Source organism: Pseudomonas sp. KCJK9000 (assembly GCF_046230725.1).
Classification (GTDB): Bacteria; Pseudomonadota; Gammaproteobacteria; order Pseudomonadales; family Pseudomonadaceae; genus Aquipseudomonas; species Aquipseudomonas promysalinigenes.
The window spans coordinates 1-55,425 of the sequence record NZ_JBJJLN010000025.1; the positions used below are offsets into that span (position 1 = coordinate 1).

Genomic DNA, 55,425 nt, shown 5'->3' on the forward strand with positions numbered 1-55,425 from the left:
TCCCACAGGCATAATTGGCCCGAAACAAACGTAGGAGCGAGCAAAGCTCGCGATGCGCCGCGCGGGCGGCGCTCGATTTGCGCTCCACCAAAGAGCTCACGCCGAGCCTCTAGGCTGCTTGGGTAGCTCAGCGCTTGCGCAGAATCACGCTACCGATCGAATAGCCCGCGCCGAACGAACTCAGTACCCCCAACGCCCCTTCGGCCAAGTCATCCTGGTACAGATGGAAGGCGATCACCGAACCTGCCGAGCTGGTGTTGGCATAGCGATCGAGAATGACCGGTGCCTCGTCCTCGCTCACCTCGCGCCCCAGCAGTTTCTTGACGATCAGGTGGTTCATGCTCAGGTTGGCCTGGTGCAGCCAGAAGCGCTTGACATCGGAAGGCTGCAGGTCGTTTTCACTCAGGTGCTTGCCGATCAGCTCAGCGACCATCGGGCAGACTTCCCGGAATACCTTACGCCCCTCCTGCACGAACAATTTGTCCGGCGCACCCACACCCTCTTCAGCCGCACGGTTGAGGAAGCCGAAATTGTTGCGGATGTTGTTCGAGAAGGCGGTCTGCAGCTTGGTGCCCAGAATGTCGAATTGATGCGCGGATGTGGCCTTGTCGGCGCGCTCGACCAGCACCGCCGTGGCGGCATCACCGAAAATGAAGTGGCTGTCGCGGTCGCGGAAGTTGAGGTGCCCGGTGCAGATCTCCGGGCTGACCACCAGCAGCGCCCGTGCCTGGCCCAGCTGCACGCTGTTGGCAGCGGTCTGGATGCCGAACGTGGCCGACGAGCAGGCCACATTCATGTCGAAGGCAAAACCCTCGATACCCAGCGCTTGCTGCACTTCGATGGCGATGGCCGGGTAAGGGCGCTGCAGGTTGGAGCAGGCGACGATTACCCCATCGACATCCGCCGCAGTACGGCCAGCGCGCTCCAGGGCCTGGCGCGCAGCGGCCACACCCATTTCACAAAGGATCGACTGCTCGTCGTTGGAGCGCTCAGGCAGGCGCGGTTTCATGCGCTGCGGGTCGAGGATACCGGCCTTGTCCATGACGAAACGGCTTTTGATGCCCGAGGCCTTCTCGATGAAGGCAGCGTCTGAAACCGGCGCTGCTTCCACCTCGCCACGCTCGATGGCAGCGGCGTTGGCCTGGTTGTATTGCGCTGACCAGGCATTGAAAGAGGCCACCAGTTCTTCGTTGGAAATGCTCTGGGCCGGGGTATACAGGCCGGTGCCGCTGATGACGACGTTATGCACGATCGATCCTCTGCTCAAAGGCCATCGCCACGGGGCGTTGGCTCGGAATATGACAGAATAATGGCACTTTAGTACCAGATTCGAGGCGAGAGTTGTGCCCTCGATCGCGATCGAGCCACCCCTACAGAACGCTGTTATTCACTGCAGGAGCGGACTCGTCCGCGATGGGCCGCAAAGCGGCCCCCAAATTCACTGGAGTGTGCCACAAATCAAGGAAGTTAGCCTTCCACCTGGCTCCACTGTTTGCTCAATCTTTTGTCGGAAATCGGCACCTTGGTACCCAACTGCTGGGCAAACAGCGATACCCGGTACTCCTCGAGCAACCAACGGTACAACGCCAACTGTTCATCGCGCTTGCCTTCCTGAGCATGCTTGTCGGCCCGCGCCTTGTACTGCGCCCACAGGTTGGCCAACTCACCACTCCAGACCCGGTCCTTCTGCACTTGGCTGCCAAGTTTCTCGAGGCGCAACTCCACAGCTTTGAGGTAGCGCGGCAGTTCCTTGAACCAGGCAGCCGGGGTTTCCCGCACGAAGCCTGGGTAGACCAGATTGGCCAGCTGTTGTTTGATGTCGTTCAGCGCCACCGCCTGGCTCAGGTCGATCTTGCCCTTGAAGCGCTTCTGCAGGCCGTGCCACAGTTTGAGCACTTCCAGCGTCTGCCGGGCCAGGCGCTCGGCGTGCTCGGCCCAGCTGCCACGCTTGCGCTCGGCCAGCCCGGCGAGGGCGGCGCCGTCACGCGGCAACGTCGCTTCACCGTCTAGGATGCAGCTGTCCAGGCTCGCCAGCAGAATATCCTCGACCAGCGCCTCGACCCGGCCCAGCTCACGGTACAGCAGCCCCAGCTCGGTCAGCCCCGGCAGCTTGCCACGCAGGAACTTGGCAGGCTCGGCCAACTGTTGCAGCAACAGGCGCTGCAGGGCACGACGGTGCTGGAACTCGGCTTCGGCCTGAGTCGAGAAGCGCCCCTCACGTACGCTGCCATTCTCTTCCACCAACGCTGGGTAAACCGTCATCGACAGGCCAGCGATGTTCTGCTGCGCGGTCTGCTTGACCTCACTGAAGGCTTTGGCCTGCACCGGTTGCTCGCTCTTCTCGGTGCGCGGCACGGCCAAGGCAGCTTGGCTGGCGGCGGCAAAGCGCGCAGTCAGCTCGGCAAGGTCGCGGCCTTCGCCGAGGAATTTGCCCTGGCCATCGACCACCTCGATGTTCATGCGCAGGTGGCCTTCGACCAGGTTGACCGACTCGACCCAGGCCTCATCGGGCACACGTGCGCCGGTCATGCGCAGCAGCTCCTGGCCCAAGGCCTGTGGCAGTGCCCCCTGGCCGAAGCTCATGCGCGCCAGCGAAGCTTTGACGAAGTCCGGCACCGGCACGAAGTTCTTGCGCAGGGCCTTGGGCAGGTTACGCACCAGCGCTACGCACTTGGCTTCCAGCAGCCCTGGCACCAGCCATTCCAGGCGCTCGCCCGGCAGGCTTGGCAGCAGTGGTGCCGGCACCCGCACGGTCACACCATCACGCGAGTGACCCGGCTCGAAGTGATAGCTCAGCGGCAGGCGCAGCTCACCGACCTGCATGCTGTCGGGGTACTGCGCGGCGGTCACCTCACTGGCCTCGCGGGCAAGCACGTCTTCCTCGCGCATGATCAGCAGGTTCGGGTCCTTCTGGCTGTTCATGCGGTACCAGGCATCGAAGGTCGCGGTCTGGTGGATTTCAGCCGGCAGACGGGCTTCGTAGAAGGCGTACAGGGTTTCTTCGTCGGCCAGAATGTCACGCCGGCGGGCTTTGGCTTCCAGCTCGTCGAGCTCTTCGAGCAAGCGCTTGTTGGCAGCCAGGCACTTGGCCCGCGATTGGATCTCACCGCCCACCAGGGCTTCGCGGATGAATATCTCACGCGATGTGACCGGGTCGATCGGGCCAAAATGCACCGGACGGCGGCCCACCAGGATCAGGCCATACAGGGTGATTTGCTCATAAGCCACAACCTGCCCGCGCTTTTTCTCCCAGTGGGGCTCGAAGTGGTTCTTCTTGATCAAGTGAGTTGCCAACGGCTCGATCCAGTCAGGCTCGATTTTGGCCACCATGCGCGCATAGAGCTTGGTGGTTTCCACCAGCTCGGCGGCCATTACCCACTGCGGGCGCTTACGGCCAATGCCAGAAGAGGGGTGCACCCAGAAGCGCCGCTGGCGAGCCCCCTGGTAATCACCCTCTTCGGTCTTGTGGCCGATCTGGCTGAGCAGGCCGCTAAGAATTGCCTTGTGTACCTTCTGGTAGTCAGAAGGCTCCTTGTTGACCGGCAACTGCAGCTCGCGGCAAATCAGCGACAATTGCCGATGGGCATCGCGCCACTCGCGCAGGCGCAGGTAGTTGAGGAAATGCTTGCGGCACCAGTTGCGCAGCGGGCTGGAGGTCAGCGCCTGGCGTTGCTCTTCGAACCCGCGCCATAGGTTGACCAACGCGGCGAAGTCGGTATCAGCGTCCCTCCACTGGGCATGTGCCTGGTCGGCCGCCTGCTGGCGCTCCGGCGGGCGCTCGCGAGGGTCCTGCACCGACAGTGCGCTGGTCACGATCAGCACTTCCTGCAGGCTGCCCTGGCGCGCACCTTCAAGCAGCATGCGGCCCAGCCGTGGGTCGATCGGCAGGCGCGCCAACTGGCGGCCGATGGGCGTCAGCTGGTTCTCGCGATTGACCGCCGACAATTCCTGCAGCAGGTTGAAACCGTCACTGATCGCCTTGCCATCCGGCGGCTCGATGAATGGGAAGGCATCGATGGCGCCCAGGCGCAGGTGCAGCATCTGCAAAATCACCGCCGCCAGGTTGGTACGCAGAATCTCGGGGTCGGTGAAAGCCGGCCGGCCGTTGAAGTCGTCTTCGCTGTACAAGCGAATGCAGATCCCCGGCTCGACTCGGCCACACCGCCCTTTGCGCTGGTTGGCGCTGGCCTGCGAAACCGCCTCGATGGGCAGACGCTGGACCTTGGCGCGGTAACTGTAGCGGCTGATGCGGGCGGTGCCGCTGTCGATCACGTAACGGATACCGGGGACGGTCAAGGAAGTTTCCGCCACGTTGGTGGCCAGCACCACCCTGCGCCCGCTGTGCGACTGGAAGATCCGCTGCTGTTCAGCTGGCGACAGGCGCGCGTACAGCGGCAGAATCTCGGTGTGGCGTAGTTGCGCCTTACGCAGAATTTCTGCCGCGTCGCGGATTTCCCGCTCGCCCGGCAGGAATACCAACACATCGCCAGGCCCCTTGCCGACGCTGCGCTCGTGCTGGGCGATCTCGTCGAGCGAAGCAAGAATGGCCTGATCCACTGTGAGGTCGTCTTCGACCTGGTTGCCCTCCTCGTCCTGCTCGCTGGCCAACGGCCGATACCAGGTGTCCACCGGGAACGTACGCCCAGACACCTCGATGATCGGAGCATTGTCGAAGTGCTTGGAGAAGCGCTCCAGGTCGATGGTCGCCGAGGTGATGATCAACTTCAGCTCCGGGCGCCGGTGCAGCAGGGTCTTGAGGTAGCCAAGCAGGAAATCGATGTTCAGGCTGCGCTCGTGGGCCTCGTCGACGATGATCGTGTCGTAGCGCTCGAGAAAACGGTCGTGCTGGGTTTCGGCCAGCAGAATACCGTCGGTCATCAGCTTGACCAGGGTGTTGGCATCGCTCTGGTCTTCGAACCGCACCTGATAACCGACCAGCCCGCCCAGCGGCGTACCAAGCTCCTCGGCAACCCGGGCAGCGACACTGCGCGCGGCGATGCGTCTGGGTTGGGTGTGGGCGATCAGGCCATGGCTGCCGCGGCCCAGTTCCAGGCAGATCTTGGGCAACTGCGTGGTCTTGCCCGAACCCGTTTCGCCAGCGATCACCAGGACCTGATGTTCCGAAAGTGCCTGCTTGATCTCGTCACGCTTGGCAGCAATCGGCAGGCTGTCGTCGTAGCGAATGGTCGGCACACTTTGCTGGCGGGCGGTGACTTGGGCGCAGGAGGCCTGAACCTTTTCCACCCACTGCGCCAGCTTGACCTCGTCGGGGCGTTTGCGCAGTTCATGCAATTGCCGGCGCAGGCGATGGCGCTCGGCGATCATGGCGTGGTCGAGGTTTTGCAGCAGTTTATCGATGGCTTGGTCAGTCATGGGGCTTTTTAGTGATGCAGGTGAGCCTGCTGTTTCATGATCGTCATGCGGAAAGTCCGGCGATTGTGGCAGATTTACCGGCGCTCTGCTGCCTGGACCTGCCCTTTGGCTGGTAATCCCGCTTGCACGAGGTTGCACGCTTTCTGATCAACGATCCGATACAAGGGATCTGGTGTCGGATTTTTTTGGGGTTCAATCTGAGCCTTTTGGCGCCTGTGAGATCGAGCGCCGCCCGAGAGCTCACGCCAAGCCTCTAGGCTTGAATGAACAGCATTACCCCCAGGCAGCGCGAATGTTTAGCCAAGCCCGATGTGAAGGTTGCCATTCACTGCTTTAATCAACCTTAAGCCGCATGTGAGTATCAAGGGCATGATTCCCGTCCAGACCATCGCCCCACCGTCGTCCCGCCCTTCGCTTACGAAGGCCCGGTCCCACGCCGGTGAAAATCCGCTGGTCCATGTGATTCTCGCCTTCTGGGCCTTGTGGCACTGCCGCCACGCCCGCCCACCAGATGTCTCGCTCACGCCTTTGTGACCCAATGCGGCCGTAGCCTGGCCGTTTGACTCAAATGGACCGCGCCCTTGCGCAGGTCCCATGCGCCTGTGAGCGACACCATCATGCACTTTGCACCTGTAGAGCACGCCAGCCGTTTCCTGGCAGAAAACCCCGATATCGAACTGTTCGAGCTGTTCATCCTCGACGCCAACGGCGTGCCCCGCGGCAAGCTGTTGCACCGTGACGAATTGCTCGCCGTGTACCAGAGCGGTAGGCCGCTGCCAAGCACCATCCTGGGGCTGACGCTAAATGGCGACGACGTGGAAAATTCCGGGCTGGTCTGGGATGTGGGCGATATCGACTGCCGCGCCTACCCGCTGGCTGGCAGCTTGGTACGCTTGCCCTGGCGTCGGGTGCCGACCGCCGCGGTACAGGTCAGCATGCACCCCAGCGAAGGGCTGCCAGCCAGCGTTGCCGACCCTCGCCATGTGCTGCTACGCACCATCGATGCGCTGAAGGCCGACGGTTATCACCCAGTGATGGCCTGCGAGCTGGAGTTCTACCTGCTCGACCAGAAGCGTGATGCCCAGGGCTACCCGCAGCCGGCGCTGGACAACGACGGCGGCCGCCCGCGCAATACTCAGGTTTACGGCCTGCGCGAGCTGGAACAGATCGAGCCGTTTCTTGCCGACCTCTATGCCGCATGCAAGGCCCAAGGTATCCCTGCGCGCACGGCAATTTCCGAATATGCACCCGGCCAGGTGGAGATCACCCTGGAGCATGGCGATGCGCTGCAAGCGATGGACCAGGCCGTGCGCTACAAGCGCCTGGTCAAGGGTGTGGCCCACGCCCACGGCATGCAGGCCTGCTTCATGGCCAAGCCGTTCGCCCACCTGGCAGGCACTGGCATGCACATGCACCTGAGCTTGGCTGACGCTGCTGGCAACAACTTGTTCGCCAGCCAAGACAAAGCTGGCACTCCCCTACTGCGCCAAGCGGTGGCCGGGATGCTCCGCCACCTGCGTGACTCGCTGCTGCTGTTCTGCCCCAACGCCAACTCGTTTCGCCGTTTCCAGGCCAATAGCTACGCACCTTTGGCACCTACCTGGGGTGTCGACAACCGCACCGTGAGCCTGCGCGTGCCCGGTGGCCCGGCCAGCAGCCGGCACATCGAACACCGGATCTGTGGCGCCGATGCCAACCCATACCTGGCCGCGGCCGCCATTCTGGCGGCCAGCCATCGCGGCATTCGCGAGCGTCTGGACCCAGGTGCACCGGTCGAAGGTAACGGTTATGCCCAGGCAACCGAGCACCTGCCTACCGACTGGCTGACCGCGCTGGACGCCCTGGAGCGCTCGCACTGGGCGCGCGAAGCGCTGGGCGAGCGCTTTCTCGACGTCTACCTGAAGGTCAAGCGCGCCGAGTACCGACAGTTCATGGCCGAAGTCAGCGAACAGGACTGGCGCTGGTACCTGCGCCAGGCCTGAGCCTTACCCATTCAGAACAAGGAACACCGATGAACGCAGCATTGAACAAAGGCCCGGCGCAGCGCGCGCCGTCCTATTACAGCGCCACCCTGAACGATCACAGCGCATACCCACAGCTCAAGGGCACGGTGCAAGCCGATGTGGCCATCATCGGCGGTGGCTTCACAGGCGTCGCCACTGCGGTGGAATTGGCCGAGCGCGGCCTGAAGGTGGCGATCATCGAAACCAACCGTATAGGCTGGGGCGCCAGTGGCCGCAACGGCGGCCAGGTTACTGGCAGCTTGTCAGGTGACGAGGCCATGCGTACGCAGATGCGCAACCATCTGGGCGCTGAGGTCGATGATTTCATCTGGCACCTGCGTTGGCGTGGGCACCAGATCATCGAACAGCGGGTCGAGCGCTATGGCATCGATTGCGACCTCAAGCGCGGGCACCTGCATGCCGCCATGAAACCATCACACATGCAGGAACTGCGCGAGTTCCAGGCCGAGGCCGAGCGCCGTGGCATGGGCGACAAGGTTCAACTGCTCGACCGCGAAGGGGTGGCCGCGCATCTACAGAGCCCGCTGTACCTCGGCGCACTCAAGAACATGCGCAACCTGCATCTGCACCCGCTCAACCTGTGCCTGGGCGAAGCCCGAGCGGCCCACAGCTTGGGCGCGCTGATTTTCGAGAATTCCGAAGTTCTGGACATCGTTCACGGCCCACGCCCGGCGGTGGTGACCGCCCACGGCCGGGTCGAAGCACGCCAGGTGATGCTCGCGGGCGACGTGTACCACAAGCTGGAGAAACGCCAGCTCAAAGGCAAGATCTTCCCCGCCATGGGCGGTATCGTCACCACCGCGCCGCTGGGTGAACTGGCCCAACAGATCAACCCACAGGACCTGGCGGTGTACGACTGCCGCTTCGTGCTCGACTATTATCGCCTGACCGCCGACAAGCGCCTGTTGTTCGGCGGCGGGGCCAACTACTCGGGTAAGGACTCGCGGGATATCGAAGGTGAACTGCGCCCTTGCATCGAGCGCACCTTCCCAGCGCTCAAAGGGATACCGATCGAGTTTCAGTGGAGCTGCGCGATGGGCATCGTGGTCAATCGCATCCCGCAACTGGGCAAGCTGTCGGACAATGTGTGGTACTGCCAGGGCTACTCTGGGCACGGCATCGCCACCAGCCACATCATGGGCGAGATCATGGCCGAAGCATTGACCGGAACGCTGGAGAAATTCGACACCTTCGCCCAGTGCAAACACGTGCGTGTGCCGATGGGAGACTTGCTGGGCAACCCACTGCTGGCGGCGGGAATGTGGTACTACCAGATGCTGGAGAAACTGCGCTGATCGCTCTGGCCTCTTCGCCGGTTCACCCGCGAGGAGGCCAGCAACGCCGCCCGAAATTCAGAGGATCAGGCGATCTTCTTCAAGCCCTGCTTTTTCAGTTCTTCATCGCGTAGTTCACGGCGCAGGATCTTGCCGACGTTGGTGGTCGGCAACACATCGCGGAACTCGATGTAGCGCGGCACCTTGTATCCGGTGACGTTGGCGCGCATGTGTTCCATCACCTGCTCCTTGGTGACCGTCATGCCAGGCTTGACCACGATGAATACCTTGATTACCTCACCCGACTTCTCGTCCGGCACACCGATGGCGGCGCACTGCAGCACGCCCGGCAAGCCAGCGAGCACATCTTCGAGCTCGTTGGGGTACACGTTGAAGCCTGAAACCAAGATCATGTCTTTCTTGCGATCGACGATACGCATATAGCCATCGGGCTGGATCAAGGCGATATCGCCAGTCTTGAGCCAACCGTCACTGTCGAGGATCTCACGGGTGGCATCCTCTCGCTGCCAGTAGCCCTTCATGACCTGCGGGCCCTTGACGCACAGCTCGCCGGTTTGGCCCAGTGGCAATTCGTTGCCGGCATCGTCGATGATCTTGCACAGGGTCGAGGGCACCGGGATGCCGATGGTACCCACCTGGTTAGCTTCGGACGGGTTCACCGCCGCCACCGGGCTGGTTTCGGTCATGCCGTAGCCTTCGCAGATGGCGCAGCCGGTCACGCTTTTCCAGCGTTCGGCGACGCTCAACTGCAATGCCATGCCACCGGACAAGGTGATTTTCAGTGCCGAGAAGTCCAAGGCACGAAATGCATCGTTATTGCACAACGCAACAAACAGCGTGTTCAGGCCAACGAAACCGCTGAACTTCCATTTGCTCAGCTCCTTGACCATGGCAGGTAGGTCACGTGGGTTACTGATCAGCACGTTGTGGTTGCCGATCAGCATCATCGCCATGCAGTGGAAGGTGAAAGCGTAGATGTGGTAAAGCGGCAACGGGGTGATGAGGATCTCGCAACCTTCATGCAGGTTGGCGCCCATCAGCGCACGGCACTGCAGCATGTTTGCCACCAGGTTGCGGTGGGTCAGCATTGCCCCCTTTGCCACGCCAGTGGTACCGCCGGTGTACTGCAGCACGGCCACGTCATTGGCTTGCGGGTTAGCTTCGGTGACCGGCTGGCCATTGCCAAGCGCCAAAGCATCGTTGAAGCGCACGGCGCGCGGCAGGTTATAGGCCGGCACCATTTTCTTCACGTACTTGATCACGCTGTTGATCAGCAGGCGCTTGAGGGGGGGGAGCAAGTCGGCCACTTCGGTGACGATGACGTGCTTGACCTGGGTCTTGGGTACTACCTTTTCGGCCAGATGTGCCATATTGGCCAGGCAAACCAGGGCCTTGGCGCCGGAGTCGTTGAACTGATGCTCCATCTCGCGTGCGGTGTAGAGCGGGTTGGTGTTGACCACGATCAAGCCAGCGCGCATCGCGCCGAATACGGCTACAGGGTATTGCAGGACATTGGGCAGCTGAACGGCAATGCGATCACCTGGCTTGAGGTCTGTGTGCTGCTGCAGCCAGGCCGCGAAAGCGCCTGAGAGCGTATACAGTTCGCCGTAGGTGATGGTCTTGCCCAGGTTGCTAAAGGCCGGTTTATTGGCAAAGCGTTGGCAGGATTGCTTGAGTACCGCCTGGATATTGGGGAATTCGTCAGGATTGATTTCCGCCGTAATCCCGGCTGGGTATTTATCCTTCCAAAAATTTTCGATCATGGAAGCCCACTCCTTCAGCAACAGCGAAGTTCGATTCACGCGTCGATGCGTTTATTATTGATATGTGATGAGGGTTCGTTGCAAACCGGATCATCTGAAAGCGGCCCGAGAGTAACAGCTTTAAATAGGGTCGCCTAGAGGCCATAACCGGCCTTGCAGTCACAAAAATGACTCAATGAACGATATAGGTCATTTTTAGAGTAATTGACCAAAATGTCGCAAATCAGCCTGAAAGCAGCCCGCTAGAGCTGCTTGGGTTCATTGGGCGTCAGGCGATATCACGCAACTCTCGGCGTAGAATCTTGCCCACCGGGGTCATCGGTAGCGATTCACGTACCACAATGTGTTTAGGGACTTTGTAGCCGGTGAAGTTGGCCTTGCAGTAGGCCTTCAAGTCATCGACGTTCACCCCCCCTTCACGGGCGACTACGAACAGCTTCACCGCCTCCCCGGAGCGCTCGTCAGGTACGCCGATGGCCGCGCAGTTGGCGACCTGCGGATGGCCCATGACCACCTCTTCGATTTCATTGGGGTAAACGTTGAAGCCCGAGACGATGATCATGTCCTTCTTGCGATCGACGATGCGGGTGAAACCGTCCGGGTCGATCACCGCGATGTCGCCGGTTTTGAACCAACCCTCGGCATCCAGTGCCTGCGCCGTGGCCTCCGGCTGCTGCCAGTAACCCTTCATCACCTGTGGGCCCTTGATGCACAACTCGCCACGCTCACCCAGAGGTTGTTCGTTGCCATCATCATCGATGACCTTGAACGCTGTGCCTGCTACCGGTATACCCACGGTGCCGAGGCGCGCCAGCTTGCCGTAGGGGTTGGTGCTGGCCACAGGTGAGGTTTCGGTCAGGCCATAACCCTCGACGATGCGGCAGCCCGTGAGTGCCTCCCAGCGCTCGGCAGTGGCTTTGACCAACGCCGTACCCCCTGAGTTGGTGACTTTCAGTGCCGAAAAGTCCAGCTGGCGGAAGCCCGGATGGTCCATCAATGCGACGAACAAGGTGTTGAGCCCCAGCAGCGCAGAAAAACGCCACTTGCCCAGCTCCTTGATGAACCCAGGGATGTCCCGTGGGTTGGTGATGAGCACGTTGTGATTGCCGGTCACCATCATGCACATGCAGTTCGCGGTGAAGGCATAGATGTGGTACAGCGGCAATGGCGCAATCATCACTTCCTGCCCGTCTTTGATCAGCCGCTGGCCGTCCGGGCCATGCTGGGAAAAGCACGCCAGCACCTGCAGCATGTTGGCTACCAGGTTGCCATGGGTGAGCATCGCGCCTTTGGCCAGGCCCGTGGTGCCACCGGTGTACTGCAGCACGGCGATGTCGTCCAGCGACTGCGGCACCGGTTTGTGCGCAAGGCTGCGGCCATCACGCAATACCTGCTTGAACGCAATGGCTTGGGGCAGGTGGTAGGCCGGGACCATTTTCTTCAGCTTGTCGACCACAGTGTTGACCAGCCAGCCTTTGGCCGTGGGCAGTAGATCCCCCATCTTCGCCTCGATCAGGTAATCGATCGCGGTGTCGGGCAACACCTCCTGGACGCGCTTGCCGAACATGTTCAGGTACACCAGGGCGCGGGCGCCGGAATCCTTGAACTGGTGGCGCATTTCGCGCTCTGTGTACAGCGGGTTGGTGTTGACCACGATCAACCCGGCGCGCAGGGCGCCGAACACGGCAATGGGATACTGCAGCACGTTGGGCATCTGCACTGCGATGCGGTCCCCTGGCTTGAGGTCAGTGTGCTGCTGCAACCAGGCCGCGAAAGCGGCCGAATGGCGCTCGAGCTCTGCATAGTTCAGGGTCACTCCGAGGTTGCTGAAGGCCGGGCGCTCGGCGAAGCGCTCGCAAGAGCGCTCGAACACCTCGACGACCGACCCATAGGCGTCAAGGTCGATGGAGGAAGGCACGCCCTCGGGGCGTTTGTCGTTCCAGAAGTCGGCTTGCATTTATTATTGTTCCTCTGCCTGAGACCGCATCGATTCCTTGCCCTGTGTGTCAGGTGACATAAGGGCGTTGAGCCGACGTTAGCAGGTAAGCCCGAGGTGGCATATACGCCAAGTGCCGCCATTAACATTGTGAATCTTATTTGTGCCCTACCTGCAATTGGGCCGGTTGTGCATACACTGTGCGGTAATCTTAGCGAAGGAATGGCCATGCCCTATGACGCCTACTGGCTGCCAGCCAGCGACCATTGCCGGCTGTACGTGCACCAATGGCGGCCAGCCACGCCGGCCAAGGCCGTGGTGCTGCTGGCCCACGGCATGGCTGAGCATGGCGGGCGCTACCAGCGCCTGGGCCAAGCCCTCTCCGACGCCGGCTACGCATTGGTGGCGCCAGACCAGCGCGGCCACGGGCGCACCGCCGAGCATGGCAGTTTAGGCCTTTTTGCCCGCGAACATGGCTGGGATGCCGTGGTCAACGACCTCGGCTTGCTGGCCCAGCACATCGCTCAGCAATTTCCCTGCACCCCTGTTTTTTTATTCGGCCACAGCATGGGCAGTTACATCGCGCAGGCCTACCTCATCCACCACAGCGCCAGCTTGTACGGGGCGATACTCAGTGGCTCGAACCTGCAACCTGTCGCGCTGTACCGGGCGGCGCGCCTGATTGCGCGCATTGAGGCCTGGCGCCAGGGGCCAACGGGCAAGAGTGCCCTGATCGAGTGGCTGTCGTTCGGTTCATTCAACAATGCCTTCAAGCCCAACCGCACGGCTTTCGACTGGCTCAGCCGCGACCCGGCCGATGTGGACAAGTACGTCAACGACCCGCTCTGTGGCTTTCGCTGCACCAACCAGCTATGGCTCGACCTGCTGCAAGGGCTGGCGAACATCAGCATGACGTCCAACCTGGCGCAGATCGACCCGAACCTGCCGGTGCTGATAATTGGCGGCGAATGTGATCCGGTGAGTGCCGGCAAGCGTCTTACCCATCTGGCCGATGCCTTGCGCGCGACCGGCAATCGACATGTACAGTTGCGCGTCTATGCTGACGCGCGGCATGAGATGCTCAACGAAACCAATCGGGACGAGGTCACCGCCGACATCCTCGCATGGCTTGAGCAGGCCCTGGCACTCGGCCGCCCTGCTCGCAGCGAATGATATCGGCCTTGTCCGCTCATCAAGGAAACGCCAATGACCCAGGTCACCAACACGCCTTACGAAGCTTTGGAAGTCGGCCAGAAAGCCACCTACGACAAGTCTGTCGAAGAACGCGATATCCAGCTGTTCGCCGCCATGTCCGGTGACCACAACCCGGTGCACCTGGATGCCGAGTTCGCCGCCAAAAGCATGTTCAAAGAGCGCATTGCCCACGGTATGTTCAGTGGTGCGCTGATCAGCGCCGCCGTGGCCTGCACGCTGCCGGGCCCTGGCACCATTTACCTGGGCCAGCAAATGAGCTTCCAGAAGCCGGTGAAAATCGGCGACACGCTGACCGTGCGTTTGGAAATTCTGGAGAAGCTGCCCAAGTTCAAGGTCCGTATCGCCACGAACGTCTACAACCAGAACGATGAGCTGGTTGTCGAGGGGGTGGCCGAAATCTTGGCACCGCGCAAGCAACAGACAGTGGAGCTTGTATCGCCACCGAATTTCATTGCCAGCTGAGCGCCGCTGTGAGCGTGTTCGCCTGAGAACGCGCTCCCTTGCGCCCCATTCAGGCAACTGTCTTGGTGGCCTGTGTCTGCCTCTTCGCTAAAGCCGCTCCCACACCGACCGTGCACCTACACTAGCTGGCTCAAGCGCTTTTCGATGTGCCGCCGCTCAGGTGCCTGGCGGGCCAACGCGAGTGCCTTCTGCCACGCCGCTCGCGCCTGCTCGACCTGCCCCAAGTCCTGATGCAACTGGGCCTGCGCCGCATGCGCCAAGTGATAGTCGCGCAACTCGCCGGCCGCCAGAAGCGCCTGCACCGCGTCCAGGCCGGCTTGCGGCCCGTCACGCTTGGCCAATGCCACTGCACGGTTGAGCGCCACGACGGCTGAAGGCCAATGCTGTAGCAAAACATCGTACAGCGCCAAGATTTGCCCCCAGTCCGTCTCTTGCGCAGTTGCCGCCTCAGCGTGCACCGCTGCGATCGCCGCCTGCACGCTGTAGGCTCCAAAGTCCCGGCGGCCAAGAGCCAGGCGCACCAGTTCGCACCCCTCGGTGATCTGTTCGCGGTTCCACAGGCCGCGGTCCTGCTGATCGAGCAACACCAGATTACCGTCGGCATCGCTGCGGGCACGCTGGCGCGAAGCCTGCAACAGCATGAGCGCAAGCAACCCTATGGCCTCGGCGTCCGGCAGCAGTTGCACCAGTAGCCGGCCCAGGCGTATAGCCTCGTCGCATAGCGCCTGCTGAACCAAGGCCTGGCCTGAGGAGGCCGAATAACCTTCGTTGAAAACCAGATAGATCACCCGCAGCACGCTCTCCAGACGCTCGGGCAGCGCGTGCAGGTCCGGGACCTGATATGCAATACCGGCATCGCGAATCTTCGCCTTGGCACGGACGATGCGCTGAGCGATGGTCGCAGGGCTTTGCAAAAAAGCCCGGGCGATTTGCTCGGTGCTCAAGTCGCAGACTTCGCGCAGGGTGAGTGGCACCTGGGCATCGGCCGCCAGGGCTGGGTGGCAGCAGGTGAAGATCAATCGCAGGCGGTCATCGACCAGCAGTTCTTCCTCACTAGGGTCTTGTGCATGGCCTTCGGTCAGCATGATCAGATCAGCTTGAGCGCGGTCAAGACGGGCCCGCCTGCGCAGCGCGTCGATGGCTTTGAAACGCCCAGCCGAAACCAACCAGGCCCGCGGATTGTCAGGAATACCATCATGCTGCCAGCGCTGCACCGCGATAAAGAACGCTTCATGCAAGGCCTCCTCGGCGAGATCGAAATCCCCCAGCAACCGGATCAGCGTCGCCAGGATACGCCGCGAGTCACGCCGGTACACGCTTTCGACTTCGGCACGCACCTCCTCCTGCGCCAACACCGGCATCAGTCCGGCATCCGCTGGGTCACGACCTCGACAAGGCGATCCAGGCTTTCACCCCAACCCTGATGGAAACCCATTTCTTCATGGGCGCGGCTGTCGGCCGCATTCCAGTGCCAGGCACGGGCGGTATAGCGGGTTTTGCCGTGCTCTTCGTCAAAGCTGATCACCGCTGTCATGAACGCCTTGGGCGAAGGTACCCAGCCTGGCCCGAAGGCATCGGTGAAAACCAGACGGCGCGGCGCGGCAATCTCCAGAAACACCCCTTGGCTTGGGTATTCGCTGCCATCCGGGGCACGCATCAGGGTACGGAACAGGCCGCCGACCCACAGCTGCATCTCACATTCAGCAGTGGTCATGCCATGTGGCCCCCACCACTGCATCAGCCATTGAGGCTCGGTCCAGGCGCGGAACACTTTGGCAGGCGGCGCATCGATCAAGCGGGTGATGACCAGCTCATGCTGCGCGGGTGCGTGTTGAGCAAGGGACATTGTTGTTCTCCGTTGCTGTTAGGGTTGCAGTTCGCGTATCGGTCTGACTTCCACGCTGCCAACCCGCGCAGCCGGAATGCCCTTGGCGATGTTCAGCGCCTCGTCCAGGTCCTGGGCATCGACCAGGTAGAAACCGGCGAGCTGCTCTTTGGTTTCAGCGAACGGCCCATCGGTGATACTCATCCGCCCGCCACGCATGCGCACGGTGGTAGCGGTCTGCACGGGTTTGAGCGCCTCGGCCGCAACGATGCGCCCGCCGGCATGCAGCGATTGCGCATAGGCCAGGCATTCGGCGTCTTCAGGGCTGTCAGGCAGGCTGTGCAGCAGCCCCTCATCACAATAGACCAGGCACAGGTATTTCATGGGCGTCTCCAGGCGTTGGCAACTTGCATTTGGCGATAGCCGATCAAGGCTTGAGATCGAACAGTGCTTTCTGAGTTTGCATGTCGAACGGCGCCGACCAGTGTTCGTGGATCACCTGCCACTGACCGCCGGCCTTGCGGTAGGCGACGGTCACGCGGATATACCCGCACTGGCTCTGGTCATCCTCAGGGCCGCAGCGGTTGAGCCAATGGGCCAACGCCAGCTCGGCCTCGGCATGCACGGTCAGTTGTGAGCGTTCGAAGACCATCGGGCCTGTGCACATACCCATGCACATTTCCCAATGCGCCTGGTACGCGGCTTTGCCCTTGAATTGCAACGAAGCGATGGCGTCGAAGGCCACGATGTCATCGGCATATGGCGCGGTGATCCGGGGGATGTCGCGATCACGCACGGCCTGCATCCAAAGGTCGATCAGTTGACGGATTTCTGTTTCGGCTGAGGTATTCATCACAGGGCGCTCCGATCGATCATCAGCGGTACAGGGCTGCCCTGTACCTTCAGATCTTGGTCGAACGGCAGCAGGCCAAATCGACAGGCGCTGAGAACATTTTTTCAAACCGCCATAGCCGCCCTCTAATGGCTGGCGAGGATGAATTCACGATAGCCAGAAATGATCACATACACCGCGAAGTAGCAGAAAATTGCAGCTGACAACAGGTAAGACCACGTCAGCAGTCGGTCACCCAGCAAGCGCCCACCGTGGCTGGCCATAGCGCACAGGCCCATGCACCAGACCAGCCCTGCGCAGAAGAAGCCCCCTAGAAAAAGCCCAGCATCCAGCGCACTACCGCCACCGGAGCGGGAGATCAGCACGCCCCCGACGGCCGCGAACCAGAGGATCGCGCTGGGCGACGACATGGCCAGAAAGATGCCCCGCAGAAACTCGCGCCAGCCAGGCTCAACCACCACCTGCGCACTGGCATCCATGTGGCCGCCACGCCAAGCCGCCCACAACATCCTGACGGCGAACCACACCAGCAAGGCGGAGCCGCCAATCCACAGCGTCCAACGAACGCTTTCGAACTGCAACAGCACGGTCATGCCCGCCAGTGCCGCAACGGCGTAGATCAAGTCGCCCACGCACGTTCCCAAGCCGAGCCAGAAGCCCTGCATGAAGCCGCGTTGCATCGCCAGGGTGATCATGGCGATATTGGCGACGCCAATGTCCAGGCACAAGGAAAGGCTAAGAAGAAAACCGTTGGAAAATGGCATTGAATACTCGGAGTCTGGGGCGATCTGGGAGGTAATGCGGGCGGGGACGAGCCTGCTAGCGCGCGGTGTTTGACTGGCCGGCGAGCACTTAGGCGTAGCGGTCACGATCTACATCGGCACCGCTCGGCGTGATTGGCCCAGCAGCCCAACGTTCGGCCCAGAGTGGCCAGACGCGCTGAGGCCTCGGCGGGGTGTGCTGGTGAACGAAAATCGGCGGCTTTGCGAAGGCGTGGAGGTCGAACATGTCGATCATCCCTATCGGTACGTAAGGCACCGATCCTAAACGCCCTGAGCGCGTTTGGTAAGGCCAATGATGCCCTGACGCCCCTTGGCGGGGCGGCAGGGCATTGCGCCCATCACCCTTGCTGGCAACCTTCACCCATCGCCCGATACTGGATGGTGTGTACCTGGCCCTGATGGTCTTCGTACGTCATGGTTGCTGGCACCACTTCACAGACATTAGGGATGGTTGAGAGATTGATCACTCGCTTGATGTCGAGGTTCATGGAGTAGTCGTACTGTTGGGCTACAGGCTCACTGGAGACCGGTTGGGCCTCATCAGCGAGGGCGAGCGACGACATACCGACCAGTGCAAGAATCAGTAATGCTTTCATGGGAATTGACCTTTATAACAGTCTAGCTGATCGCGTGACTTCTAATGCCGTCAATGGCGCGGAGAAGTTGTCATCCTCGGCGAAGATGACACGAAGTACCGATCCCGCTTCATCTACTACGGGGGGATGCCTAGAATTCTACGCTTGTGCTGAAATAGTTGAACGCTGAACTCGGACATTCACCCTTGCAGGATTTGCAATAATCTGAGAAAAATCGCAACGGCTCTTCACCTTAAGATCCCCAGCCAAAGCCAACCGTTCAAGGTGTCTGCATGACTACCCTGCATTGCACGCTATTGCGCGGCGCCGAGCGCAGATTGCTCGAGCATTTCTATAAACAACATGGTTCGCGCATGCGCCCAGCCAATGACGGCGAATCATGGGTCGCCCGAAGCGATGGCATCGTGGCAGGCCTGTGCCTGAGTGACGTGGCCGATGGCCGGTGGCTAACAGGGCTGTTCGTCGCACCTCAGGCACGCTGCCAGGGGGTGGCTGCATATTTGGTAGAAGCAGCACTGGCCGGCACCTGCGGCTCAACTTGGCTGTTCTGCCAGCCAGAACTCACGCTTTATTATCAGCGTCTGGGCTTCAGCATTACCGAGCAACTGCCACAGGCCCTGGCCTCGCGCTTGCAACGCTACCAGCGCAGCAAGCGCCTGCTGGCGATGGTGCGGCCTCAGTCGCCGCGCTCATCCAGCCCAGGAAATAGCACATCGGTGTAGCCGAACTTGGCAAAATCCTGGATACGTGATGGGTACAGTCGCCCTGCGAGGTGATCGCATTCATGTTGCACGACACGGGCATGGAAGCCATCGGCGAAGCGGTTGATCGGGTTACCCTGGGGGTCAATACCCGTATAGCTGATGTGCTTGAAACGTGGCACCACGCTACGCAAGCCCGGCACTGAAAGGCAACCCTCCCACCCGTCCTCCTGTTCTGCGCCCATCGGGGTAATGACAGGGTTCAGCAAAATGGTTAGTGGCACTGGCTCAGCGTCCGGGTACCGCTCGCTACGCTCAAAGCCGAAGATCACCAGCTGAAGGTCGATGCCGATCTGCGGCGCCGCCAGGCCTACACCACCAACGTGGTGCATGGTGTCGAACATGTCATCGATCAGTTGCTGCAGTTCGACACTGCCAATCAGATGTTCAGGCACCGGGGGCGCGATGCGCAGCAGGCGCTCGTCACCCATTTTCAGAATGTCACGGATCATCGAGTGTTCGTCTCGGACGTTTGCGGCTCGACGGGGCGTTCATGACCGAGCACGGTGATAGTGTCCTGAGGGGTATCCTCTTCGAACTCTTTCTCACCAGGGTTCTTGCCCTCTTGCGACATATGCTCGATCACCGCGTTCATCTCTGCCCCTAGCAACAACACCGCGGCGGAAATGTAGAAATACAACAGCAATACGATGATCGCCCCAATGCTGCCGTACATGGCGTTGTAATCGGCAAACGTCTTGACGTAATAGGCGAAACCCAACGAGGCGATGATCCAGACCACCACCGCCAGAACGGACCCTGGGGTAATAAAGCGAAACTTCTGTTTCACGTCTGGCATCACGTAATAGATCAATGCGACCGCAACCATCATCAAAATGACGATCGCTGGCAAGCGCAGTACTGTCCACACCGTGACGATGACTTCCTGCAAGCCGACCTGTGCGGCAATCCACTCCATCACCTGCGGCCCGAGCACCATCAGCGCGGCGGCTACCAACAGCATCCCAGCGATGCCGATGGTGTAGATGATCGACAGTGGAATACGCTTCCACACCGGGCGCCCCTCTGGCACATCATAAGCGGCATTCATGGCGCTCATCATCAGCCGCACGCCTGCCGAAGCGGTCCAGAGCGCGATGACGATACCCACCGAAAGCAGCCCGCCCTTGGACTGCTGCAACTGGTCGATCACAGGGTTGACCTGCTCCAGTGCCTGGGGCGGCAGCACCAGTTCTGTTTGCAAGCGCAGCCAGGAAAAGAAATCAGGCAGATGTAAAAAACCGATCAGTGCGATCAGAAACAGCAAGAATGGGAATAAAGAAAACAGCATCTGGTAGGCCAACGCAGACGCATAGGTCGACATTTCGTCGTCGAGAAATTCCTTGACGGTACGTACCAGCACTCGGTGCATGGGTAGCCCGCGCAGGTCGGGGAAAATCATAGCGTCTCCTTTCGCCGCTCGATTCTTGAGTACAGCAGGTAAGTCTAATAGACCACGCGCAGGATGTACTGCTCCCGGCCATGCAAGAAATAATGCCCTCACCCGTTTTCGCCTCCCAAGGAGGCAAAAACGGGCGGGCTCAGATCAAGGCTTCTTCACTGCGTCTTTCACGTCGCCCTTGACCTGCTGCGCTTCGCCTTTGAGCTCCTGAGCTTTGCCCTCGGCGCGCATCTTGTCGTTGCCCGTCACCTTGCCAACGCCCTGCTTGATGTTACCAACCGCTTCGTTGGCCAGGCCTTTTGCTTTGTCTTTGGTGCCGCTCATGGCAAATCTCCTGCAGATGGAGACACGAAAAACCGTGTCGACATTTGATGGACCTGGCGGGGTTGTCAGGAGTTTCAAAGAATTTTTCCCGAACGAGCCTAACGGTAAACAGTGCGGGCGAATACCGCACCGAATCAGCCTCTGCGCACTGCGCTAGAGCTGGGCAGTGCCCTAGAATCACAGGTCAGGGCAACCCACGCCGGCTGCCTGCGCACAAGAACAACAGTTTTCGGACCCTCGCCCTATGCGTTTGCTACCCCTGTTCGCGGCCATGTTGCCGTTGCTACCCATCCCTGCCTTGGCCGACGCACCGGCCCGCGAAACCCTCGAAGTCACCCGCTATGCCGACGATGGTCAACCTGGCACCCTGCGCTGGGCCATCGAAACCAGCAACCAGAGCCCCGGCCAGTACCGTATCGACATTGCCGCCGTGGGCAAGCCCCCGTATGTGATACGTCCCAGCCGAGCCTTGCCGGACATCAAAGGCCCGGTGCAGATCACCGGGTTGCCTTGGGCCCGAAACGGCCAGTACATCGCTATCGACGGTTCGGGTTACATCAAGGACCAGGGCGTGCGCAGTTGCCCCGGCGCCCTGCCCGGCCAATTCGGCACGAACGTGCGCACCACTACCAACCCTGGCCTGGTGCTGCGCGATACGCAGGGGGTGCATATCAGTGGGCTGGAGGTGCGCAATTTCTGTATTGGCATTCTGGTCAATCGCGCCAGCGGCAATGTCATCGAAGACAACCGCATCGTCGCCAATAAAGGTGGCGCCGGCATCATGCTGACCGGCGACGATGGCGCCGGTAACCCGACCGCCACCACCACAGTCAACAACAAAGTGCTACGCAACCAGTTGATAGACAATGGCGATGGCCTGGAGCTGACCCGCGGCGCGGCGTTCAACCTGGTGGCCGATAACCTGTTCCGCTCTACACCGGCCAACCCCGAACCTTCCCAAGGCATCGAAATCCTGTTGGGCAACGACAACAGTGTGGTGCGTAACCGCTTCGAGAACTACTCGGACGGTTTGCAGATCAACTGGGGCAACCGCAACTACCTGGGCGCCAACACCTTCAGCGGCAACTCGATCGGCGTCAGCGTAACCGGCCAGGGCAACATCCTCGACGGCAACCTGATTTACGGCAACCGCATAGGTGTGGCGCTGCGCCCGGAGCCGCAAACCACTGCCAACCGCCTTACCGGCAACCGTATCTGGGGCAACAGCCAGGACATTCGCCGCTGCGAGGCCGGAGGCTCCTGCGTGCCGAACCAACGAACCGGCGCCATCGTCTTCGGTGTACCGGCCCAGGCCCATGCGCTGTATGTGGGTTCACGCGGGGTGGGTGCGGACCTGCCCAGGCAGGACCAGGCGGTCATCTGCGACGCCAAGGGCGCGCCTGAGCCTTGCCAACCGTTGCCCAACCACAATCAGCAGGCGCCTCGGTTGCTCGCGCTCAACGGCAACGCGCTGCAGGGTGAAGTGCAAGGGCCCGCATCGAGCCTGCTGCGCATCGAGCTGTTCGGCAACGCTGGTGCGGCTGCGACGGAAGCAGAGCAGTACCTGGGCGAGGTGCTGGTCAATAGCGATGCCAACGGCCAGGCGCAATTCACCCAGGTGCTGGAGAATGCCGACGGTTTGAAGAGTTTCACAGCGACCGTGACGACGGCCGAGGGTGCCAGCTCCGAGTTGAGCAGGCCTATCAGTCGATGACCTTGGCGGCCGCTGCCCGGCCGACTTGGCTCGTGACCCTGGGGTGATGACTGTGGCAGCGGCTTTGAGGTGTCAAACCTTGCCGCGCCCGGTGCCACCCCTCACAATGCAGCCCTAATCAAGCGTCACACCGCAGGAACCTGCATGAAACTCGACAAACCCGCCGCCATCGCCCGCCGCAATCAGGCTTTGGCCAACCCGGTGCTGACCAGCGCCAACACCCTGTTCGCCATACTCGACCGCAAGCGCAACCTGTGGTGGTTCGAAGTGCCGGTGGCCCTACTGCGCAAAGGCCAACCCGACTGGGTGAACCTGTTGCTGCACACCCCGCAAAGCGACGAGCTGCAACACCTCAAGGTGCCGACCAACTTCCTGCGTGCTCACCAAGAGCAAATGGAGGTGCGCAACCCCGGCAAGCGCCGTTCGACCATCAGCCTGGCCTTGAGCGCCGACCGCGACTCGCTGCTGCGCGACACCCGCCCCGGTGGTGAGCAGCTGGACTTCCGTACCTTCGTGCAGGGCTGATCAGGCCTTTTCGATGCGATCGTCATGGATGACGATACGGCCTTGCTTGAACAAGCCACCAATGGCCTTCTTGAAGTTGCCTTTGCTGACGTTGAACATCTGACTGATCACCTCAGGGGCGCTTTTGTCGCTCACTGCCAGCACACCGCCCTGGGCCTCGACTTGCGCCATGATGCGTTCCTGCAGGTCGTCAGCCAGCGCCTTGCCGACCGGCTGCAGGCTCAGTGCAATCTTGCCGTCGTGGCGCACTTCTTTGATGTAACCGTCCACGTGCATGCCTGAGCGCAAGAACTTGAAGACCTCGTTCTTGTGAATCAGGCCCCAATGACGGTTGTTGATGATGGCCTTGAAGCCCATCGGCGTCTCGCCAGCTACCAGCAACTGCACGGGCTGGCCGACCTGGTAATCAGCGGGGCTAAGGTCCAGGTAGCGATCGAGCCGCGAGGTGGCTGTGATGCGCCGGGTCCGTTTGTCGAGGTAGGCATGCACCACGCAGTAGTCGCCGATCTTCAACTGACGGGATTCTTCCGAATACGGCATCAGTAGGTCCTTGGACAGGCCCCAATCGAGGAAGATACCGGCCCCATTGATGTCCTTGACCTTGAGGCTGGCGAACTCCCCCACCTGCACCTTGGGCTTTTCGGTGGTGGCGATCAGTTGGTCTTCGCTGTCCAGGTAGATGAACACGTTCAACCAGTCATCGACCTCGGTTTCGGCGTCCTTCGGGATGTACCGCCCAGGCAGAAGGATCTCGCCATCGGCGCCGCCGTCCAGGTACAGGCCGAATTCCACGTGCTTCACGATTTGCAAACTGTTGTAACGCCCAAGCAGAGCCATTTCCGATGTTCCTCAAGACTAGGCGGCTATTCTACACCGCAAGCCAGCGCACTGCCCGACCACTGATTGAGCGGAACCGCACGCTGGCACTCTGCGTCTACCCATAGCTCAGCCACTGCAAGGACCTGCACATGCCTGTACGCCTACCCATAGCCCTGCTCGTCGCCGCGGCCTGTGCATTGGCCCTGGCCGCCTGCAGCCGCATGGACCTCGCCTACCGCAACCTTGATCGTCTGGTACCTTGGTCACTCAATGACTACCTGGACATGAACCGCGAGCAGAAGACGCTGCTCGACGAACGGTTGCAAACGCACCTGGCCTGGCACTGCCAGACCCAGCTGCCTGGCTACCTCGACTGGCTTGATCGGGTGCGCGACATGGTCGCTAAAAACCAGGTGACAGACCTGGCCTTGCAGCAACGTACCGCTGAAGCGCGCCAGGCCATTGGCCGGGTCGCAGAAGAGATCACGCCATCGGCCAGCGAATTGCTACGTGGAATGACCGATGCGCAAGTGGCCGAGATGCGTAGCGCCTTTGCCGATGACATCCGCGAGCGGCAAAAAGAATATGTAGACACGCCCTTGACCGAGCAGATCGCCAGCCGCAGCGAGCGCATGGAAAAACGCCTGAGCAGCTGGTTCGGCAAACTCAACGATGCCCAGCGCCAGCGGGTGTATGCATGGTCACAAGCGTTGGGTGACCAGAACCGCCAGTGGATCGCCAACCGCCAGCACTGGCAGCAGCAACTGTTGCTGGCGATGAATCAGCGCAATGACGAAAGCTTCGAGCCCCGTCTTGCCACATTGCTACAACACAAAGAGAGCCTGTGGACGCCAGAGTACCGCGCGGCCTTCCACAATACCGAGCAACAGGCCCGCAGCCTGCTAGTCGACTTGCTGCAACTGAGCACGCCAACACAGCGCCAGTACCTGCAAGAGCGGCTGGCCAAAGTACGCACCAACTTCAGCGAACTGAAGTGCCTCAAAGGCTGAACCCATCAACAAGCCCTGGCCCCTGGCGGGTTATCAGCGCCCCTTGCGCCGATACGGGAACACGTCGATCACCTTGCCTTCGCGAATCGCCGCCTGCAGGCTCTTCCAGTAATCGGCGTCATACAATTCCCCATGCAGGCGGCTGAACAGTCGGCGCTGGCCCATATCGGCAAACAGGAACGGCGGAAATTCCTCGGGGAATACATCGTGGGGTCCAATCGAATACCACGGCTCGCCCGACATCTCATCTTCGGGGTAGCGCGGCGGCGGAATATGCCTGAAGTTCACCTCGGTTAGAAAACTGATCTCGTCATAGTCGTAGAACACGACCCGCCCGTGGCGGGTCACGCCGAAGTTCTTCAGCAACATGTCCCCAGGGAAAATATTCGCCGCCGCCAGTTGCTTGATAGCCAGCCCATAGTCCTCCAGAGCCTCGAGCACCTGGGCTTCGCTGGCCTGTTCCAGATACAGGTTGAGCGGGGTCATCCGCCGCTCGGTCCAACAATGGCGGACCAGTACCGTGTCGCCCTCGATGGCTACGGTCGATGGCGCCACTTCCAATAGCTCGGCCAGGCACTCGGGTTCGAACTTGCTGCGGGGGAATCGGAAATCGGCAAACTCCTGGGTATCAGCCATACGCCCCACCCGGTCCACTTGTTTGACCAGGCGGTATTTTTCGATGACCGTGGCGCGGTCGACGGTCTTGGAAGGCGAAAAGCGGTCTTTGATGATCTTGAACACCGTATTGAAGCCCGGGAGGGTGAACACGCTCATGACCATACCGCGTACGCCCGGTGCCATGGTGAAACGGTCGTCACTGCTTGCCAGGTGGTTGATCAAGGCCCGGTAGAACTCTGACTTGCCCTGCTTGTAAAAACCAATTGAGGTGTAAAGCTCGGCAATATGCTTACCCGGCAGAATGCGCTTGAGAAAGTTGACGAACTCCGCTGGCACCGGCACGTCGGCCATGAAATACGAACGGGTGAACGAAAAGATGATCGACACCTGCGCCTCGTCGGTAATCAAGCTATCGGCCTCTATACCATGGCCCTCTCGGTGCAGCAGCGCGATCACCAGCGGCCATTGCTCGTCAGCGTTGTACAGGCGCCCGACCAGGTAGGCACCCTTGTTGCGGTAAAGCACCGGCACGAAAAGTTCAAGGCTCAGCGTCGGGTCCTTGCACACCCAGTCCGGAAGGGTTTCGCGCAATTGCCCTTCCAGACGCGCGATGTCGCTTTCCAAGTCGCCGTAGGGCGTGTCGAACGGATAGTCGGCGAAAATCCTGCGCAGCAGGTTTTTGAGGCCCGCCCCGAGCGTGTAGGTACGGGTCTGGGCAGCCCGCTGGTGAGCGCGTAGCGATGGCCGAGTGGTGTGGATGAACATGCAGCCGTCGCTGATCTGGTCATGGCTGAACAGGCTGCAGAACAGCGAGTTGTACCAGGTTTCCGCCAGCTCATCGTCCAGACGCGGGTCGATCAGGCGGATATAGGCGCTTTTCACCAGTGGCCATTGCTCTACATCCAACAGCGCCTGTTCGTCGAAGCCATCACGCAGCCAGGCGTTGACCTCGCCGACTTTTTGTTCATAAAGGTTGATCCGCAGCGCCGCTGCACGCTGAATGTCCTGCCAGCGTGCCTGCTCGAAGCGCTCCCGAGCACCCAAGGTGATACGGCGAAAATGCTCGCGATAGTCGTCAAAACCGTCAAGGATCATCCGCGCGATCTCGCCGGCCGGCCAATGCTGGGTCATGGAATCAACCTCGGGGCTTGATGAGATAAAGAGCTTAGCCTGAACTGGCCGGCTGGCGGGCCAGCCTGCGTGCACGATGCCCACCGCAAAAAGCTCGCCGTGGGAGCGAGCTGGCCCGCAAACCTGCACGAGAGATTCATAACGCAAGAAAGCACAAGATCACATGCGACGCCTGGCGTACACTCGCGCCCTGCCCTGTCCCCGGAGACCGTTGTGAGCCCCATCGCCCTAGCCCGCCTATTGACCCTTGCCGCTGTATGGGGGGCGAGCTTTCTGTTCATGCGTATCATCGCCCCGGAGTTGGGCACCATCCCTACCGCATTCTTTCGGGTTTCCATCGCCTGCCTGGGCCTGATCGGTATTCTTAGCGTGGGCCGCATACCCTGGCATTTCAACGGTAAACTTGGCGCTTGCCTGGTGCTGGGCATGATCAACTCGGGCATCCCGGCCACCTTCTATTCAGTGGCCGCGCAGGTGCTACCGGCCGGTTATTCGGCGATTTTCAATGCAACCACCCCGCTGATGGGGGTACTGATAGGCGCGCTGTTCTTCCACGAGGCCATGACTTTGCCCAAGCTGGCAGGCATTTTCCTCGGCCTGTTCGGTGTCGGCATCCTCAGCGGTGCCGGCCCGGTGGCACTGGACATGGCGCTCTTGCAAGGCGCATTGGCGTGCCTGGCGGCCACTACCTGCTACGGCTTTGCCGGTTTTCTTGCACGGCGCTGGATCAGCGGCCTGGACAGCCGCCTGTCAGCCTTGGGCAGCATGCTAGGGGCCACCTTGCTGATGAGCCCGCTGTTCGCGTGGAGTGCGCTGACCCAACCACCTGCCAGCTGGGGCGGCTGGCAGGTATGGCTTTCCCTGCTGGGCTTGGGCCTGGTATGTACCGCCTTCGCCTACATCCTGTACTTCCGCCTGCTGGCCGAAATCGGCCCGGTCAAGGCCAGCACCGTGACCTTTTTGATCCCGGTGTTCGGCGTGGTGTGGGGGGCATGGCTGCTGGATGAGCCCGTATCGATGGCGCATGCTTATGGCGGCGTGCTGATCGCCTTGGCGCTGTGGCTGGTGCTGCGCCCAGCCCGGCCCTGAGGCGATGCAGACCATGAGCGATACTTACAGGAAGGTGCTGTTCCGCCTGGAGCAGGACGCCAATGGCTACCCACCCGCTTCGGTGGAGGGCTTGTGGACGCAGGCCACCCCTGGCGGCTACCGGGTCGACAGCATCCCCTTTCATGTCTATGGCATCGCACCAGGCGACATCATCCGCATCCGCTCGGAGGGCGAACAGGCCTGGTTCGACGCCTTGCAACACAGTGCCGGGGCGTCGGTGTTTCGTGTGGTGGTCAAGCCACCAGAACCGCTGGAACAGGTGGTTGCGGCCATGCGCGAGTTCGGCTGCAACTGCGAGATGGAGAAGGCGGTCAGAATGCTGGCGGTGGAGCTGCCAGCAAGCCATTCGGCCGACACCCTGCTTTACTACCTGCTGACCCAGCGCGAGGCCGGGGTACTGGACTTCGAAGAAGGCGTATTGCGCCACGCCATCCCCGAAGACCTACGCTAGCCATTACGCTTGTCCAAGCTGCAACGGTCGGGTCTTCAGTGAGGAGTGAGTTTTGCGATGGGGTGATGGTTCGAGAGGCCGGCACTGGCTCTTTAAGGCTAAAGCCAGTCCAACCCTGTGCTGGCACTGTTTTGTTGACCTGTGCAGCTCCCTTCACGCCTGAAGCACCTCCCACAGGTTGAAGCTTATCTCGAAGCTTGCCCAGGCGCGGTGAGAGCGGGTTTACCCAAGAACAGGTCGGCCCTGCAATCAGAACAACCAGCGGTACAGCAAATAAGCCACCACCACCGCCAGCACCGGGCGCAGAATGCGATAGGCCTTGGGGTTGGCGCGCTTGAACTGCTTCATGCGGGTGCTGATCTTGTTGCTGAAGCGCTTGCTCCAGGCATAGGCCTGGTTGATTCCGCCAACTCGCTCGTCATCGGTGTTCTGCGGCGCGGTAGCACGGCCAAGGAAAGCGCTGACCTTGCGGTTGATGCGGGTCATCAATGGGCTGCTCAGCGGGCGCTCGATGTCGCAGAACAGAATCACCCGGGTAACGTCGGTTTCGTTCTTGACCCAGTGCACGTAGGTTTCGTCGAACATCACGTCTTCACCGTCACGCCAGGCGTACTCCTGGCCATCGACGTAGATGCGGCAGGCATCGGAGTTAGGTGTCGAAAGCCCCAGGTGGTAACGCAACGAGCCGGCAAACGGGTCGCGGTGCGGGTTCAAGTGGCTGCCACCGGGCAGCAGAGCGAACATCGCCCCCTTCACATTGGGAATGCTGCTGACCAGTTCTACGGTTTTCGGGCACAGGGCTTCAGCCGACGGCAGCGGCTTGTCGTACCACTTCAGGTAAAAGCGCTTCCAGCCCTTCTTGAAGAACGAGCCAAAGCCTGCGTCATTGTCCTTTTCCGCTGCGCGAATATAGCCTTCGTCGAACAAACGCATGGCCTCTTCACGGATCACCTGCCAGTTATCTTTGAGCACATCCAGCTCAGGGAACCGCTGGCGGTCCAGATAGGGCTTGGACGGCACACCGGAGAACAGATACATCAAGCTGTTATAGGGTGCGAACAACGCCGAATGGTTGACGAACTGGCGCAACACCGGCAGGCGCGCCTTACCGCGCAGGTGCACATACAGCACACTGCCGACGAACACCAGCAGAACACCCGCCTTGGCGAGGAAGGAAAAGGTCATGCAACACTCCTTGGACGGGACGCAGGCCAGCGCTGCCTGCCCCTGAAAATCATCCGGCCATCATAAACCCATCCCGCCCTGGTAAAAACCACCAAGGCAGGATCTCACTCATGAAGATTGTGCAATGAACCCAGCCGCCAATAATTGCGCCGAATCAGCCTCAGCGCTGATTACTGCTGGTTTTCCTGCTCGCTGAACAAGTCACTGAACAGCATGCTCGACAGGTAGCGTTCGCCCGAGTCCGGCAGGATCACGACGATAGTCTTGCCCTGCATCTCCGGCTTTTCGGCCAGGCGCACCGCTGCCGCCATGGCGGCACCGCAGGAAATGCCGCACAGAATGCCTTCTTCCTGCATCAGCCGGATGGCCATGGCCTTGGCCTCATCGTCGGTCACCGTCTCGACTTGGTCGACGATCGACAGGTCGAGGTTTTTCGGTACGAAGCCTGCGCCAATGCCTTGGATCTTGTGTGGGCTGGGTTGTAACGGCTCGCCGGCCAGGGTCTGGCTGATCAGTGGCGATGCCACCGGCTCCACCGCCACCGACAGGATCGACTTGCCCTGGGTGTGTTTGATGTAGCGCGAAACCCCAGTTATCGTGCCGCCGGTGCCGACGCCGGCAACCAGTACATCGACCGCGCCGTCGGTATCGTTCCAGATCTCAGGCCCAGTGGTCTTTTCGTGGATCGCTGGGTTGGCCGGGTTCTCGAACTGCGCAGGCATGAAGTATTGGGCCGGGTCACTGGCCACGATTTCGTTGGCCTTTTCGATGGCGCCCTTCATGCCAAGCGCAGGCTCGGTGAGCACCAGGTCTGCCCCCAGTGCCTTGAGTACCTTGCGCCGTTCCAGGCTCATGGAGGCCGGCATGGTCAGCACCAACTTGTAACCACGGGCCGCGGCGACGAATGCCAGGCCAATGCCGGTATTACCCGAGGTGGGCTCTACGATGGTCATGCCCGGCTTGAGTTTGTCGTTGCTCTCGGCGTCCCAGACCATGTTCGCGCCGATCCGGCACTTGACCGAATAGCCTGGGTTGCGCCCTTCGATCTTGGCCAGGATCGTCACCCCACGGGGTGCGATGCGGTTGATCTGTACCAGCGGCGTGTTGCCGATGGAATGGGCGTTGTCTGCGAAGATACGGCTCATGGCAGGGTCCTTGAACATGAGAAACAACAGGAAGACCTCAAGGGTAAGCTTGCCCTGGTGGCCCGTAAAGCCTGTTCGAACTCCCTTGCAGTGCCTGAGGTCAACCAAACACCCAGCCTCGGAGAGCCTTGCGATGAAAGCTCGCTATCGCTGGCCGCTGCTTGGCCTGGCCAGCCTGATCGTGCTGCTGGTGGCCTTGCAGCTGGCCCTACCTTACCTGGTGCGCGATTACCTGAACGATAAACTCGCCGATATGGGCGATTATCGCGGGCAGGTGACCGACGTGGACCTCGCCTGGTGGCGAGGCGCTTATCAGATCCGCGGCCTGAAAATCGTCAAGACCACTGGCAAAGTGCCCGTGCCCTTGCTGGATGCGCCGTTGATCGACCTCTCGGTGAGCTGGCACGCGCTCATTCACGACCGGGCAGTTGTGGCACAGGTGATCTTCACCCGGCCTGAGCTGAACTTCGTCGACGGTGGCAACAAGCAGGCATCTCAGACCGGTCAGGGCACCAACTGGCGTCAGCAACTGGAAAAACTGCTACCAATCACCCTCAACGACGTGCAGATCGACGACGGTACACTGACCTTTCGCAACTTCAACTCCAAGCCACCCGTGCAGCTCAAAGCCACGCAGTTGGCTGCCACTATCCGCAACCTGACCAACGTGCGCGATCAAAAAGGCCGGCGCGATGCCAGTTTCCAGGCCACCGCCCTGCTGCTGGGCGGTGCCAAAGTGCAGAGCCGGGCCACCTTCGATCCGTTCAGTGATTTCGACGATTTCGAATTCCGCCTGCGTGCCACTGGTATCGAGTTGCGGCGGCTCAACGATTTCTCCAGCGCCTACGGCAAATTCGATTTCAATGCAGGGCACGGTGACCTGGTCATCGAAGCCCAGGCCGAGAACGGCAGGCTGCACGGCTATATCAAGCCCTTGCTGCGGGACGTCGACGTGTTCGATTGGCAGCAGGATGTGGAAAACAAGAACAAGAACATCTTTCGCTCGATCTGGGAGGCGGTGGTCGGCGCCAGCGAAACTGTGCTGAAGAACCAGCCGAAGAACCAATTCGCCACCCGCGTCGAACTCAGCGGCAGCGTGCACCAACAGAACATCAGCGGTTTCGAAGCGTTTCTGCAGATCCTACGCAACGGCTTCATTCAGGCCTTCAATGCCCGCTACGAGCGCCCGCCTCCCCAGGCTGACTGAGGGCGCGTGACGGGGCATTCAGAGACTGAATACCCGGTCTGCATTTTCACCTGCCAAGGCCCGCGTTATAGTCATTCACCCATTGTTAACCTGTGTTGTTCGTAAGGCACCCTGCAGAGGACAGATTGATGAAGTTCGAAGGCACCCGCGACTACGTCGCCACAGACGACCTGAAACTGGCGGTCAACGCGGCTATCACCCTCGAACGCCCGCTGCTGGTCAAAGGCGAACCGGGCACTGGTAAGACGATGCTCGCCGAGCAACTGGCCGCCTCGTTCGGCGCACGCCTGATCACCTGGCACATCAAATCGACGACCAAGGCTCACCAGGGCCTGTACGAGTATGACGCGGTGAGCCGCCTGCGCGACTCGCAGCTGGGCGTGGACAAGGTCCACGACGTGCGCAATTACTTGAAAAAGGGCAAGCTCTGGGAGGCCTTCGAGGCCGATGAGCGGGTGATTCTGCTGATCGATGAAATCGACAAGGCCGACATCGAGTTCCCCAACGACCTGCTGCAAGAACTCGACAAGATGGAGTTCTACGTCTACGAGATCGACGAGACCATCAAGGCCAAGCAACGACCGATCATCATCATCACCTCCAATAACGAAAAGGAGTTGCCCGACGCATTCCTGCGCCGCTGCTTCTTCCACTACATCGCCTTCCCCGACCGTACCACCCTGCAGCAGATCGTCGATGTGCACTACCCCAACATCAGCCAATCGCTGGTCAGCGAGGCGCTGGACGTATTCTTCGACGTGCGCAAGGTCCCGGGCCTGAAGAAAAAACCGTCCACCTCCGAACTGGTCGACTGGCTCAAGCTGTTGATGGCCGACAACATCGGTGAGGCTGTGCTGCGCGAACGCGACCCAACCAAGGCCATTCCGCCGTTGGCCGGTGCCTTGGTGAAAAACGAGCAGGACGTGCAGCTGCTCGAACGCCTGGCTTTCATGAGCCGACGCGGCAACCGCTGATTGGAGCCGGGCCATGTTGCTCAACCTGTTCAATGAGATGCGTGCGGCGAAGGTGCCGGTCTCGGTGCGCGAACTGCTCGACTTGCACCACGCCATGCAAAAGGGCGTGGTGTTCGCCGATATGGACGCCTTCTACTATTTGGCTCGCGCCATTCTGGTGAAGGACGAGCGGCATTTCGACAAATTCGATCGCGCATTCGCCGCCTACTTCAAGGGCCTGGAAAACCTCGACCAGCACATCGAGGCACTGATCCCCGATGAGTGGCTGCGCAAGGAATTCGAGCGTTCGCTCAGCGATGAAGAGCGCGCGCAGATCCAGTCGCTAGGTGGCCTGGACAAGCTCATCGAGGCTTTCAAGCAACGCCTTGCAGAACAGAAAGAACGCCATGCCGGTGGCAACAAGTGGATAGGCACCGGCGGCACCAGCCCATTCGGCTCAGGCGGCTACAACCCTGAGGGCATTCGCGTTGGCGACGCCGGCAAGCGCCAGGGCAAGGCAGTCAAGGTGTGGGACCAGCGCGAATACAAGAACCTCGACGACCAGGTGGAACTGGGCACCCGCAACATCAAGCTGGCCCTGCGCCGGCTGCGCAAATTCGCCCGCCAAGGCGCCGCCGAAGAACTGGATATCGACGGCACCATCGACCATACCGCGCGTGACGCTGGGCTTCTGAATATCCAGATGCGTCCTGAGCGGCGCAACACGGTAAAGCTGCTGTTGCTGTTCGATATTGGCGGCTCGATGGATGCGCACGTCAGAGTGTGCGAAGAGTTGTTCTCGGCCTGCAAGACCGAATTCAAGCACCTGGAGTATTACTACTTCCACAACTGCGTGTATGAATCGGTGTGGAGGAACAACCTGCGCCGTACGTCGGAGCGCTTCTCAACGTTCGACCTGCTGCACAAATACGGGGATGACTACAAAGTGGTGTTCGTCGGTGACGCCGCCATGGCGCCCTACGAAATCACCCAACCGGGTGGCAGCGTAGAGCACTGGAACGAAGAAGCTGGTTATGTGTGGATCCAGCGTTTCATGGAGAAATTCAAGAAGATCATCTGGATCAACCCTTACCCCAAGCAGGCCTGGGATTACACGGCTTCCACGCAGCTGGTGCGTGAGCTGATCGAAGACAAGATGTACCCGCTGACCTTGCAGGGGTTGGAGGAAGGCATGCGGTACCTGTCCAAGTAGCCAGAGGGCTGCCTGGCAGCCCTTACCACTCACGCCCAACGCTGACCATAGGCCTGATGCTGCTGCCAGGCCTGGTCCTGCACCACCGCCCTGAACCGCACCTGCGTCCCCGGCATGCACTGCGCCAGCTCAGCCAACGCCAAAGGCGTCAGCGCCCCCAGCCGCGGGTAACCGCCTATGGTCTGTCGGTCATTGAGCAATACGATCGGCTGCCCGTCCGGCGGCACCTGCATCGCCCCCAGCGGGATACCTTCGGAAATCATCGGCTTGCCTTGGTAAACCAACTGAGGCCCCAGCAGGCGGATGCCCATGCGATCGGCGCGGCTGTCCAGTGTCCAATCACGGTTGAAAGCATCGAACAGGCTGATACCGCTGAAGTCACCGATCTGCGCGCCCATCACCAGGTCGAGCGACGGCTTTTGTGCATAAACCGGACGCAACTGCGCCGGCACCTCGCGCAGGGCGGGTGAAGCACCGAGGTAGGCCAGGGCCTGCCCTTGCGCCAGTGCACTGCCGTCACCCTCGATCCCCCCCAGTGCTTCGCGCACGACCGTGGCACAACTACCCAACACCTGTTCACCAAGAAACCCGCCCGGCGCCGCCAGATACGCGCGTACCCCATGCTTGGGCTGTTTGAGGATCAGGCGCTGGCCTTGGGCCAGGGCAAAGCTGCGCCAGGGCAGCAGTGGCTGATCGTCTACCCGTGCGTCCAGGTCCGCCCCAGCTAGCGCCAGTACACAATCCTGCTCGGCCACCAGAGTCAGGCCGCCCAGCGCCACCTCGACCACCGGCGCGCTTAGTGGGTTACCGAGCAGCCAATTGGCCCAGTGCATCGCTACCCAGTCCAACGCCCCGCCTTGAGTCACCCCCAAGTGGCGCACACCGAAGCGACCAGCATCCTGCAACTGACACAACGCATTACTGGCCTCGATCCTCAAGCGCTTCATGCCTGTCTCTCCACATCCCCACCCAGGGCCATAAACTCGGCCCGCGACACCGCCACGAAACGCACGCGATCACCGGGTTGCAGCAGGCTATAACCCTCGCGCTCACGATCGAACAGGCGCACCGCAGTGCGGCCGATCAGGTTCCAGCCTCCTGGCGACACAGCCGGGTAAGCGGCTGTCTGGCGTTCGGCGATACCGACGCTGCCGGCCGCTACCCGCTTGCGCGGCGTGCTCAGGCGCGGGCTGGCCAGGCGCTCGTCGACCAGCCCCATGAACCCGAAACCTGGGGCAAAGCCCAAGGCAAATACCGGGTACTCGCGCTGGCTATGCAGGCGGATCACCTCGGCTTCACTCAGCCCTGTGCGAGCGGCCAGTACGGGTAATTCCGGGCCAACGCTGACGTCGTACCAAACCGGGATTTCATGACGCTGGCCCGTATTACCGGTGTCCGCCTGCAGCCCCGTCAACGCCTGGCCGATCAGCGCTCTGGCCTGACGCGGTGGCAGGTCCGATTGCAGCATCAGCGTGGTATAGGAAGGCACCAGGTCCACTAGATGCTTACCGAACGCAGCGCTCAGCCGCTGACTGGCGGCAAGCACCCAGGGCATATTGGCCTCGTCTATCCGGTCGAACAGGCGCACCATCAGGCTGTCGATGGCCACCACCTCGATACGCAGCGTCATCACAGCGCCAACCCCTCCAGTGCCTGACGGATCTGCCGCACCGCAGCCACCGAACTGTCGTTGTCGCCGTGCACGCACAGGGTACTGGCTGCAAGTTTCAATGCACTGCCATCGTCCGCCACCAGCGCTTGCCCCCTGGCCAGGCGCAGCGCCTGCTCGATCACCCGAGCCGGCTCATGGTGCACCGCCCCAGGCAGGCGCCGCGACACAAGGTGGCCGCTGGCGGTGTAGGCGCGGTCGGCAAAGGCTTCGAACCACAGCGGCACCCCCACTTCATCGCCCAACGCCTGGGCCGCGCGGTTGTCGGCAGTGGCCATGAGCACCAGCGGCAGGCCGCTCTGATAGGCTGCCACGGCCTCCAACACGGTGCGCAGTGTGCGCGGGTCAGCCATCATGTCGTTGTACAGCGCGCCGTGGGGCTTCACATACGCCACGCGGCCGCCGAGCACCTTGCAGATGCCATCCAGAGCGCCGACCTGGTAATGCAGCAGGTCGCGGATTTCTTCAGCGCTGCAGGCCATCGAGCGGCGGCCGAAGCCGACCAGGTCCGGGTAGGCCGGGTGAGCCCCGATGGTCACATTATGCTCCAGCGCCAAGGCGACGGTACGTCGCATGATGCTCGGATCGCCTGCGTGGTAACCACAGGCTATGTTGGCGCAGTCGATATGGGGCATGACCTCGGCATCCAGGCCCATGCGCCAGCTGCCGTAACTTTCGCCCATGTCGCAATTGAGTAGCAGGGGTTTCACCAGATGTGCTCCCGTGACGGTGTTCATAGGCCTACCTTACCGCGCCTGCAACTGTTTGCCGCGTGTTTCCGGCAAGCTCAGCGCTGCGATGATCACTACGCCATAGGACACTGCAGCGAACACGCCAATGCCCAGGCCCAGGGGGATCTTCTGGCCAAGCAAGCCGATCATCAGCGGAAACAGCGCAGCGATGACCTTGCCGATGTTGTAGCAAAAGCCCTGCCCCGAACCCCGTACACGCGTGGGAAACAGTTCGGTGAGAAAGGCGCCCATACCGCTGAAAATCCCCGAGGCGAAGAAACCCAATGGCAAGCCCAGCCACAGCATCACTGCATCACTGACGGGCAGCTGGGTGTACAGCAGCACGATGATGAACGAACCCACCGCGAACAGAATGAAATTCTTCTTGCGCCCCAGCAGATCGCAAAGATAGGCACTGATCACATATCCGACATAGGAGCCGACGATCACCATCGCCAGATAGCCGCCGGTGCCCAACACGCTCAGGCCACGTTCGTTCTTGAGGAAGGTGGGCAACCATGAAGTGATGGCGTAGTAGCCACCCAGCGCACCGGTGGTCAGCAACGACGCACGCACGGTAGTCCAGAGCATGCTGGGGCCAAAAATCTCATAGAAGTGCGCAGGTGCCTCGGTTTTTTCCACCGCTTTGGCCTGGCGGTACACCTGAGGGTCTTTCACCAGGCGGCGCACGAAGATCACGAAAATCGCCGGCACCAGGCCTAGCAGGAACAACGCACGCCAGGCCTGCTCGGCCGGCAGCCAGGAGAACAGCAGCGCATAGAGTATCGCCGTCAGGCCCCATCCAATGGCCCAGCCCGACTGCACCATACCCACCGCCTTGCCACGGTCCTGGGCGCGGATGACCTCCCCTATCAACACCGCGCCTGCCGTCCATTCGCCGCCAAAACCAAAGCCCATCAAGGTACGGGCGATCAGCAGTTGCTCGTAGCTTTGAGCCAAGCCGCAGAGGAAGGTGAAGAAGGCAAACCACAACACTGTCAGTTGCAAGGTACGCACACGTCCGATGCGGTCGGAGAGGATACCCGCGACCCAGCCCCCGATTGCCGACGCGATCAATGTGCTGGTGTGGATCAGCCCGGCCTCGGCGGTGCTGATGCCCCACAGCATGATCAGCGTAGGGATCACGAAGCTGAGCATCTGGGTGTCCATGCCGTCCAGGCCGTAGCCAATCTTGCAGCTCCAGAATGTGCGTCGTTGCTGGGAGTCGATGTCACGGTACCAGGCGAACGGCCCGGTCGAAGCAGGGGATTGCACCTGCTGCTGCACGCCACTTGGGTTCATGCTTGCCTCGGCTTGTTGATATTGTTTTATGGGCGACGTCAGGCGTCGCGGCCTGGCTTAATGTTCAGAGGCGCCGCCGCCTGAGTCCAACGAGAAAAACCGCCGGTCTGGAACAAGAAAAACTGATCATGAACCTTCGCTTCCTCGAAACTTTCGTGTGGGTCGCCCGGCTCAAGAGCTTCCGTCTCACCGCCGATAGGCTGTTCACTACACAGGCGTCGGTATCCAGCCGCATTGCCGCACTGGAAGCTGACCTTGGGGTAAAACTGCTGCTGCGCGACTCGCGCGGGGTCAGCCTGACACCTGAGGGCAGCAAAGTGCTGGAGCACGCCGAGCGCATGCTGGAAACGGCAAAGGCCATGAAGCAGTCACTGGACAGCGACCGGGCCAAGGTCGGGCGAATTCGCCTAGGCGTGATGGACACGGTGATCCATACCTGGATGAGCGGCTTGGTGGCGGAGTTGAGCGAGCGCTACCCGCAGGTCGAAATCGAGCTGGTTGCCGACACCGCGTTGAATCTGCGCGAGCAGTTGCAGAAGGGCTTTCTGGACCTGATCCTGCAGACCGACCTGCTACGCGAACAGTCGATCCGCAGCCAGGACCTGGCGCGCTACCCGATGGGCTGGGTGGTGGCGGCCAACTCGGTGTACCAGCGCGGTTATGACTCATTGGCCGAGCTTGGCCGCGAGCGGATCGTCACTTTCTCGAAAAACTCCAGGCCGCACCAGGAGGTACTCACCCTGCTACAAGCGGCCGGAGCCCAGGCGCCTCGGTTGAACTGTGTGAACTCGGTCGCGGCGATCACGCGGCTGCTGCGCGATGGTTTCGGCATTGGTGCTTTGCCACCGGCGCTGGTGGCCACTGAGCTGGCACGGGGTGAGCTGGTGCTGCTCAATGGGTTACCGTCACCGCCGAGCCTGGAGCTGGTGGTGGCCTGGCAGACCGGCGTGGCATTGGTGGACGAGGTGGTCGGGGTGTGCCGGCAAGTACTCGAACGTTATGCGCGGGAAGTAGGCGAACAGCGGATAGTGCTGGCCTGACAGTTGTGCTCCGCCTGCACCGCCCCTTTCGCGGGCAAGCCCGCTTCACAGCAAGCTGGCCCCCAGAGGCAGGGATACTCCTGTGAGTGCGCTTGGCAACAGAGCAATCAGCGCCAGCTCTCTTTCACCGTGCCTCGGCGGCGCCCACCCAGGATCACCCAGCCGATTCCCAACAGCAGGCTCTCGACCACGAAGGCCAGCAAGAAGCCAACACCGATACCCCAGCCAATGGCCTCGGGTACCAGCAAAATCTGGTAGCTGTAGCCTTTGAGCGTCTCTTCGCGCAGTTGCCGGTCTGGCTGTACCAGCACATGCCAGGTGCGGCTCAGCCACGACCCCTGCAGTGCCTGCCACTCGTCCTCCAGGCGTTGATTGCGAATCAGCAGGCTCTCGATGCTGTTGGCATCGCTGAGGAACACCGGGTCGTCACTGGCGCGGTAATGGCGTACCAAGGCCTGCAGATCCCCGTTGAAAAAACGCTCGGCAGTCTGCTTGAAGCCGTCCAGCGCCTGGCGTGACTCGAACAGGTGAGCCTCGGTTCGCTGGCTATAGTCCTTGACCAGCCCGGGCACCTGGATACCGGCCAGCAGGCCGAAGGTGAACAACAGCAAACGCAGATAACTGATGAACATGCAGCGTCCTTAGCTCTGGCCTTGCGAAACGCACTCTCCATGCCGCCACAATGCCCACTGGCCGGGCTCGTAGCGGTTCCAGGTTTCGTTCTCGGTCAACGCCTCGGTGGCGATGACGGTGACTACGTCGTTGGGGGTCGTTTGGGTGTGAAAATCGACAATCAGGTCGACATCTTTCAAACGGGCTGCGCCAAATGGTGCGCGCCGGGTGATGTGCACCAGCTTGGTCGAGCAGAAGCAAAAAAGCCAGTCGCCATCGCTGAGCAGGCAATTGAACACCCCTTTGCCGCGATACGCCGCGCACGCCTCCACCAGCACAGGCAGCAGTTGTTCGACCTCCACGGGCTCTGGGAAGGCCGCACGGACGCGGTTGAGCAGGTCGCAGAAGGCCGCCTCACTGTCGGTATCGCCGACCGGGCGATAGAACGTGGCCTGGCCTTTGAATTCACCCAACTGGCCATTGTGCGCGAAGCACCAGTTGCGCCCCCACATTTCGCGCACGAAGGGGTGAGTGTTCGACAGGCACACACGACCTACGTTGGCCTGGCGAATATGGCCGATCACCACTTCGCTTTTGATCGGGTAGCGCTGCACCAGGTTAGCGACTTCCGACTCACTGCTTGCTGCCGGGTCCTGGAACAGGCGCAGGCCGCGCCCCTCGTAGAAGGCGATGCCCCAGCCGTCACGGTGCGGCCCGGTGCGCCCACCGCGCTGCATCAAGCCGGTGAAGCTGAAGACGATGTCGGTTGGGACGTTGGCACTCATGCCCAGCAATTCACACATAGCAGTACCTGATTTTACAGCCGTGGCTCGACCCGGCCGCGACCGGCGGCTGGCGCGGCAGGTGGCGGATCGTCGCGATAACGGTCGTTGCGCTCGGCGGCCAGCGGCGTTTGCACCACGGCATTGTCCTCGGCCGCGCGGCGCTCAGCAGCCGCCTGTGCCATGGCGCGGCGCTCGCGGGCGCGCTTTTCCAGCGGCCAGCGCACCAGCACGAAGACGATGTAGAGGGCAAAGGCGAACATGCCATACATGGCGAAATCGGAAATCGCTCGCCAGGCATTGTTGCCGACCTTGAACGCCAGATCCAAAGCGGTGATGGCGATGGCCGGAGCGAAACTGTCTTTGACAGGGTCAACGATGGTCGGCGTGAACAGCAGCACCGCCAGGATCACCCGCAGCGGTTCGCGCAGCCAGCGCCACATCCAGCCAGTGAGTTTGAAGCCCACCAGCAGGCAGCCCAGCGCCGCGACAACGTAGAGGCCCCAGGCAAAGGTGTAGTCGTTCTCGATCATGGTGTTGGTGCAAGCCAGGCAAATAGATGCCTATGATAAACACATTTCAGGGCGCAGACAGCGTCCCATGCTCCGGTCAAGAGATCCCCGATGCCAACCAAGCCCCAGCCCCCCATTGCTCACCAAGACCAAACCGGCGACCCCTATGCCTGGTTGCAACAACGCGACACCCAGCAGGTGCTCGATTATCTGCAAGCGGAAAATGCCTATCAGCAAGCCTGCCTGGCCGACCAGGCGCCGCTGCGCGAGCAGTTGTTCGAAGAGATCAAAAGCCGCATATTGGAAACCGACCTGTCGCTGCCTTCGCCCTGGGGCCCGTACCTTTACTACACCCGTACCACCGCAGGTGACGAGTACCCACGCCATTACCGCTGCCCACGCCCGGCGGACGATTCCAATACGGTCGATCAAAGCCAGGAACAACTGCTGCTCGACCCCAACGCCCTGGCCAACGGCGGTTTCCTGTCGCTGGGCACGTTCAACGTCAGCCCCGACCACCGCCTGCTGGCCTACAGCCTGGACACCAGCGGCGATGAAATCTACACCCTGTATGTCAAGGATCTGGCCAGTGGCAACCTGACCACCCTGCCCTTCGACGACTGCGACGGCAGCATGACTTGGGCCAACGACAGTCAGACCCTGTTCTTCGCCCAGCTCGACGACACCCATCGCCCTTGGCGCCTGCGCCGCCATACGCTGGGCGAAGCTCAGGCCAGCACGGTGTTCGAAGAACCGGACGGGCGGTTTTTCCTGCATTGCTACCGCACCAGCTCCGAGCGCCAATTGGTACTGCTGCTCAACAGCAAGACCACCAGCGAAGCCTGGGTGCTCGATGCCAGTACCCCTCAAGCGGCGTTCACCTGCCTGGCTCCACGGGTAGAGGGCCATGAGTACTTCCCTGATCACGGCCAGCTCGATGGCCAGTGGCACTGGTTCATCCGCAGCAACCGGCAAGGCATCAACTTCGCCCTCTATCATGCCCCAGCCACTTCGGTCCCGACCCAGGAGCAATGGCAGGTGCTGGTGCCGCATCGCGATGACACCATGATCGAGGGCTTGAGCCTGAACGCCCAGGCGCTCACCTTGAGCCTGCGCGAGGGCGGCCTGCCCATCATCGAGGTGCGGCCACAAGGCCTTCCAGCCTACCGCGTGGACCTCCCGGATGCTGCCTACAGCCTGTATGTGCAAGACAGCCTGGAATTCGACAGCAAGCGTATACGCCTGCGCTACGAAGCCCTCAACCGCCCCGCCCAGGTGCGCCAGTTGGAGCTGGCCACCGGTGCCCAGGCAGTGCTCAAGCAAACCCCTGTGCTTGGCCCGTTCGACGCCGACGCTTACGTCAGTGAGCGCCTGTGGGCCACCGCTGCCGATGGCACTGAGGTGCCGATCAGCCTGGTGCGCCGCCGCGAAGACCAGGGTAAGGCCGTGCCACTCTACCTGTATGGCTATGGCGCCTACGGCGAAAGCCTGGACCCATGGTTCTCCCACGCTCGCTTGAGCCTTTTGCAGCGTGGCGTGGGCTTTGCCATCGCTCATGTGCGTGGTGGCGGCGAACTGGGCGAGGCCTGGTACCGCGCTGGCAAGCAGGAACACAAACACAACAGCTTCAGCGACTTCATCGCTTGTGCCGAGCACTTGATCAGCCAAGGCGTCACGGCGCCCGAGCGGCTGGCCATCAGCGGCGGCAGCGCCGGTGGCTTGCTGATGGGCGCGGTACTGAATTTGCGCCCGGAATTGTTCCGTTGCGCCATCGCTGAGGTGCCGTTCGTCGATGTGCTCAATACCATGCTCGACCCTGAACTCCCCCTCACCGTCACGGAGTACGACGAATGGGGCAACCCGCAGGACCCTGAGGTGTATGCACGGATCAAGGCCTATGCACCTTACGAAAATGTCAGTGCCCAGGCTTACCCAGCCATGCTGGTGATAGCCGGCTACAACGACAGCCGCGTGCAGTATTGGGAGGCGGCCAAATGGGTAGCGCGCCTGCGAACGCTCAAGACCGACGACAATCTGCTGCTGCTCAAGACCGAGATGGGCGCCGGGCATGGCGGCATGAGTGGGCGATACCAAGGGCTGCGCGATGTGGCACTGGAATATGCGTTCGTGCTTGGCGAGCTGGGCGTTGCGTGAGGGTATGGCGCCCCACAGCCCTGATGCCACCCCTCATCGATCATCCTGCACTGGTGGTTTGCCTGTCTCCTGACGCAAACCCGGCAAATCCTGATCCTTCGGCGGCCCTGGCACCGGCATCGGCGGCAGCAAGGGCGCACCTGGTGCGCCGTTGTAGGCCTTCGGTGGCGTGCTGGGGGTGATCTGCGGATAAGGCGTAGGCGTCGGCGTACCCGGCGCACCGGGTACCGTTGTGTTAAGCCGAGTGGGCGTACCCGTCGCTTGCGCCGCAGGCATGGCAGCGACAAGCAGCAGGGCGAGGAGCGCGTGGTACATCAGCAACCTCCTGTCGGGAACCTTTGAACAGGCTACGCCTATATTCAGGTTTTCGCCTGTCCGCCTGCCCTGCAAGCGCGCTAGACTCAATGGCATAACCGTCATCTGCCTGATCAGCACAAAGGAAACACCATGAGTTCGGCTTCTACCTCCGCCGCCACCGCCCGCCTCGACCGCATCCTCGCCGACGCCAAGCGCGACAAGGAGATGGGCTACCGCGACAAAGCCCTGAAGATGTACCCGCACGTGTGTGGCCGCTGTGCCCGTGAATTCTCCGGCAAGCGCCTGAGCGAGTTGACCGTGCATCACCGTGACCACAATCACGACAACAACCCGCAAGACGGCTCCAACTGGGAGCTGCTGTGCCTGTACTGCCACGACAACGAACACTCGCGCTACACCGACCAGCAGTATTTCAGCGAAGGCTCCACCAGCACCCCAAGCATCGCCAAAGCCACCCACAACCCGTTTGCCGGGCTGGCGGGCATGCTTAAAAAGGACTGACTGTCACCCTGCCCACCGCAGTTGCCGGCAAGCCCGTATAATCGCGCTTTTTTTTCGTGAAGGGCCCCGGCACGTGGCAAACAAACGGTACAGCTGCATTGGCCTGTTCAACCCCAAATCTGCGCAGAACGTTGGTTCGGTGATGCGCGCCGCGGGTTGCTACGGGGTCAACTCGGTGTTCTACACCGGCAAGCGCTATGAACGCGCCCGCGACTTCGTCACCGACACCAAGCGAGTGCACTACGACATCCCGCTGATCGGCATCGACGACCTGCAACGCATCATTCCGCTGGGCTGCACCCCGGTGGCAGTCGAGCTGGTGGACGGCGCACGGCCGCTGCCCGAGTACACTCACCCGGATCGGGCGATCTATATCTTCGGGCCTGAGGATGGCTCGTTGAGCGATGAAGTGCGCGGCTGGTGCGAAGAAACCATCTACATCCCCACTCAGGGTTGCATGAACCTGGCGGCGACGGTCAACGTGGTGTTGTATGACCGTATGGCCAAAGGTCTGAATACCCGCTCTGGGCCAAAATTCAAGTAAGCCGCTACCCCCTTGGGCAAACCGAGTGAACGGTGATCCGAACCTGCAGGTCAGCTGTGAACATTACACACGGAGGGCTTGTCATGCTTGATATCCATTCCAACCAGAAACGCGAGCCACACAATGTTCACGGCCTGGAGCGGGCGGGGTCATTGGCCGGCGGCGCGCTGATGTTCACCAAAGGCCTGCGCCACGGCGGGCTGCTCGGGCTTTTGCAGATGGCGGTCGGCGGCCTGGCGGTTGCCCGCGGCATCAGTGGGCACTGCGCGACCAAGGCCTGGTGGCAGAAACATCGCCAGGAATATCAGCGCTTGCGCTCAGACATTCAGCGCAGCGCAGCGGACCTCGAGGCGCTCAAGGCCAGCGCCGAGGCGGCCACCAGTGGGGTGACGGTTACCGGAAAAGACCCTTTGACCGGCAGCTGATCGCCCTGCAGCGTGCCAGGCTCATTTGCCGGTGATGCCGCTGCCACACGGCTACTGCAGGGCCTTGCTCTGCAGTACTTCAGAACGGCGCCCCAGTACGCTCTCGCTAATCTGTACAAATTCTTCGGTGCTCACGCTGGGCAGGCGCATCAGTGCACGCGTCACATCATCCAGGGAGCGCTTGGCCTGGGTATGGATGCGGATCTCCTTGTCCAGCGCTTGCAACAACATCACCCCGCGTGCCACTTGCGCCGGGCTGGCATGCGCTGCGCGCAATTGGCTGACCTTGCCCCCGTGCTTTTGCAAGCGCGCCTGCAAGACTTCGTAGCGATCATCGCTGATACCTCCGGCACGGCGCAGCAGTTCGGTGGCGTAGTACTCGGTCAGGCTCTCACCCAACCAGTCGCTGTTATCGCCCACGCGGATTTGCGCAAACAGCTGCACCAGCTCGCGCACCAGTGTGCTGCTACCATTCTCGCTGACCATTGGCCGGCTGCTGTGCAGGTAGATTGAGCCAGAGGCGGCTGCCGCCCCACGCCACATGCCGTCACGGGCGCCCACTACCAGTAGCTTGGCCGGATTGCGTGGGAACACTGCCTGCAGTTGCGGCCAAACGAAGGTCATCAGGGTCAGGCTGTCCATCCGTCGCATGCCCTGCCCCACTGGCGCTGCCACGGTTACATCCGTCTGGCCAAGGCGCGCACGGCGGCTACCAAGCTCCCCTGCGAGCATCCAGCCAGTCGGGCGATCGAACAGCCGGGATACGTTATCGACGCGGAACTTGTCCTTGCCAATGCGCGGCCAGGCGGTCTCGATGCTTTTCCAACCCTCGGGCAGGTCAACGCTCAGCCGCGCCACCAACTCGGTGCCGTCTTGCTGGTCGAGCCGTGCAGGAGGCACCAGCTGATCACCGAGGAACAACGCCCAGTGGGGGGTGATGCGTGACGAGAAGGCGCCGCTGCGCAGCTTCTGGTCCAGCTTCACACGGTAGCTGAGGCTGGTCTTGCCCGCTGCCGGGTGCCATACACCACGCTCGCCCTGCTGCTGCCACTGGCCATCAGCCTGAAAGCCGCTGTAGGCTCCGCTGTTTCCCAAGTCGAAGTCCAGGCTACGCACGGCACTGCCTTCAGCCAAGGTCAGGCGCACTTCGGCCTGGCCATTGGCAGGTAACAAGCGCACCTGATAATCGAGGTCGACTTTTTTCGCCCAGGCCGACGAACAGGCCACAAGCCCTAGCAGCAACACCCACTGGCAACGCATAGCGAAACTCCTTGTTACTCAGAGGCGACGGGGGCGCCACTCAGCTGGCGCGGAAAATCAGGTGGTCTTCCCAGTCGTCTTCGTCCACTTCATGCTCACTGAGCATACGCCCAGCTTGTGAAATGCGCTGTTCATGCACTTGCTTGCGGTCACCGCAAACCAAGTGATGCCAATCAGGCAGGTCCTTGCCTTCGCTGACCAGGCGATAGCCACAGGTGCTTGGCAGCCACTTGAACTGGTCTGCCTTGCCCGGCGTGAGCTGGATGCAGTCCGGAACGTGGGCGAAGCGGTTGGGATAATCGCTGCACTGGCAGCTCTGAAGGTCCAGCAGTTTGCAGGCAATACGGGTGTAATAGACGCTGTTGTCGTCTTCGTCCTCAAGCTTTTGCAAGCAACACAGGCCGCAGCCGTCACACAGTGACTCCCACTCTTGCGGGCTGAGTTGTTCGAGGGTCTTGCGCCGCCAGAACGGCGTGCTGTCAGCGATCATCACACAGGTTTCCTGCACTCATCTTTCAGGCCGCGGTGCGCGGCGGCGCCAGTCTAGAGCCTGGCCTTCGGCAACGCTAGACCGCTTGTCAGTACCAGGAGCCCGCTGGTGCAAGCGGGCCTGCCCCTAGGTGGCAAGTGCTGGCCAGATCAATAACCCCGGGCGAAGTCGACTTCCCCGCGCAACGCCTGCCCTTGGGCATAGGCCTGCAGATTGTCCGCAAACAATCGCACCATGGCCGCGGGCGAAGTCGGTGCCGAGCTGTGCCCGGTCAGCAGCAACCCCCAGGCCGTCCAGAATGGATGGCGCTGCGGCAGGGGCTCCTGCCGGCAGACGTCGATCACCGCCCCAGCCAGATGCCCCTGCTTGAGCGCCTCGACCAGGTCGGCATCGACCACCGCTGCGCCGCGCCCGGCATTGATGAACAGTGCTGTTGGCTTGAAGCAGCGCAGCAATGCAGCGTCATACAGGTCGTGGGTAGCCGGGGTGTCGGGCAGCAGGTTGAGCACGTAGTCCACTTCCCCGACCATCCGAGGCAAGTCCGCCAGGCCCGCCACTTCGACGAACGGCGCTTGCTCGCGTGCGCTGCTGGCAATGCCGTACAGGCTCACACCGAACGGCACGAGAAATTCAGCCACCCGCTGGCCGATATCGCCGGTACCGACGATCAGCGCTTTGCGCCCCTCCAGCGTGCGCCCTGGTCGATCATCCCAGCGCCGCTCAACCTGGCTGACCAGGCGCGACAGCACTTCGCGCTCATGGCCGAGCATGTAGGTCAGCATGTATTCAGCCATGACCTGGCCAAAAATGCCCACGGCGCGGCTCAGCCGGTAGTCCCGCGGCAACCCCTCGGCCAGCAATGGGGTGATGCCAGCCCAGGTCGACTGCACCCATTGCGGTTTGTGGCCCTGGCGTAAAAGGCTCGCCAGCAGGTCTGGCTGGCCGAGCCATACCGGGCAGTCGGGTGCCTGGCGGGCGAGCTCGGCCGAGTCGCCACTGGTCAGGACCTGCAGCTCGGGCATCACTTGGCGTAACAGCGAGGTATATCGAGCATGATCATGCTCGGCGATCAGTACCCGCATGGTCAGGCCGGGTCGTTACGGCGCAGCAGCTCTTCGGGCAGGTGCTCGATGTACTCATCGTCCGGCGGCGGCATCTGCAGGTGGTAACCCTGGTTGTCCAGGTTTTCCAGCACCTTGGTGATGTCTTCACGTGCCAGCTTGCGCTCGGGGCCGAGCACCAGGTCGAAGGCATGCTGCGGCGTGCCGAAGAACGGCAGCAGGGCTTCAGGCACGCGCTCCAGGCCGTCGGCCTTGAGCACATAAAGGTACATTTCGTTCTTGCGTGGGCTTTTGTAAATCGAGCAGATACGTTTCATTGTGACTCTCCAGCGCCTGCAAGGTCATCCAGCAGGGCCTGGCCCATCCGCTCACGGCGCCAGCCGCGCAGCGAATCGGGCAATTGATAGGGGCCATTGGGGTAGCCGCTCTTGAGCAGGGCTTCCAGGGCTTTCTTGCGCAGCATCAGCTCAGGCGCAATGCCTAGGCGCTCGCCTTCGGCCTGGCCGATGGCGCGCAGGCGCTTGAGAATACCAGCGGCTTCGATCGGCAGGGGCTCAGGGAGCGGCTGTGGCCATTGCTCCGCTGGCAGGCTGCCCGCGCGCTTGATCAACTCCAGCAACTGGGCGCCGTCCTGGCGAATGGTGCGCGGGTGCATCTCTTCGATCTTGGCCAACGCCGACAAGTTGTCGGGCTGGCTCTTGGCGATGGGCCACAGCGAGTGCTCTTTGAGGATGCGGTTACGGGGCACATCGCGGCTACGCGCTTCACGCTCGCGCCAGGCGCAAAGCTCACGCAGCACAGCCAACTGCTGGCGCCCGAGCTTCCAGGCAAGCTTCACATCGCGGTACAGCATCTGGGGATCGACCTCACGGCGCAACGCCGCCACCAGCTCGGCACCGTCCTCGAGGACCCAGGCGTACTTGTCACCGGACAGGCGCGGCTGCAAAGCCTCGAACAGCTCGGCCAGGTGCACGGCATCTTCGGCGGCGTAGCTGACTTGAGTGTCCGAGAGCGGCCGCTGCAACCAGTCGGAACGGGTTTCACCCTTGGGCAGTTCGATGCCCAGCACCTCCTGCACCAGGCGCGAATAGCCCATGGAGAAGCCCAGGTTCAGGTAACCGGCCGCCAATTGCGTGTCGAACAAGGGTTGCGGCAGCTTGCCAGCCAGGCGCAGCAACACTTCGAGGTCTTCGCTGCAGGCGTGCAGCACCTTGACCACGCTGCTGTCCTCCAGCAGTGCGGCCAAGGGCTGCCAGTCGCCGATGAGCAGCGGATCGATCAGGAAAGCCCTCTGCCCGTCCCCGACCTGAATCAGGCCCGCTTTGGGGTAGAAGGTGTCGACCCGCATGAATTCGGTGTCGAGCGCCACGTAGGGCAGTTCGCGCCACGTGCGGCAGTGTTCGGCCAGGGTCTGGTCGTCACGGATCCAGTGAATTTCGATGGCCACAAGGCTCTCCCACAAACATTGGCGCGCAGTATATACGGCGCGGGCCCTGGGGGTGAAACCTGCGCCATCCCTGGTTTGGATGAACGGCTTCAGCGCTGGGCGGCCAACCACGGCCGGCAGCTGGCAAACATGTCCAGCGACTGCTGGTACACCTCGGTACGCACCTGCAGCAGCCCCAGCATCGAGTGGAACAGGTTGTCCTGGGACAGCGGTGCATCGCTGAGCTTGGCCAGGCACTGGGTGTCGATGCCAAAGTCCTCCTTGTAGCTGTCGGAGAACCAGGTCAGCAAAGGCACATGCTTTTGTTGTTCCGGGGCGATGGCATAGGGCGTACCGTGCAGGAACAGGTTGTACTCGCCCAGCGACTCACCATGGTCGGACAGGTAGATCATGGCGGTGTCGACCTGGTCCTGCTTGCTGCGCAAGGTATCGATCAGCGCAGCCAGAACCTTGTCCGTGTAGGCCAGGGTATTGTCGTAGCCATTGATGATTTCCTGCTGAGTGCATTGGTTCAGGGCATTGCTCTGGCATACCGGGGTGAAGCGTGCGCCCCCATCCGGATAACGTTTGAAGTACTCAGGGCCGTGGCTGCCCATTTGGTGCAGCACCAGCACGGTGTCCTTGTCGAGGTTGTCGAGCAACTCGCTCAGACCCTGCAGCAAAATTTCGTCATGGCACTCGCCGCCGGCGCACAATTGCGGGTCTTTGAGGTTGCTGACATCGATGAACTGCACCCGGTCGCAAGTGCCTTTGCACCCCGACTGGTTATCGCGCCACTGCACGGCCAACCCGGCACGCTGGAGGATGTCCAGCAGCCCTTCACGGTTCTTGGCCACGCGAGCATCGTAGTCTTTGCGCTTCATGCCAGAAAACATGCACGGGACCGAGACGGCCGTTTCGGTCCCGCAGGAATGCACATCGCTGAAACTCAGCAAGCCCTGTTCCTTGGCAAGGTTCGGAGTGGTGTCGCGCCCGTATCCCAGCACACCGAAATGATCGGCTCGTGCACTTTCACCCACCACCAGCACGGTCAATGATTTGCGCGCGTGTTTCTGCCAGGCCCCATCGCGCCTGGCATCTTCGCCATACGACTGGAACGGCCGCGCTGCGGTACCGACGCGCTCGTTGACATAACCGATAGTCGCGCCCACGACATTGCTTGGGGTAAGCATCAGGCGCAGTTCGTGATGATTGCGAAACAGCGACGACAAGCCTTGATAATTGACCAGTGCCACAGAGCCCAATACGACCACGCACGCGCCGCTGACCACCAGTTTGCCCAAGATTTCACGGTGCCACGGGCGGTAGGCGATCTGCGTTTTGTACAACAGTACCGACGGCAGTATGCCAAGCAAAAGTATGTAGACGGCAAACTTGAACGACATCAAGTCGCGCACTTCCGCAATATTGGTTTCGGCCATGTTACGGAACATGCCCGAATCAATCAGCACACCATACTGGTTCATGAAGTAAGCGGCACTTGCGCCACTGATGAACAGCACGGTCAATAGCGGTTTGAATACATAGCGAAAAGCGAACAACGTCAACACTAAATTGAACGCGAACAGCATAAGCACGGCAAACGCCAGGGACAGCCACAGCCCCGTCGGCCCGGCAGGCACCACCTCTTGCAGGTGCCCCCAGAGGAACATGTTCAGACCGACCAGCAGGTAAACACTGGCCAACAGCGTGACCCATTCAGTCCGCAGGGATTTGAAGTTGAGCATCGGCGTTCGCAATCAAGAGTTGTTATCAACCCCAGGGCCGGACGGCACCGTGGGAAAGTTGCGCAACTCTAGAAAGCGCACCATCAATTTTTTGTGAAAAAGACGGTAACAAATCCGTGAGCCGATGCATTTTTAAACTTTCAGTAGATTCTGTTCAGCAACCGTTCAGCCTGGCGAAACCCCGGTCGCTGGGCCACCCAACCACGCAGGCGGCCAAACGCAGCTATCCTCAAAGGTCAGGATCTTAACGACAACCCTGACAGAGGTGAAAAAATGCCAGTTCCGCATGACCTGCTCGCTGACCTGCACATTACCGCTGACGCATTCCAGGCGCTCATAGACAAGGACCAGGACCTTCACAAGCTGCACAAGGAATACAACACCAAAGACAAAGAGGTGCTCGCTGCAGAGGCCAACGGCACCAGCGACGACGCAGTCAACCGCCTGCGCAAGGAGCGGCTGCTGCTCAAGGACAGGATCGAACGAATCATTCATCCGCCTAAAGCCTGAACCTTCCGGTTGCCCCTATCGTCGGCACAGCGGCGATAGGGGCAGCGTTGCTATCCAGCCGCTGAGGCCTTCAGTGCGCCGTCCAGATCCTCGATCAGGTCACGGTAGTCTTCGATCCCCACCGACAAGCGCAACAGGTTCTCGCTGATGCCCATCTCGGCCTTCTGTGCAGGGGTCAACGAGTTGTGCGACATGCTCCAGGAATGGTTGATCATGCTCTCCACCCCTCCCAGGGAGTCGGCAAGCACGAAAATGTGCAGTGCCTCAATCAACCTATTGAGCGCTGCTCTGTCACCACCTTTGACTTTCATGGCTACCACAGCCCCACCGCTACGCATCTGACGCTGGCACAGGGCATGTTGCGGGTGGCTAGGCAGCCCTGGGTAGAACACCTGCTCGACCTGCGGGTGGCCTTCGAGAAAGCGCGCCACTTGTAGCGCATTGGCGCATTGGCGCTCCATGCGCACGTCCAGGGTCTTGATCCCGCGCAGGGCCAGGTAGCAGTCGAATGGCCCCTGAATCGCCCCCACCGCCATGCTGATTTTGCGCAGCCGCCTGAGCAGTTCATCGTTGGCTGCCACCACCACACCGCCAGTCAGGTCGGAATGACCGCCGATGTATTTGCTCGCCGAGTGCATCACCAGGTCTACGCCGAGAGTGATCGGCCGTTGGTTCCAGGGTGAGCAGAAAGTGTTGTCGATGCAGGTCAGGATCCCGCGGGCGCGGGCCAGGTCGCAGACCGCCTGGATGTCCACCAGGTGCAGTAATGGGTTGGTGGGTGACTCGATCCAGATCAACTGGGTTTCGGGCTTGATGGCCGCGGCCACTGCCGCGACATCGTTCAGGTCGACATAGGTGGTGGTCAGGCCCGAAGTACGCCCGCGGAAATCTTCGAGGATGCGAAACGTCCCGCCGTAAACACCGTTCATCACCACCACATGGGCGTCCTTGGGTAACAACTCCAGCACCGTGGCGGTGGCATTGACCCCCGACGCGCAGGCTACCGCGCCGACGCCTTCCTCCAAGGCGGCCACACAGCTTTCGTAGGCATGCCGAGTTGGGTTGCCTACCCGGCTGTAAGCGTACTGTGGGTGGTCATCAAGGCTGCGCTTGATATAGGAACTGGCGGTGTAGATGGGCGGGAAGATGGCGTTGTCGGCAACGCTGGCCTGCTCACCGGCGTGGATGGTACGGGTGGCGAAATTACGCGGCTTGTCAGACATGGTCAGGCCCATTTTTGGCAGAATTCAAGCCTGCAACTATGGCAATAACCTGTTACGGCGGCAATGCTGAAACGCGCAGGAAATTTTCCTAGGCGTAGGGTAGTCTGGGGAAAATATTTCTCGCCGGTTCCCTATCATGGACAGTTTCGACCAACACATCCTCACCCTGCTGCAGCGCGATGCGTCGATCTCGCTGAAGGATCTGGCCGAGGCGGTCAACCTATCGACCACCCCTTGCTGGAAGCGCGTGAAGCGCCTGGAGGAAGACGGCTACATCCTAGGTCGCGTCGCCCTGCTCGACCCCGAACGTTTGGGGCTGGGGCTGACCGTGTTCGTCCAGCTCAAGACTCAACGCCACGACAGCGCGTGGCTTGAGCAATTTGCCAATACGGTGAAAGGGTTCGAGGAGGTGATGGAGTTTTATCGCATGTCCGGGGACTGGGACTACATGCTGCGGGTCGTGGTGGGTGATATCGCAGCCTACGACCGCTTCTACAAAAAGCTGATCACCCGCACAGAGGGGCTGTCGAATATCACCTCCAGCTTTGCGATGGAACAGATGAAGTACACCACGGCCTTCCCGGTGCATCGTGCCTGAAAGGCGCCGACCCCATCGCTGCTGAAGCCGCACCCACTGAGCCTAGGATGCGACGTTAGCCGCTTAGGGGCCAGCAAAAGTATCCATCAATCAGCGGTGAGCACGGCCTCGATCCGATTTCCGGCCTTGGCTTTCTCCAGCTTGATCGCGATGAACTTGGAAGTTGGCGTGTAGGTACCCTCCCCATAACTCTCCAGCGGCACCAGCGGGTTGGTCTCTGGGTAGTACGCCGCTGCCTGGCCATCAGGGATGTCATAAGGCACCAGACGAAAGCCCGACACTCGCCGCTCCACGCCATCCTCCCACAGCGACACCAGGTCAACATGCTCACCGGGCTCAAAGCCCAGGCGGCGGATGTCCGCCTCGCTCACGAACACCACCTCGCGTAGGCCGAACACGCCGCGATAGCGGTCGTCGAGCCCGTACAACGTGGTGTTGTACTGGTCGTGGGAACGCATGGTCTGCAGGATCAGGTCGGGCTTGTCGCCGCGCGCCAACACTTTGGCATTGACCAGTTCTTCAGGCAATGCAACGGGCATGAAGCGCGCCTTGCCGGTGGTGGTTCGGAATTTGCGGTCGGCTGCTTGGTTGCCTAAGTGGAAGCCGCCAGGGTGCTGGATACGTTCATTGAAGTTAGCGAAGCCCGGAATAACGTCGGCGATCATGCTGCGAATACGGCCATAGTCGGCTACCGCGTACTCCCAGTCGATCGGCTCGTTGCCCAGCGTCGCCTTGGCCATGCCGGCAATGATCCAGGGTTCCGAGCGCATGTGCGGCGAGCGCGGGTGCAATTGGCCGTTGGAGATATGCACCATGCTGAAGGTATCTTCCACGGTCACACCCTGCGGGCCCTCGGCCTGCAGATCGATTTCGGTTCGCCCCAGGCACGGCAGAATCAGTGCATCCCGGCCGGTCACCAGATGCGAGCGATTGAGTTTGGTGGAAATCTGCACGGTCAGCGCGCACTTGCGCAGCGCAGCATGGGTACGCGGGGTGTCCGGCGTGGCTTGGGCAAAGTTACCGCCCAGGGCGATGAACACCTTGGCCTGCTCCTGCTCCATCGCCTTGATGGCCAGCACCGCATTGTGCCCGTGAGCACGTGGCACTCGGAAGCGAAAACGCTTTTCGAGCGCGTCGAGCAGCGCCGCCTTGGGCTTCTCATCAATGCCCATGGTGCGGTCGCCCTGCACGTTGCTGTGGCCGCGCACCGGCGACAGGCCAGCGCCGGGTTTACCGACATTGCCACGAAGCAGCTGCAGGTTGACGATTTCCTGCACGGTCGGCACCGAATGGCGGTGTTGGGTGATACCCATGGCCCAACACATGATCACCCGTTCTGCCTTGCGGTACATGCGCGCCGCTAGCTCGATCTCGGCCAGGGTCAGCCCCGACTGTTTGACGATATGCTCCCACGGTGTAGCGTCCAGTGCCGCCAGGTAGTCATCCAGGCCACTGGTGTGCTCGGCAATGAAAGCATGGTCGAACACCGCTGGCTCGCCCTGTGCCTGGGCTTCGCGCTCCCACTGCAAAAGGAACTTGGCGATGCCACGCATGGCCGCCATGTCGCCACCCAGCGCTGGACGGAAGTAGGCACTGCTGGTCGGCTCGGAACCGTTGCTGAGCATTTCAAAGGGGTGCTGCGGGTGCTGGAAGCGTTCCAGGCCACGCTCCTTGAGCGGGTTGAAACACACCACCTGGGCACCGCGCTTGACCGCCTCACGCAGCGGTTCGAGCATGCGCGGGTGGTTGGTGCCAGGGTTCTGGCCGATGACGAAGATCGCGTCTGCCAGTTCCAGGTCGTCATACACCACCGTGCCCTTGCCGACGCCCAGAGTTTCAGCCATGCCGACACCGCTGGCCTCGTGGCACATGTTCGAGCAGTCGGGGAAGTTGTTGGTGCCGTAGGCGCGGACGAATAACTGGTAGAGGAACGCCGCTTCGTTGCTGGCTCGGCCGGAGGTATAGAACTCCGCCTGATCGGGGGACTCAAGCGCGCGCAAATGCTTGGCGATCAGCTCGAAGGCTTCCTGCCAGGTGGTTTCAACGTAGTGGTCGGTGGCCGCGTCGTAACGCATCGGGTGGGTCAGGCGGCCTTGATACTCGAGCCAGTAATCGGTCTGTTCACGCAATGCACTGACGCTGTATCGGGCGAAGAACGCCGGATCCACCGAGCGACCTGTGGCCTCCCAGTTGACTGCCTTGGCGCCGTTCTCGCAGAACTTGACCATGTCGCTTTCCGACGACTCGCCCCAGGCGCAGCCGGGGCAATCGAAGCCACCGTTCTGGTTGGTTTTGAGCATGGCCCGCAGGTTCTTGAACGCGTTGTCACTGCCCAGCCAACTCTTGGTCACGCTCTTGAGCGCGCCCCAGCCCGCAGCGGGGCCGTTGTAGTCCCTGATGTGTCGATCCTGGCTCATGTACTCGATCCTCACGCTTCGATGCTTTTTTTCAGCCTATGGAGCGTAAGAAAGCGCGTCTAATCGAAAGATCTTACGGGGTGATAAGCGGTTTCGATCACCGGGCGGCAGGTTGACAATGCTCAGTGCCCTTGCAACCCAGCGCCGCCCACGCGGCGCCAAAGCCCATAGGCGTTGCTGACCTGCGATCAAATGATAGAGCCCATTGATCGACCAGTCAGGGAAAGCAATTTGACGCCTTAGCTGCCAGGTTATAGCTTGGAGCAAAGCCCCCATTCGAGCGCCAACGTGGAACAAAACAGTGCGGCCCTGATCGACGGCTTCAACCGGAAAATCGACTACCTGCGGATGTCGGTCACAGACCGCTGCGACTTTCGCTGCGTGTACTGCATGGCCGAAGACATGCAGTT

The 55,425-nt window shown here is 61.2% G+C and carries 54 protein-coding genes (1 of these 54 only partly in view); 21 read left to right on the forward strand and 33 right to left on the reverse strand.

The window, feature by feature from the left end:
* Positions 1-127: 127 nt before the first annotated feature.
* Positions 128-1,249 carry a beta-ketoacyl-ACP synthase III gene (locus ACK59H_RS12955; RefSeq protein WP_060480630.1) on the reverse strand — a complete coding sequence of 374 codons (1,122 nt, stop codon included), beginning with the start codon at positions 1,247-1,249 and terminating at the stop codon, positions 128-130.
* A 218-nt stretch (positions 1,250-1,467) separates the two neighbouring features.
* Complete coding sequence (gene hrpA, locus ACK59H_RS12960) at positions 1,468-5,373, reverse strand: ATP-dependent RNA helicase HrpA (RefSeq protein ID WP_060480629.1); 3,906 nt, start codon at positions 5,371-5,373, stop codon at positions 1,468-1,470.
* Positions 5,374-5,990: 617 nt separating this feature from the next.
* Here hrpA and ACK59H_RS12965 point away from each other — a divergent pair.
* Together ACK59H_RS12965 and ACK59H_RS12970 are read left to right on the forward strand one after the other, a co-directional pair.
* Entirely contained in the window at positions 5,991-7,355 is a 1,365-nt protein-coding gene (locus ACK59H_RS12965) for a glutamine synthetase family protein (RefSeq protein ID WP_060479868.1), read from the forward strand.
* Positions 7,356-7,384: 29 nt separating this feature from the next.
* Positions 7,385-8,692, forward strand: coding sequence for an FAD-binding oxidoreductase (locus ACK59H_RS12970; protein ID WP_060479864.1), 1,308 nt, complete (start codon positions 7,385-7,387; stop codon positions 8,690-8,692).
* 65 nt (positions 8,693-8,757) lie between these two features.
* On the opposite strand, the gene fadD1 is transcribed toward ACK59H_RS12970, so the two are convergent.
* Positions 8,758-10,455, reverse strand: a complete 1,698-nt coding sequence (fadD1, locus tag ACK59H_RS12975; RefSeq protein ID WP_060479863.1) for a long-chain-fatty-acid--CoA ligase FadD1 — start codon at positions 10,453-10,455, stop codon at positions 8,758-8,760.
* A gap of 268 nt (positions 10,456-10,723) precedes the next feature.
* Positions 10,724-12,412 (reverse strand): long-chain-fatty-acid--CoA ligase FadD2, encoded by a 1,689-nt coding sequence (fadD2, locus tag ACK59H_RS12980; protein WP_060479862.1) that lies wholly within the window; start codon positions 12,410-12,412, stop codon positions 10,724-10,726.
* 207 nt (positions 12,413-12,619) lie between these two features.
* On the opposite strand from fadD2, the gene ACK59H_RS12985 reads away from it, so the two are divergent.
* Positions 12,620-13,564 (forward strand): alpha/beta hydrolase, encoded by a 945-nt coding sequence (locus ACK59H_RS12985; protein WP_060479861.1) that lies wholly within the window; start codon positions 12,620-12,622, stop codon positions 13,562-13,564.
* A 33-nt stretch (positions 13,565-13,597) separates the two neighbouring features.
* On the forward strand, positions 13,598-14,068 hold the full coding sequence (locus tag ACK59H_RS12990) for a MaoC family dehydratase (RefSeq protein WP_060479860.1): 471 nt from the start codon (positions 13,598-13,600) through the stop codon (positions 14,066-14,068).
* A gap of 116 nt (positions 14,069-14,184) precedes the next feature.
* On the opposite strand, the gene ACK59H_RS12995 is transcribed toward ACK59H_RS12990, so the two are convergent.
* From ACK59H_RS12995 to ACK59H_RS13020, 6 genes are all read right to left on the reverse strand, one after another.
* The gene (locus ACK59H_RS12995) at positions 14,185-15,429 is read right to left on the reverse strand and encodes an RNA polymerase sigma factor (RefSeq protein ID WP_060479859.1); all 1,245 of its coding nucleotides are present in this window, start codon (positions 15,427-15,429) and stop codon (positions 14,185-14,187) included.
* Positions 15,429-15,914, reverse strand: a complete 486-nt coding sequence (locus tag ACK59H_RS13000) for an SRPBCC family protein (RefSeq protein WP_060479858.1) — start codon at positions 15,912-15,914, stop codon at positions 15,429-15,431. The genes ACK59H_RS12995 and ACK59H_RS13000 overlap by 1 nt, the downstream gene beginning before the upstream one ends.
* Positions 15,915-15,932: 18 nt before the next feature.
* Complete coding sequence (locus ACK59H_RS13005; RefSeq protein WP_060479857.1) at positions 15,933-16,277, reverse strand: YciI family protein; 345 nt, start codon at positions 16,275-16,277, stop codon at positions 15,933-15,935.
* A 43-nt stretch (positions 16,278-16,320) separates the two neighbouring features.
* Complete coding sequence (locus ACK59H_RS13010; RefSeq protein WP_409264479.1) at positions 16,321-16,746, reverse strand: YybH family protein; 426 nt, start codon at positions 16,744-16,746, stop codon at positions 16,321-16,323.
* A gap of 125 nt (positions 16,747-16,871) precedes the next feature.
* Positions 16,872-17,510, reverse strand: a complete 639-nt coding sequence (locus ACK59H_RS13015; protein ID WP_060479855.1) for a LysE family translocator — start codon at positions 17,508-17,510, stop codon at positions 16,872-16,874.
* A 356-nt stretch (positions 17,511-17,866) separates the two neighbouring features.
* Positions 17,867-18,124 carry a DUF2790 domain-containing protein gene (locus ACK59H_RS13020; protein ID WP_060479854.1) on the reverse strand — a complete coding sequence of 86 codons (258 nt, stop codon included), beginning with the start codon at positions 18,122-18,124 and terminating at the stop codon, positions 17,867-17,869.
* Between the two features lie 272 nt (positions 18,125-18,396).
* Here ACK59H_RS13020 and ACK59H_RS13025 point away from each other — a divergent pair, with 272 nt between their 5' ends.
* The gene (locus tag ACK59H_RS13025; RefSeq protein WP_230849784.1) at positions 18,397-18,846 is read left to right on the forward strand and encodes a GNAT family N-acetyltransferase; all 450 of its coding nucleotides are present in this window, start codon (positions 18,397-18,399) and stop codon (positions 18,844-18,846) included.
* On the opposite strand, the gene def is transcribed toward ACK59H_RS13025, so the two are convergent.
* The 3 genes from def to ACK59H_RS13040 all read right to left on the reverse strand — a co-directional run bounded on the left by def (position 18,801) and on the right by ACK59H_RS13040 (position 20,611).
* On the reverse strand, positions 18,801-19,337 hold the full coding sequence (gene def / locus ACK59H_RS13030; RefSeq protein WP_060479853.1) for a peptide deformylase: 537 nt from the start codon (positions 19,335-19,337) through the stop codon (positions 18,801-18,803). The two genes, ACK59H_RS13025 and def, sit on opposite strands and share 46 nt — an antisense overlap.
* Positions 19,334-20,287, reverse strand: a complete 954-nt coding sequence (locus ACK59H_RS13035; protein WP_060479852.1) for a YihY/virulence factor BrkB family protein — start codon at positions 20,285-20,287, stop codon at positions 19,334-19,336. Before ACK59H_RS13035 ends, def begins: the two co-directional genes overlap by 4 nt.
* Positions 20,288-20,431: 144 nt before the next feature.
* Entirely contained in the window at positions 20,432-20,611 is a 180-nt protein-coding gene (locus ACK59H_RS13040; protein WP_060479851.1) for a CsbD family protein, read from the reverse strand.
* Between the two features lie 244 nt (positions 20,612-20,855).
* Between ACK59H_RS13040 and ACK59H_RS13045 the strand changes: the two genes are divergently transcribed.
* On the forward strand, positions 20,856-22,325 hold the full coding sequence (locus tag ACK59H_RS13045) for a nitrous oxide reductase family maturation protein NosD (protein WP_060479850.1): 1,470 nt from the start codon (positions 20,856-20,858) through the stop codon (positions 22,323-22,325).
* Between the two features lie 144 nt (positions 22,326-22,469).
* Complete coding sequence (locus ACK59H_RS13050) at positions 22,470-22,850, forward strand: hypothetical protein (protein ID WP_060479849.1); 381 nt, start codon at positions 22,470-22,472, stop codon at positions 22,848-22,850.
* On the opposite strand, the gene ACK59H_RS13055 is transcribed toward ACK59H_RS13050, so the two are convergent.
* Positions 22,851-23,687, reverse strand: a complete 837-nt coding sequence (locus ACK59H_RS13055) for a S1 RNA-binding domain-containing protein (protein ID WP_186478908.1) — start codon at positions 23,685-23,687, stop codon at positions 22,851-22,853.
* A gap of 131 nt (positions 23,688-23,818) precedes the next feature.
* Here ACK59H_RS13055 and ACK59H_RS13060 point away from each other — a divergent pair, with 131 nt between their 5' ends.
* A complete protein-coding gene (locus ACK59H_RS13060) occupies positions 23,819-24,679 on the forward strand; it encodes a DUF6279 family lipoprotein (protein ID WP_060479847.1) in 861 nt (286 codons plus the stop codon).
* Positions 24,680-24,712: 33 nt separating this feature from the next.
* Here ACK59H_RS13060 and aceK read toward each other — a convergent pair whose 3' ends face one another.
* Positions 24,713-26,428 carry a bifunctional isocitrate dehydrogenase kinase/phosphatase gene (gene aceK / locus ACK59H_RS13065; RefSeq protein ID WP_060479846.1) on the reverse strand — a complete coding sequence of 572 codons (1,716 nt, stop codon included), beginning with the start codon at positions 26,426-26,428 and terminating at the stop codon, positions 24,713-24,715.
* Between the two features lie 213 nt (positions 26,429-26,641).
* On the opposite strand from aceK, the gene ACK59H_RS13070 reads away from it, so the two are divergent.
* Complete coding sequence (locus tag ACK59H_RS13070) at positions 26,642-27,517, forward strand: DMT family transporter (RefSeq protein ID WP_060479845.1); 876 nt, start codon at positions 26,642-26,644, stop codon at positions 27,515-27,517.
* A 13-nt stretch (positions 27,518-27,530) separates the two neighbouring features.
* The gene (locus tag ACK59H_RS13075) at positions 27,531-27,989 is read left to right on the forward strand and encodes a DUF4265 domain-containing protein (protein ID WP_060479844.1); all 459 of its coding nucleotides are present in this window, start codon (positions 27,531-27,533) and stop codon (positions 27,987-27,989) included.
* A 249-nt stretch (positions 27,990-28,238) separates the two neighbouring features.
* Here ACK59H_RS13075 and ACK59H_RS13080 read toward each other — a convergent pair whose 3' ends face one another.
* Both ACK59H_RS13080 and cysK read right to left on the reverse strand, forming a co-directional pair.
* Positions 28,239-29,174: an aspartyl/asparaginyl beta-hydroxylase domain-containing protein gene (locus ACK59H_RS13080; RefSeq protein WP_060479843.1), complete on the reverse strand. Its 936-nt coding sequence runs from the start codon at positions 29,172-29,174 to the stop codon at positions 28,239-28,241.
* Between the two features lie 170 nt (positions 29,175-29,344).
* On the reverse strand, positions 29,345-30,319 hold the full coding sequence (gene cysK, locus ACK59H_RS13085) for a cysteine synthase A (RefSeq protein WP_060479866.1): 975 nt from the start codon (positions 30,317-30,319) through the stop codon (positions 29,345-29,347).
* Between the two features lie 133 nt (positions 30,320-30,452).
* On the opposite strand from cysK, the gene ACK59H_RS13090 reads away from it, so the two are divergent.
* The 3 genes from ACK59H_RS13090 to ACK59H_RS13100 all read left to right on the forward strand — a co-directional run bounded on the left by ACK59H_RS13090 (position 30,453) and on the right by ACK59H_RS13100 (position 33,692).
* Positions 30,453-31,526 (forward strand): DUF748 domain-containing protein, encoded by a 1,074-nt coding sequence (locus ACK59H_RS13090; protein WP_060479842.1) that lies wholly within the window; start codon positions 30,453-30,455, stop codon positions 31,524-31,526.
* 128 nt (positions 31,527-31,654) lie between these two features.
* On the forward strand, positions 31,655-32,500 hold the full coding sequence (locus ACK59H_RS13095; protein ID WP_003254658.1) for a MoxR family ATPase: 846 nt from the start codon (positions 31,655-31,657) through the stop codon (positions 32,498-32,500).
* Between the two features lie 13 nt (positions 32,501-32,513).
* Positions 32,514-33,692 (forward strand): VWA domain-containing protein, encoded by a 1,179-nt coding sequence (locus ACK59H_RS13100; RefSeq protein WP_060479841.1) that lies wholly within the window; start codon positions 32,514-32,516, stop codon positions 33,690-33,692.
* Positions 33,693-33,721: 29 nt separating this feature from the next.
* Here ACK59H_RS13100 and ACK59H_RS13105 read toward each other — a convergent pair whose 3' ends face one another.
* The 4 genes from ACK59H_RS13105 to ACK59H_RS13120 are packed head-to-tail and all read right to left on the reverse strand — an operon-like array spanning position 33,722 to position 37,394.
* Positions 33,722-34,639 carry a biotin-dependent carboxyltransferase family protein gene (locus ACK59H_RS13105; RefSeq protein WP_409264480.1) on the reverse strand — a complete coding sequence of 306 codons (918 nt, stop codon included), beginning with the start codon at positions 34,637-34,639 and terminating at the stop codon, positions 33,722-33,724.
* Positions 34,636-35,322, reverse strand: a complete 687-nt coding sequence (pxpB, locus tag ACK59H_RS13110) for a 5-oxoprolinase subunit PxpB (protein WP_060479839.1) — start codon at positions 35,320-35,322, stop codon at positions 34,636-34,638. The genes ACK59H_RS13105 and pxpB overlap by 4 nt, the downstream gene beginning before the upstream one ends.
* On the reverse strand, positions 35,322-36,098 hold the full coding sequence (locus ACK59H_RS13115; RefSeq protein ID WP_060479838.1) for a 5-oxoprolinase subunit PxpA: 777 nt from the start codon (positions 36,096-36,098) through the stop codon (positions 35,322-35,324). Before ACK59H_RS13115 ends, pxpB begins: the two co-directional genes overlap by 1 nt.
* Positions 36,099-36,107: 9 nt before the next feature.
* Entirely contained in the window at positions 36,108-37,394 is a 1,287-nt protein-coding gene (locus tag ACK59H_RS13120; RefSeq protein ID WP_060479837.1) for an MFS transporter, read from the reverse strand.
* A 128-nt stretch (positions 37,395-37,522) separates the two neighbouring features.
* Here ACK59H_RS13120 and ACK59H_RS13125 point away from each other — a divergent pair, with 128 nt between their 5' ends.
* The gene (locus ACK59H_RS13125; RefSeq protein WP_186478896.1) at positions 37,523-38,434 is read left to right on the forward strand and encodes a LysR family transcriptional regulator; all 912 of its coding nucleotides are present in this window, start codon (positions 37,523-37,525) and stop codon (positions 38,432-38,434) included.
* A gap of 107 nt (positions 38,435-38,541) precedes the next feature.
* On the opposite strand, the gene ACK59H_RS13130 is transcribed toward ACK59H_RS13125, so the two are convergent.
* From ACK59H_RS13130 to ACK59H_RS13140, 3 genes are read right to left on the reverse strand one after another with little or no spacing between them, the layout of a single operon-like run.
* Complete coding sequence (locus ACK59H_RS13130; RefSeq protein ID WP_060480557.1) at positions 38,542-39,066, reverse strand: DUF2937 family protein; 525 nt, start codon at positions 39,064-39,066, stop codon at positions 38,542-38,544.
* Positions 39,067-39,075: 9 nt separating this feature from the next.
* The gene (locus tag ACK59H_RS13135; RefSeq protein WP_060480558.1) at positions 39,076-39,849 is read right to left on the reverse strand and encodes a class II glutamine amidotransferase; all 774 of its coding nucleotides are present in this window, start codon (positions 39,847-39,849) and stop codon (positions 39,076-39,078) included.
* Between the two features lie 14 nt (positions 39,850-39,863).
* Positions 39,864-40,361: a hypothetical protein gene (locus tag ACK59H_RS13140; protein WP_060480559.1), complete on the reverse strand. Its 498-nt coding sequence runs from the start codon at positions 40,359-40,361 to the stop codon at positions 39,864-39,866.
* A 90-nt stretch (positions 40,362-40,451) separates the two neighbouring features.
* Here ACK59H_RS13140 and ACK59H_RS13145 point away from each other — a divergent pair, with 90 nt between their 5' ends.
* Positions 40,452-42,494 (forward strand): S9 family peptidase, encoded by a 2,043-nt coding sequence (locus tag ACK59H_RS13145; RefSeq protein WP_060480560.1) that lies wholly within the window; start codon positions 40,452-40,454, stop codon positions 42,492-42,494.
* Positions 42,495-42,527: 33 nt separating this feature from the next.
* On the opposite strand, the gene ACK59H_RS13150 is transcribed toward ACK59H_RS13145, so the two are convergent.
* A complete protein-coding gene (locus ACK59H_RS13150; protein WP_060480561.1) occupies positions 42,528-42,809 on the reverse strand; it encodes a hypothetical protein in 282 nt (93 codons plus the stop codon).
* Between the two features lie 132 nt (positions 42,810-42,941).
* Here ACK59H_RS13150 and ACK59H_RS13155 point away from each other — a divergent pair, with 132 nt between their 5' ends.
* From ACK59H_RS13155 to ACK59H_RS13165, 3 genes are all read left to right on the forward strand, one after another.
* The gene (locus ACK59H_RS13155; protein ID WP_023381762.1) at positions 42,942-43,313 is read left to right on the forward strand and encodes a YajD family HNH nuclease; all 372 of its coding nucleotides are present in this window, start codon (positions 42,942-42,944) and stop codon (positions 43,311-43,313) included.
* A 73-nt stretch (positions 43,314-43,386) separates the two neighbouring features.
* On the forward strand, positions 43,387-43,857 hold the full coding sequence (locus tag ACK59H_RS13160; protein ID WP_060480562.1) for an RNA methyltransferase: 471 nt from the start codon (positions 43,387-43,389) through the stop codon (positions 43,855-43,857).
* Between the two features lie 83 nt (positions 43,858-43,940).
* Positions 43,941-44,282: a DUF2892 domain-containing protein gene (locus ACK59H_RS13165; RefSeq protein WP_060480563.1), complete on the forward strand. Its 342-nt coding sequence runs from the start codon at positions 43,941-43,943 to the stop codon at positions 44,280-44,282.
* Between the two features lie 51 nt (positions 44,283-44,333).
* On the opposite strand, the gene ACK59H_RS13170 is transcribed toward ACK59H_RS13165, so the two are convergent.
* The 6 genes from ACK59H_RS13170 to ACK59H_RS13195 all read right to left on the reverse strand — a co-directional run bounded on the left by ACK59H_RS13170 (position 44,334) and on the right by ACK59H_RS13195 (position 50,267).
* Positions 44,334-45,542: a hypothetical protein gene (locus tag ACK59H_RS13170; RefSeq protein ID WP_060480564.1), complete on the reverse strand. Its 1,209-nt coding sequence runs from the start codon at positions 45,540-45,542 to the stop codon at positions 44,334-44,336.
* A gap of 40 nt (positions 45,543-45,582) precedes the next feature.
* Positions 45,583-46,032 carry a YcgN family cysteine cluster protein gene (locus ACK59H_RS13175; protein WP_060480565.1) on the reverse strand — a complete coding sequence of 150 codons (450 nt, stop codon included), beginning with the start codon at positions 46,030-46,032 and terminating at the stop codon, positions 45,583-45,585.
* Positions 46,033-46,181: 149 nt separating this feature from the next.
* Entirely contained in the window at positions 46,182-47,114 is a 933-nt protein-coding gene (locus ACK59H_RS13180) for a D-2-hydroxyacid dehydrogenase (protein WP_060480566.1), read from the reverse strand.
* 2 nt (positions 47,115-47,116) lie between these two features.
* Entirely contained in the window at positions 47,117-47,410 is a 294-nt protein-coding gene (locus tag ACK59H_RS13185) for a YcgL domain-containing protein (RefSeq protein WP_060480567.1), read from the reverse strand.
* The gene (rnd, locus tag ACK59H_RS13190; RefSeq protein WP_060480568.1) at positions 47,407-48,540 is read right to left on the reverse strand and encodes a ribonuclease D; all 1,134 of its coding nucleotides are present in this window, start codon (positions 48,538-48,540) and stop codon (positions 47,407-47,409) included. The genes ACK59H_RS13185 and rnd overlap by 4 nt, the downstream gene beginning before the upstream one ends.
* Before the next feature lie 89 nt (positions 48,541-48,629).
* Complete coding sequence (locus ACK59H_RS13195) at positions 48,630-50,267, reverse strand: phosphoethanolamine--lipid A transferase (protein ID WP_060480386.1); 1,638 nt, start codon at positions 50,265-50,267, stop codon at positions 48,630-48,632.
* A 273-nt stretch (positions 50,268-50,540) separates the two neighbouring features.
* Between ACK59H_RS13195 and ACK59H_RS13200 the strand changes: the two genes are divergently transcribed.
* Positions 50,541-50,777: a YdcH family protein gene (locus tag ACK59H_RS13200; RefSeq protein ID WP_060480387.1), complete on the forward strand. Its 237-nt coding sequence runs from the start codon at positions 50,541-50,543 to the stop codon at positions 50,775-50,777.
* A gap of 50 nt (positions 50,778-50,827) precedes the next feature.
* Here ACK59H_RS13200 and ACK59H_RS13205 read toward each other — a convergent pair whose 3' ends face one another.
* Complete coding sequence (locus tag ACK59H_RS13205; protein ID WP_060480388.1) at positions 50,828-52,012, reverse strand: PLP-dependent aspartate aminotransferase family protein; 1,185 nt, start codon at positions 52,010-52,012, stop codon at positions 50,828-50,830.
* 124 nt (positions 52,013-52,136) lie between these two features.
* Between ACK59H_RS13205 and ACK59H_RS13210 the strand changes: the two genes are divergently transcribed.
* Positions 52,137-52,598, forward strand: a complete 462-nt coding sequence (locus tag ACK59H_RS13210; protein ID WP_060480389.1) for an Lrp/AsnC family transcriptional regulator — start codon at positions 52,137-52,139, stop codon at positions 52,596-52,598.
* 86 nt (positions 52,599-52,684) lie between these two features.
* Here ACK59H_RS13210 and ACK59H_RS13215 read toward each other — a convergent pair whose 3' ends face one another.
* Positions 52,685-55,015: an FdhF/YdeP family oxidoreductase gene (locus tag ACK59H_RS13215; protein ID WP_060480390.1), complete on the reverse strand. Its 2,331-nt coding sequence runs from the start codon at positions 55,013-55,015 to the stop codon at positions 52,685-52,687.
* Positions 55,016-55,303: 288 nt separating this feature from the next.
* On the opposite strand from ACK59H_RS13215, the gene moaA reads away from it, so the two are divergent.
* Positions 55,304-55,425 carry the 5' end (the start) of a GTP 3',8-cyclase MoaA gene (moaA, locus tag ACK59H_RS13220; protein WP_060480402.1) on the forward strand. The gene runs 883 nt beyond the window's last position, so only the first 122 of its 1,005 coding nucleotides appear in the window; its start codon is at positions 55,304-55,306; its stop codon lies beyond the right edge, outside the window.

What these genes read in the sequence shown, in the direction of transcription:
- hrpA (WP_060480629.1), bottom strand. Translation starts at nt 5,373, where the DNA reads ATGACTGACCAAGCCATCGATAAACTGCTGCAAAACCTCGACCACGCC.
- ACK59H_RS12965 (WP_060479868.1), top strand. Translation starts at nt 5,991, where the DNA reads ATGCACTTTGCACCTGTAGAGCACGCCAGCCGTTTCCTGGCAGAAAAC.
- ACK59H_RS12970 (WP_060479864.1), top strand. Translation starts at nt 7,385, where the DNA reads ATGAACGCAGCATTGAACAAAGGCCCGGCGCAGCGCGCGCCGTCCTAT.
- fadD1 (WP_060479863.1), bottom strand. Translation starts at nt 10,455, where the DNA reads ATGATCGAAAATTTTTGGAAGGATAAATACCCAGCCGGGATTACGGCG.
- fadD2 (WP_060479862.1), bottom strand. Translation starts at nt 12,412, where the DNA reads ATGCAAGCCGACTTCTGGAACGACAAACGCCCCGAGGGCGTGCCTTCC.
- ACK59H_RS12985 (WP_060479861.1), top strand. Translation starts at nt 12,620, where the DNA reads ATGCCCTATGACGCCTACTGGCTGCCAGCCAGCGACCATTGCCGGCTG.
- ACK59H_RS12990 (WP_060479860.1), top strand. Translation starts at nt 13,598, where the DNA reads ATGACCCAGGTCACCAACACGCCTTACGAAGCTTTGGAAGTCGGCCAG.
- ACK59H_RS12995 (WP_060479859.1), bottom strand. Translation starts at nt 15,429, where the DNA reads ATGCCGGTGTTGGCGCAGGAGGAGGTGCGTGCCGAAGTCGAAAGCGTG.
- ACK59H_RS13000 (WP_060479858.1), bottom strand. Translation starts at nt 15,914, where the DNA reads ATGTCCCTTGCTCAACACGCACCCGCGCAGCATGAGCTGGTCATCACC.
- ACK59H_RS13005 (WP_060479857.1), bottom strand. Translation starts at nt 16,277, where the DNA reads ATGAAATACCTGTGCCTGGTCTATTGTGATGAGGGGCTGCTGCACAGC.
- ACK59H_RS13010 (WP_409264479.1), bottom strand. Translation starts at nt 16,746, where the DNA reads ATGAATACCTCAGCCGAAACAGAAATCCGTCAACTGATCGACCTTTGG.
- ACK59H_RS13015 (WP_060479855.1), bottom strand. Translation starts at nt 17,510, where the DNA reads ATGCCATTTTCCAACGGTTTTCTTCTTAGCCTTTCCTTGTGCCTGGAC.
- ACK59H_RS13020 (WP_060479854.1), bottom strand. Translation starts at nt 18,124, where the DNA reads ATGAAAGCATTACTGATTCTTGCACTGGTCGGTATGTCGTCGCTCGCC.
- ACK59H_RS13025 (WP_230849784.1), top strand. Translation starts at nt 18,397, where the DNA reads ATGACTACCCTGCATTGCACGCTATTGCGCGGCGCCGAGCGCAGATTG.
- def (WP_060479853.1), bottom strand. Translation starts at nt 19,337, where the DNA reads ATGATCCGTGACATTCTGAAAATGGGTGACGAGCGCCTGCTGCGCATC.
- ACK59H_RS13035 (WP_060479852.1), bottom strand. Translation starts at nt 20,287, where the DNA reads ATGATTTTCCCCGACCTGCGCGGGCTACCCATGCACCGAGTGCTGGTA.
- ACK59H_RS13040 (WP_060479851.1), bottom strand. Translation starts at nt 20,611, where the DNA reads ATGAGCGGCACCAAAGACAAAGCAAAAGGCCTGGCCAACGAAGCGGTT.
- ACK59H_RS13045 (WP_060479850.1), top strand. Translation starts at nt 20,856, where the DNA reads ATGCGTTTGCTACCCCTGTTCGCGGCCATGTTGCCGTTGCTACCCATC.
- ACK59H_RS13050 (WP_060479849.1), top strand. Translation starts at nt 22,470, where the DNA reads ATGAAACTCGACAAACCCGCCGCCATCGCCCGCCGCAATCAGGCTTTG.
- ACK59H_RS13055 (WP_186478908.1), bottom strand. Translation starts at nt 23,687, where the DNA reads ATGGCTCTGCTTGGGCGTTACAACAGTTTGCAAATCGTGAAGCACGTG.
- ACK59H_RS13060 (WP_060479847.1), top strand. Translation starts at nt 23,819, where the DNA reads ATGCCTGTACGCCTACCCATAGCCCTGCTCGTCGCCGCGGCCTGTGCA.
- aceK (WP_060479846.1), bottom strand. Translation starts at nt 26,428, where the DNA reads ATGACCCAGCATTGGCCGGCCGGCGAGATCGCGCGGATGATCCTTGAC.
- ACK59H_RS13075 (WP_060479844.1), top strand. Translation starts at nt 27,531, where the DNA reads ATGAGCGATACTTACAGGAAGGTGCTGTTCCGCCTGGAGCAGGACGCC.
- ACK59H_RS13080 (WP_060479843.1), bottom strand. Translation starts at nt 29,174, where the DNA reads ATGACCTTTTCCTTCCTCGCCAAGGCGGGTGTTCTGCTGGTGTTCGTC.
- cysK (WP_060479866.1), bottom strand. Translation starts at nt 30,319, where the DNA reads ATGAGCCGTATCTTCGCAGACAACGCCCATTCCATCGGCAACACGCCG.
- ACK59H_RS13090 (WP_060479842.1), top strand. Translation starts at nt 30,453, where the DNA reads ATGAAAGCTCGCTATCGCTGGCCGCTGCTTGGCCTGGCCAGCCTGATC.
- ACK59H_RS13095 (WP_003254658.1), top strand. Translation starts at nt 31,655, where the DNA reads ATGAAGTTCGAAGGCACCCGCGACTACGTCGCCACAGACGACCTGAAA.
- ACK59H_RS13100 (WP_060479841.1), top strand. Translation starts at nt 32,514, where the DNA reads ATGTTGCTCAACCTGTTCAATGAGATGCGTGCGGCGAAGGTGCCGGTC.
- ACK59H_RS13105 (WP_409264480.1), bottom strand. Translation starts at nt 34,639, where the DNA reads ATGAAGCGCTTGAGGATCGAGGCCAGTAATGCGTTGTGTCAGTTGCAG.
- pxpB (WP_060479839.1), bottom strand. Translation starts at nt 35,322, where the DNA reads ATGACGCTGCGTATCGAGGTGGTGGCCATCGACAGCCTGATGGTGCGC.
- ACK59H_RS13115 (WP_060479838.1), bottom strand. Translation starts at nt 36,098, where the DNA reads ATGAACACCGTCACGGGAGCACATCTGGTGAAACCCCTGCTACTCAAT.
- ACK59H_RS13120 (WP_060479837.1), bottom strand. Translation starts at nt 37,394, where the DNA reads ATGAACCCAAGTGGCGTGCAGCAGCAGGTGCAATCCCCTGCTTCGACC.
- ACK59H_RS13125 (WP_186478896.1), top strand. Translation starts at nt 37,523, where the DNA reads ATGAACCTTCGCTTCCTCGAAACTTTCGTGTGGGTCGCCCGGCTCAAG.
- ACK59H_RS13130 (WP_060480557.1), bottom strand. Translation starts at nt 39,066, where the DNA reads ATGTTCATCAGTTATCTGCGTTTGCTGTTGTTCACCTTCGGCCTGCTG.
- ACK59H_RS13135 (WP_060480558.1), bottom strand. Translation starts at nt 39,849, where the DNA reads ATGTGTGAATTGCTGGGCATGAGTGCCAACGTCCCAACCGACATCGTC.
- ACK59H_RS13140 (WP_060480559.1), bottom strand. Translation starts at nt 40,361, where the DNA reads ATGATCGAGAACGACTACACCTTTGCCTGGGGCCTCTACGTTGTCGCG.
- ACK59H_RS13145 (WP_060480560.1), top strand. Translation starts at nt 40,452, where the DNA reads ATGCCAACCAAGCCCCAGCCCCCCATTGCTCACCAAGACCAAACCGGC.
- ACK59H_RS13150 (WP_060480561.1), bottom strand. Translation starts at nt 42,809, where the DNA reads ATGTACCACGCGCTCCTCGCCCTGCTGCTTGTCGCTGCCATGCCTGCG.
- ACK59H_RS13155 (WP_023381762.1), top strand. Translation starts at nt 42,942, where the DNA reads ATGAGTTCGGCTTCTACCTCCGCCGCCACCGCCCGCCTCGACCGCATC.
- ACK59H_RS13165 (WP_060480563.1), top strand. Translation starts at nt 43,941, where the DNA reads ATGCTTGATATCCATTCCAACCAGAAACGCGAGCCACACAATGTTCAC.
- ACK59H_RS13170 (WP_060480564.1), bottom strand. Translation starts at nt 45,542, where the DNA reads ATGCGTTGCCAGTGGGTGTTGCTGCTAGGGCTTGTGGCCTGTTCGTCG.
- ACK59H_RS13175 (WP_060480565.1), bottom strand. Translation starts at nt 46,032, where the DNA reads ATGATCGCTGACAGCACGCCGTTCTGGCGGCGCAAGACCCTCGAACAA.
- ACK59H_RS13180 (WP_060480566.1), bottom strand. Translation starts at nt 47,114, where the DNA reads ATGCGGGTACTGATCGCCGAGCATGATCATGCTCGATATACCTCGCTG.
- ACK59H_RS13185 (WP_060480567.1), bottom strand. Translation starts at nt 47,410, where the DNA reads ATGAAACGTATCTGCTCGATTTACAAAAGCCCACGCAAGAACGAAATG.
- ACK59H_RS13195 (WP_060480386.1), bottom strand. Translation starts at nt 50,267, where the DNA reads ATGCTCAACTTCAAATCCCTGCGGACTGAATGGGTCACGCTGTTGGCC.
- ACK59H_RS13200 (WP_060480387.1), top strand. Translation starts at nt 50,541, where the DNA reads ATGCCAGTTCCGCATGACCTGCTCGCTGACCTGCACATTACCGCTGAC.
- ACK59H_RS13205 (WP_060480388.1), bottom strand. Translation starts at nt 52,012, where the DNA reads ATGGGCCTGACCATGTCTGACAAGCCGCGTAATTTCGCCACCCGTACC.
- ACK59H_RS13210 (WP_060480389.1), top strand. Translation starts at nt 52,137, where the DNA reads ATGGACAGTTTCGACCAACACATCCTCACCCTGCTGCAGCGCGATGCG.
- ACK59H_RS13215 (WP_060480390.1), bottom strand. Translation starts at nt 55,015, where the DNA reads ATGAGCCAGGATCGACACATCAGGGACTACAACGGCCCCGCTGCGGGC.